Source organism: Streptomyces fumanus (assembly GCF_014655295.1).
GTDB lineage: Bacteria > Actinomycetota > Actinomycetes > Streptomycetales > Streptomycetaceae > Streptomyces > Streptomyces fumanus.
Window position 1 is genome coordinate 283,650 of record NZ_BNBI01000004.1, and the last position, 57,671, is coordinate 341,320.

The window sequence follows — 57,671 nt, forward strand, 5'->3', positions numbered from 1 at the left end:
GGTCCTGGTGGGGACCTTGCGCGCGGCGTCCCCGAGCCCGTTCCGCAGCGTCCGCGCCATCTCGGAAAGGGTCATCAGCCCGGCAGTCGCGATGAAGCGTTCGCCTGCGGCGCTGGTGTGCGTCATCGCGCGCACGTGGAGATCGGCGACGTCGCGGGCATCGACGATCCCGACCGTGGCCCGCGGCAGCACGGGGACGCCTCCGTCGAGCAGTCGCGCGATCGCCCCCACGGAGGTGCCGTAGTCGCTACTGAGTACCGGCCCGAGTATGCCGGTCGGATTCACGACCGCCAGTTCGAGGCCCGCACGGTCCGCGAAGTCCCACGCGGCGCGCTCGGCGAGGGTCTTGGACTTGGCGTACGCGGTCACGCCGCGGCCGGTGAGGTCGGTCCAGACCGTCTCGTCGTAGGGCGTGGTCGTCGGTGCGTGCCCGTAGTCGATCGCCGCCAACGACGAGGTCAGCACGACCCGCTGGACGCCGCCGCGCAGTGCGGCGCGCAGCACGCGTACCGTGCCGTCGCGGGCCGGCACGATCAGGTCGCTCTCGTCGGCGGGCGGTGCGGCGGGGAAGGGCGAGGCGACGTGCAGTACGTGATCGCAGCCGGCGACAGCGGCGTCCCATCCCTCGTCCGCGGTGAGATCCGCCCGCACGGTCTCGACGTCGGTCGCGGCCGTGCCGCCGCCCGCGGCGACCATCGAACGGACGCGGTCGGCGCCGCGCTCGGAGCGCACGGTGGTGCGCACCTGGAAGCCGTCCTGCAGCAGGCGCAGGACGCAGTGCGCGCCGAGGAAGCCGCTGCCGCCGGTGACGAGCACTCGGGAGTCCGTCATGACCGGTTCCTCTTCTCTTCCGTGCCGGTATCGGAGAGCCGGCCGTCCGTCCTGATCGCCGCCCACACCGCGGTGAAGCCCGCGCGGCAGCGGCTGTCGAACTCTTCGGGCTCGCGCGACACGGCCTCCATGGTCGTGGCCGCCAGGGCGCCCACCGTGGCCACGAGGAACTCGAGGGGCTGGTCGGCGAAGGGCCCACCGGCCTGTGCCTCCGCGAAGAGCGCGTCCGCGCCCTGCATCGCGGCGACACCGTCACGACGCGTCTGGTCGGTCAGCTCATGGGATGCCTCGATCAGCATCAGCACGCGCTGCTTGTCGGGGTCGGCCGCTCCCCATCGGATCCACCGCCGCCAGCCCTCCCAGGCGCGTTCCCGCAAGGGGCCGTCGGAGATGGGCGGCTCGACCACCGCGGCGGCGAGGTCGCGCTTCAGGTGCAGGTACAGCCCGTTGAGCAGCGCCGTCTTCGTCGGGAAGTAGTTGAACAACGAGCCGACCGAGAGTCCCGCCTCGGCCGCGATCGACGCGGTCGGCGCCGCCAGCCCGTCGCGTGCGATCGCCCGTGTCGCACCCTCCAGCACCGCCGCGCGGCGCTGGTCGCTCAATGTCCGTGGCATCGACAACCCCTTAAACGACTGAGTGGTCAGTCGTTTATAGCACCGTTGACGGCGAGCCGGTACCTCAACTGCCCGCGAACGACCGCGGATTGCCGGTGTCCGGCGTCGCGGTCCGGCGTTCCGGGCGGGGATTGCGCCGCCACCGCGATACGTGTACTGCGCAAGTACGGAGCTAGGGTGTAACCGGGGCCGTAGGCGCTCTCCAGGGGAAGCGCAGTGACCACCGGGGGGAAGAAGAGAAGGAGAACTCAGCACGTGAGCAGTACTTCGACCACATCGCGCGCCCTGTTCCTCGAAGAGTTCGGCAGTCTGCCGAGGCTCGGGGAACGCACCGTGCCCGAGCCGCGCCCCGGGTACACCCTTGTCCGGGTGGCGGCGGCCACCGCCGCCCATCTGGATCTCAACATCCTCGACGGGCAGTTCGGCATCCTGCCCGAGCTGCCGTTCGTTCCCGGCACTCAGGGCAGCGGCTACGTCCTCGCCTCGGACACCCACCCCGAGGGTGCCCTGGTGCGGCTGCGCGGTGAGGGGATCGGCCTCCACCGTGACGGCGCCTGGGCCGAGCACGCGCTCGTGCCGGACGCGGCCGTCGAGGTCATGCCCGAGGGCACCGACCCCGCGCTGGCCTGCGTCTACTTCTCCCCGGTCGGCACCGCCTGGGCGACCGTCCACACGATCGCCCAGGTACGGCCGGGGGAGCGGGTGCTGGTCACCGGCGCGTCCGGCGCGGTCGGTGCCGTGGCCGTGCAGCTCGCGGCGCGGGCCGGCGCGGAGGTGATCGGCGCGGTCGGCCGCCCGGCGAAGCTGCCGCACGTACCCGGCGTCGCCAAGGCGCTGCTCGCCTCCGACCTCTCCGAGGAGGCGATCGGCGGCAAGGTCGACGTACTGATCGACACGGTCGGCGGCACGATCCTGCGTGACGCCCTCACCCTGGTCCGCCCGCGTGGCCGGGCCGCGCTCCTCGGTTACACGGCCGGCCGTGAACTCACCCTGGACCTCGCGGACTTCTTCCTCGCCGACGTCTCCCTCCTGCCCGTGAACATGATGACCCGCACCCCGGAGGTCGCCCCCGAGGTGCTGCGCCTGCTGCCGGACCTGTCCTCGGGTGCGCTGACGCTGCCGTACGAGCGCTATCCGATGGACGCGCTCGGCGAGGCGGTGGAGCGGCTCCGCTCGGGTACGGCGGTGGGCAAGATCGTGCTCGACATGGAGTCCGCCGGCCGCTGAATGCGGGTGCTGTCCCGCCGCGGGACCGTGTGAAGGCCCCCTCCCGCCGGAGGGGGCCCTCGCGCTCGACAGGTCAGGACCGCGGCGACGCGGGGGCAGCCGAGACATCGGCCCCGGTGCGGCGGGCGGCGAGGTCAGTGTCCTCGGCGCGGCTCCTGGACCCGGCTCTTGGTCGACTCGACCACCGGGTCGAGATTCCTGAACTGCTCGGTGTAGGAGCCGACCGAGATGCCCTCGACCTTCCGCTCGGCGGCGAGCTGCTGGAACGACGAGCTCTTGGAGGCGGTGGTGAGGATTCGGGCGGCGCTGCGCTGGAGATCGCCCAGACGCATCGTGTAGCTGCTGTCGGCCGGATAGTCGCCGGCCAGGCTCACCGTGTAGGAGACGACCGGGGTGGTGGCGTCACCGGGGGTGGCGTACCGGACGTCCGAGACGGTGATCGCGGCCTTCTGGGCGGCGGTCAGCGCGGTGGACTCCAGCAGCGTCCGGACGGAACGGTAGGCGTCGTCGACCGAGGTGAACCCGGCGTCGGGCGTGTACGTCCGGTGGTTGATGGCGTCCACGGTGGTGGTGCCGGACAGCGGGGTCTTCGACAGGTCGGTCCTGCTGTCGACGGTGGTGGAGATCGTCGTCCCGCCGCCGGCGGCCAAGGTGAGCGCGCCGAGCCGGAAGCTGTAGCTGGGGGTACCGGTACTCTTGACGGTCCTCAGGTGGGCGGGGAGGCCGTTCAGGTCGATGACGGGTGCCGTCTTGACCGTCGCGTTGACGATGTCGGAAGGCTTCCCGCCGGGTTCGATCAGGTCGTTGCCCGCGTACATGGTGCCGGTCGCGCCGTGTGCACCGTCCCAGTCGCTCATCACGGTGCCCTGGAAGCCCCATTCACCGCGCAGCAGATCGGTGAGAAGGTCGTAGTCGCCGGACGCGTAGGTGTTGTTGATCTTGTTGTAGGAGCTCATCACGGCCATCGGCTGAGCGGCCTTCACCGCGATCTCGAAGCCCTTGAGCTCGATCTCGCGCATCGCCCGCTCGCCGACCACGGTGTTGCCGCCGCTGCGGCCGGTCTCCTGGTTGTTCCCGGCGAAGTGCTTGACCGTGACACCGGTGCCCGGATTGCTCTGCACGCCCTCGGTGGTGGCGGCGGCGGTGAGGCCGGAGACCAGCGGGTCCTCCGAGTAGTACTCGAAGTTGCGGCCGTTGAGCGGGTCGCGGTGGATGTTCATGCCGGGCGCCAGCCAGAGCTGGACACCGAACGCCTCCATCTCCTTGCCGATCGCCGTGCCGACCTTCCGGAGCAGGTCCCGGTCCCAGGTCTGGGCGAGCAAGGTACCGATCGGGAAGGCCGTGGCGTACTGGTAGGTGGCGGGGGTGGTGGCGATCCGCTGGGTGAGGCGGAGTCCCGCGGGTCCGTCGGCGAGGGTCATGCCGGGGATGCCCAGGTTCTCGTAGGCGCCGGTGGTGTAGCCGGCGGCGCCGACGGCGGACGGAGTGGTGCCGCCCGCGCTGGTGCCCTCCACGAGGGTGGCGAGCTGCGTCACCGACAGGCCGGCGACGAACTGCTCGACGGAGATCCTGCCCTTGGCGACGTCGTACAGCGTGTTGGCGGGACTGGTCCTGACGTACTCGACCTTCTCACCGGTCTTCGCCCGGTAGGGGGCGCCGGTGCCCTCCCAGTTCTTCTGGTCCTTGTCCAGGTGGACGGTGGTCGAGGAGATCTTCGCCCCGTCGAGCGCGTGGTACGGGGAGGAGGCGTCGACGGTGACGTCCTGCTCGTACGGCGAGGCGTTGTGCTCGGTGCGGAACGACCTCGGTTCCAGGGTGATCCGCTCGGCGTCGGCGATCTCCTTCTTCTCACCGGAGTAGGTGTAGAAGTCGGCCGGGTCGGCGGCCAGTTCGCTCGCGGGTTTCCGGTCGGCCAGCTCGGTGTGGACCTGCTCGGTCACCACGCGCTCGGCCAGGGCGAGCCGGGCCGCGACATGGGTGTTCCGGGAGGAGTCGCCGACCCGGACCACGTAGTCGCCCGCGTCGAGGACGTAGGCGGCCCGGGACTCGTCGTAGGAGGCCAGCGAGGTGGTGTCGAAGCCGATGGTCACGGTCTGCGAGGCCCCGGGAGCCAGGTCGTCGGTCTTCGCGTAGCCCGCCAGTTGCTGGTACGCCTTGTGCCGACCGGTCTGCGGGGCGGAGACGTACACCTGCACCACCTGGCTGCCGCTGTAGCGCCTGCCGGTGTTGGTGACCTCCGCGGTGACCCTCACCTGCCGCGCGTCCGCGGTGACCTGCCGCACCCGGATGTCGAAGCCGGTGTACGAACCTCCGTAACCGAAGGGGTAATTGACGACGGAGGCGGGGTCGGGGGCGAGGCGGCGGTAGAAGCTGTCGAAGTAGCGGTAGCCGACGTAGATGCCCTCGCTGTACTCCTCGGTGGTGGAGTTGCCGTCGTTGTCCGCGAACGTCGCGGAGGCAGGGTAGGCGGAGTAGGACGACGCCCAGGTGTCGGTGAGCTTCCCCGAGGGGGTGACGGTTCCGTTCAGTACGTCGACCAGGGCGTTGCCGCTTTCCTGGCCGGCCTGGCTCATCAGCAGCATCGCGTCGAGCGCGAGGCCGCCGGACGGATCCTTCTCCGCCTTGTTGATCCGCTGGTAGAAGCTGGTGTCGATGACGCCGCCGGAGTTGATGACGACGACCACTCGCCGGTACGTGCGGCCCAGCAGTGCGAGGTTGGCGCGCTCGGTGTCGGCCAGCTCGTAGTCGCCCTTGCCGGACGAACGGTCCTTGCCCTCACCGGAGTTGCGGGCGATGACGTAGACGGCCGTGTCGGTCCGGGCCGTGGGCCGCGCGGTGTCGGCGGTGAGCGGCTGCTCCACCGAGGAGTAGTCGATCGTCGGGCCGAAGATGCCGCCGTCGGAGCCGATGCCGCCGTACTCGGTGTCGTAGGCGGAGGTCATCGCGGACCAGTAGGCACTGTCCGTGGTGATGGTGTAGCCGGCGTTCTCCAGACCCTGGCGGGCGGTGACCGTCGCCCGGTTGTTGACGGCGCCGGAGCCGGTGCCGCCCTTGACGGTGACGTAGGCGCCGACCCCGTACAGGGCGACGTTGCCGGACGACGCGATGGGCAGTGCCTGGGCGTGATTCTCCATCAGGACCATGCCCTGCTCCGCGGCGGAGCGGGACAGGGCCGCGCCGGCCCTTTCGAGTGCGCTCGGCGCGGGCTCGGTGGTGGCGGCTCCGGCGGGCACCGTCCCGCCGGTCAGCAGGGCCGAAACCACGACCGAGGCTGCGGCTGCCACGGTCGCTACGGTCACGGCTCGGGGCCGGGAATTTCTTCGTGGGGGGTTCACAGACAGCGTCCTCTCTGCCTTGTCCGGCCGGGAGCCGGACGCAGGAGGAGGCTAGGAGGCAGCTTTCGACGCGTCAATAAATGAAGGCGTTGTCCATCTCGTGGGGTTCGTCGGTTCACCAGTGGTACTCAAGGCTGGTTTCTGGATGCATCTGATGCACTCATCCGCTGCAGCCGTCGTCGGCGCTCGCATCCGGTCTGCTGTGCCGTGCCGTCAGTGGCAGAAGAAACGCATGGTCAGAGGCGTTCGGTGCGCTGTTCTCCGCCGTGTGCTCGGTTCGCTCCCATGGCTTCCCGGTGAATCGTGCACACCTGGAACGCCGACTCGGTGCCGCGCTTTTCCCACTCCTGTAGCCGATGCGTTCTTTTCTCGCGCCGGTCCGCTGAACGGACCAGTAATGTCGCACGCTGCCCGTTCGGAAAAGACGCTCAGCGGAGTCTGAGTCCGTCGACGACGACGTTCAGCATGCGGTGCAATTGAGGGCGCTGCTCCGGTGCGCCGGCGACGGAGAGCAGACCGGAGAGGATGGCACCCACCTCGACCGGGTCGATGTCGCCGCGTAGTTCTCCTGCTGTGGTGCCGGCTTCGAGCAGCATCGCCAGGATCTGCTGGACCTCGTCGCAGACCGGTCCGGTGCCGAAGCGGCCGGAGGCGCTCATGGCGACCAGCGCCTCGCAGATGCCGCGTCGCTCGCCGGCCCAGTCGGCGAACCGCAGCATCCACGCGTGGAGGGCCCGCGCGGGCGGTTCGGTGGCCAGCAGGGTGCGCGCCTCTTCACGCAGGGGCCGGATCTGGTCCCGGTAGACCTCTTCGACCAGGTCCTCCCGGGTGGGGAAGTGCCGGTACAGGGTGGCGTTCCCCACTCCCGCGCGCTTGGCGATCGCGTCCAGGGAGATCGCGCGTCCGGACGCGAAGGCTTCGGCGGCCGTGGCGATCAGATGCTCGCGGTTGCGCTGTGCGTCGGCGCGCAGGGTGCTGCGTCGAGGTGTCATGACCTTCGCCATCGTGAGGTGTCGGATGAGGCCCGGGAACGATTCGGGGACGTCCCCGGTTCAGTGTACGCTGAGGGAAACGGGGAGGTCCCCGGTTGCGGTGATCTCCGCCATCGCGTCAGCGAGACGGAAGGTCTGCCCTGCCCGCAGCGCCGGGCCTGCCCCGCCATCCGCACCCCTCGAACGCACGCGGCACACCTGACAGGAGAACCCCGATGGCACTCACTCTCGACACTTATCGGCTGCTGGGCCGTTCCGGACTCCGGGTCTCACCGCTGGCGCTGGGCACGGCGACCTTCGGCACCGAGTGGGGCTGGGGCGCCGAGCGCGACGAGGCGCGCAAGCTCTTCGACCGCTACACCGAGCTCGGCGGGAACTTCTTCGACACCGCCAGCACCTACACCAACGGCACCTCCGAGCGGCTGCTCGGCGAGTTCGCCCGCGCCGACCGCGACAAGATGGTGCTGGCGACGAAGTACTCGACGCTGCGCCGGCCCGGTGACCCGAACTCCGGGGGCACCCACCGCAAGAGCATGCTGGCGTCGGTGGAGGCCAGTCTGCGGCAGTTGAACACCGACCACATCGATCTGCTCTACGTGAACGTATGGGACTTCAGGACACCGGTGGAGGAGATCCTGCGGGGCCTGGACGACCTGGTGAGGCAGGGCAAGGTGCTGTACGTGGCGATCTCCAGCGCCCCGGCCTGGCAGGTGTCGCGCATGCAGGCGATCGCCGACCTGCGCGGCTGGTCGCCCCTGGTCGCCCTGGAGACCGAGTACAGCCTGATCGAACGCACCGCGGAGCGCGACCTGATACCGATGGCACGCGAGATGGGACTCGGCGTGGTTCCCTTCTCCCCGCTGGGCGGCGGGGTGCTCACCGGCAAGTACAGCCGGGCGGACCGGAACCCGGCGGACTCCGTCGTCGGCGAAACCGCCGGCAACCGCAAGAGCCTCAACGCCGCCCTCGGCTGGGTCACCGACCGCAACCTCGCCATCGCCGACGCGGTGAAGGAGGTGGCCGCCGAACTGGGCCGCACACCCGCCCAGGTCGCACTGGCCTGGACCCTGAACGCCCCGGGCGTGACGGCACCCATCATCGGCGCCCGCACCATCGCGCAGCTCGACGACAACCTGGGTGCCCTGGAGGTCGAGCTGACTCCCGCCCATCTGGCCCGCCTCGACGAGATCAGCGCCATCGACCTCGGCAATCCGCACGACCTGCTCGCCGGCGCGCACATCCGCGCGGTCACCACGGGCGACATGAAGATCGAGACCCGCGGCTGATGCGCCGCACGAACAGCGACATACCGCTATATCGACCCGTTGTCGATGAGGGAATGGAGCAACTTCCGTATGGGTGAGTACAGCGGCGGAAACGTGGTGATCACGGGTGGCAGCAGCGGGATGGGGCTCGCGCTGGCGGAACTGCTGGTGCGAGGCGGAGCCCGGGTGCTGATCACCGGTCGTTCCCAGGCCAAGCTCGACGCGGCACGCGAGCGGCTCGGCGAGAACGCCGTGGCCGTCCGGGCGGATGTGGCCGCCCTGCCCGACCTGGACCTGCTCGCCGGCCGGGTGAGGAGCGAGCTCGGCTCGATCGAGGCTCTGTTCGTCAACGCCGGTATCTCAGCCCTCACGCCCCTCGAGTCGACGACCGAGGACGCGTACGACGAGCTGTTCGCGATCAACGTCAAGGGCGCCTTCTTCACCGTGCAGAAACTCGCCCCGCTGCTCAGCGCGGGCGCCGGCGTCGTCCTCACCACCTCGATCGCGAACGTCATCGGCATGGTGGACACCAGCGTCTACGCGGCCGGCAAGGCGGCGCTGCGCTCGATGGCCCGTTCCTTCTCCCGCGAGCTGCTTCCGCGGGGAATCCGGGTCAACGCGATCAGCCCGGGCCCCATCGACTCGGGGATCCTGGAAACGATGAACCTGTCCGAAGAGGCCGCCGACCAGTTCCGGGCGGAGCGGACCGCGAGCAACCCCATGAAGCGCTACGGCACCGTCGAGGAGTTCGCCAAGGCGGCGGCGTTCCTCGCTTTCGACGCCACGTACACCACCGGCGTCGAGCTGGCCGTGGACGGCGGCGAGACCCAGCTCTGAGCCTCACCCGGGGATGCCGCCGGAAGGTGACGTGCGGCCGGCGCGCGCTGACCATGACGCGTGTGACCTCTGCTTCGCCGTGAGGCCCGGATGGTCCGGCCGGTGCCGTACGGCGAAGCAGAGGCACTCCCCCCGGGAGCGGGTTGTTCACCGCTCGTGTCACCGATTTCAGCGGGACGGGCATTGTTCAGCACGCGGTCGCGGCGGTCGAACAATGGCCGGAGGTGATCTCTGCGCGGGCCCGTCGGGGCGGATACGTTGCCTCCCGGGGCGGTTCCGAGGAAGCGGCGCAGGGGGGGGTGCGGTGGCCGGGCGTCCTGAGGCGCCGGTGGATCCGGGGGCGGGGCCGGTGCAGCGGCTGGCCTATGAACTGCGCAAGCTGCGCAGCGAGGCGGGCGGGGTCACCTACCGGGTGCTGGCGCAGCGGGCGGGGTACTCCGTCACGGCGCTGTCGCAGGCAGCCGCGGGTCAGCGGTTGCCGACCCTGCCGGTGGTGCTGGCCTACGCCGTGGCGTGCGGGGGCGATCCGGTCGAATGGGAGGCCCGGTGGAAACGGACCGTCGACGCGGTGGCCGCCGCCTCGGACCGTGCGGAAGACGGCACCGGGACCGGGACGGTGCCGCCCTACAAAGGGCTGGCGCGGTTCGAGGCGGAGGACCGGGACCGGTTCTTCGGCCGTGAGCGGCTGCTCACGGAGGTGCTGGAGCTGCTGCGCGGACGGCGGCTGACGGCCGTGTTCGGCGCCTCGGGCAGCGGCAAGTCCTCCCTGCTGCGCGCCGGCGTCATCCCCGCCCTGCGGCAGAGCCAGGACGCGGCGCTGCGCCCGGCCGTCATCCGCATCCTCACCCCCGGCGAGCACCCTGCCCGCACCCACGCCCGGCTCCTGGCCCCCGGGGAGCCAGGGTCCGAGTCCGAATCCGGCGGCGCGGACACCTTCGTGGTCGTCGACCAGTTCGAGGAGGTCTTCACCCTCTGCCAGGACGCGGGCGAGCGCTCCCGGTTCATCGACCTGCTGCTGGCCGCCTGCCATCCCGGGAGCCGGTTGCGGGTGCTTCTCGCGGTACGGGCGGACTTCTACGGCCACTGCGCCGGACACCCCCGCCTGGCCGAGGCACTGCGCGACGCCCAGTTGCTGGTCGGCCCGATGAACGCGGCCGAAGTGCGCGAGGCGATCGTCAAGCCCGCCGCGGCGGCCGGCCTGAGCGTGGAACGGGCGCTGACCTCCCGCCTGGTGGAGCAGGTCACCGGCGCGCCGGGCGGGCTGCCGCTGCTGTCGCACGTACTGCTGGAGACCTGGCGCCGCCGCCGCGGCAGAGTACTGACCCTGGCGGCCTACGAAGCCGCCGGCGGCCTGGAAGGTGCCGTCGCCCAGACCGCCGAGGAGGTCTACAGCCGCCTCACCCCGGTCCAGGCGGCCGCGGCGCGCCGGGTGCTGCTGCGGCTGGTCACCCCCGGCGACGGCACCTCCGACACCCGCAGACCCGCCCCGTACGCGGAAGTGCGGGACGCCGGCGAAGCGGAGGCCGCCCAGGTGGTGGAGGCGTTCCTCCGGGCGCGGCTGCTCACTCTGGACGAGGGCACCATCGATCTGGCTCATGAAGCACTGCTGAGCGCCTGGCCCCGCCTGCGGGCCTGGATCGAGCAGGACCGCGACCGTCTGCGCGCCCACCGCGGCCTCACCGAGGCCGCACGCTCCTGGGAGGAACTGGACCGCGATCCCGGCGCGCTGTACCGCGGCATCCGCCTGGCCGCCGCCCGGGATCACTTCGGCTCCGGGCGGTCGGCGGATCTCACCGCGGCGGAACGCGCGTTCCTCGACGCGAGCACGGCCGCGCAGGAGAAGGAAGAACGTGCCGCGGCCCGGACCGCCCGCCGACTGCGTCTGTTCACGGCGGCGCTCTCCGTCCTGGTGGTCCTGGCGGTCACGGCCGGACTGCTGGCCTGGCAGCAGAGCCGGGCCAGCGACCGGCAGCGCCGGGACGCCGACGCCGCGCGGCGCGCCGCCGTCTCCCGCGAGTTGGCCTCCCACTCCGCCGCCCTCATCGGCACGAACGTCGATCTCGCCGCGCTCCTGGCCGTACAGGCGTACCGCACCAGCCCCACGGCACAGGCCGCACAGAGCCTGTACGCCGCGGCGGCCGTGCCCTTGCGCCGACGTCTGACGGGCCATCAGGGCCCGGTGCTCTCGGTGGCGTTCCGCTCCGACGGCCGCCTGGTGAGCGCCGCCGACGACGGTACGCTGCGCCAGTGGGACGCCTCTGCCGGGCAGCTCCGCCGGACCGTTCCGGGCAGCGCCTACAGCGCGCCGAGGTTCGCCCCGAACGGCCGCCTTCTGGCCACGGCGGGTCTTGGCGGCGGAGTGGAACTGCGGGACACGGTCACCGGCCGCGTCCGCAAGCGGCTGGCCGTGCACGATCCCGACATCATGGCGGCGGCCTTCAGCCCGGACGGCCGCACCCTCGCCACGGACGGCCGCTCCGGTACGGAACTGTGGGACACGCGCACCGGCCGACGCCGCGCCGCCCTTCCCGCCCCCGCCCGCGCGACCCGCTCGGCGGCGTCGAGCCGCCCGGACACCGGCGCGGTCCTGTCCTGGGGGTTCAGCCCGGACGGCCGTACGCTCGCCACCGGCGGGAACGGGGTGGAGCTGTGGGACGCCCGCACCGGCCGGCACCTGAGGAGCCTGCCCGGACCGGTCTCCCCGGTCGACGCGCTGGCCTTCGGCCCCGACGGCCGTACGCTCGCCACCGGCAACGACGACGGGGTGGAGCTGTGGGACACCCGCACCGGCCGACGGCGCGGCGCACTGGCGCAGTACACCGGCCCGCTCTCGTCCCTGGCCTTCAGCCCCGACGGCCGCACCCTGGCCACCGGCAGCCACGATCACACGGTCCGCCTCTGGGACACCGGTTCCGGCCGCCTGGACAGCAGCCTGACCGGGCATACGGGCGCGGTCCTCACCCTGGCCTTCAGTCCCGACGGCCACACCCTGGCCACCGGCGGCGCCGACCGCACCATCAGGCTGTGGAACATGCCCGACAGCCCCTCCCGCACCCTCCTGTCCCGGCACCCCGGACAAGCAGTCACCGCGGTGTTCGCACCCGGCGGCCGCACCGTCGCCACCAGCAGCACCGGAGATGCGGCGGTGCGACTGTGGGACACCGCCACCGGACGTGTGCGGGCCGGCTTGCGCTGGCCCGGGAAGACGGACCCACCGGCCGTCGCGGCCTTCAGTCCCGACGGCCGGACCCTGGCCACCCTCAGCGCCGCACGCGGCATCGAGCTGTGGGACCCGGCCACCGGCCGACGCCGCAAGGTCCTGACCCAGTACACCGACAAGCCCTACGCCCTGGCCTTCAGCCCGGACGGCCGTTCCCTCGCCGCCAGCAGTCTCGGCCGCGGAGCGCAACTGTGGGACCCGGTCACCGGCCGTCTGCTCAGCAGCCTGACGGCGTCCGGCACCGCGGTGCCTGCCCTGGCCTTCAGCCCCGACGGCCGCACCCTCGCCACAGGCGGCACGGACGGTTCCGTGACACTGCGCGATGCCCGGGCCACGTCTCCCGGCCGGATCCTGACCGGCCACACCGGAGCGATCCTCGCCCTGGCCTACAGTCCCGACGGCCGCACCCTCGCCACCGCGGGCGAGGACCGCACGGTACGGCTGTGGGACCCGGCCACCGGACGCACCCGAGGCACCCTGCCCGGACACACCGCACCCGTCGACGCCCTGGCTTTCAGCCCCGACGGCCGCACCCTCGCCACCGCGGGCGAGGACCACACCGTACGGCTGTGGGACCCGGCCACCGGCACCGCACGGCTCACCCTCTCCGCCCACACCGCACCCGTCGACGCCCTGGCCTTCAGCCCCGACGGCCGCACCCTCGCCACCGCCGACGACCACAGCACCATCCGGGTCTGGAACGCGGCCCTCCCCACCCCCACCACGGCGATCAGCCGCATCTGCCGAGCCGTCCACCGCGACCTCACCGCGCAGGAACGCACCCTCTACCTACCGGACCACCCCGCCACCCCTCTCGGAGAACCGCACTGCTCCTGACGTGCGCGTCACGGGGGTGGAAGGCTGAGGGCGCGGCGCACGACGGAGCGCAGCCAGCGGTGTCCGCCGTCGGCGGAATGGCGCGGATGCCATGCCATGCCGATCTCCACCGGTGGCAGTGCCAGCGGTATCTCGATCAGGTGCAGGCCGAGGGTCACGGCCACGTCCGCGAACGGGCAGGAACCGGCGTCGGTTGCGCTGACGGGGACGAGACAGACCAGGTCGGTCCGGGCGGCCAGGGTCATGGCAGCCAGATGGCTGGGCAGTACGGCCGCGACGCTCCGGCGCAGGTCCAGCCCGGCCAGCGCGGTGTCGATCGGTCCGGTGACGCGACCGCGGCGGCTGGCGATGACGTGGCTGGCGGCGGCGAGCCGGGCGGGGGTCAGGGGCTGCCGGGTGAGCGCGTGCCCTTTCCGGACGCCGAGGCTCATGTGCAGGGTGGTCAGGGGCTCGGCCCGGGTCTCCGGGTCGATGTGGTCGAGGACGCCGATCTCCAGGTCGATCCGTCCTTCCCGGAGCGCGGCGCTGCCTTCCAGTTCCTCGTCCCGGAAGCGGACCGACACCCCGGGCGCCTCCCGGGCCGTGATCGTCAGCAGCCGCGGCATCAGAGCCGCCGAGACCACGTCGGCGGCCTGGAGGCCGAACGTCCGGCGCAGCGTGGTCGGGTCCACGTCGGCGCCGGGCGTGAGCAGCGCGTTGAACCGCCGTACCACCGCCGCCACTTCCTCGCGCAGTTCCTGTGCGCGAGGGGTGGGCACCATGGCCTGCCCGGCGCGGACCAGGAGCGGGTCACCGAGCAGCCTTCGCAGCCGGCCCAGGGTGCGGCTCATCGCCGCCGGGGAGGTGTGCAGCCGTTCAGCGGCCCGGGTGACGCTCTGCTCGGCCAGTAGGGCATCCAGCGCGATGATCAGGTTGGCGTCGGTGATGTGACCGTTCATCAAGACCATTCATAGCCGATCCGGATGCGGACGCGATACGTCGCGGTGGGCGTCCTCGCGGTTGCGCGGCCGGCCGTGGTGCCGGGCCTGCCGGCGCAGGCACAGGAGGCAATGAGCCGGGCACTGTCTCGCGCGGTGCCGCCGGCCAGCGATGTTCCAGTACGCGCAAAGACCTCGTGCCCAGACGCCCATGGCGGCGGCCCCGCAGCGGGGCACACCATGGTGCCGATCGTTCCGGCGGCGGACACCGCCCGGACATCGGCCCCGTACTGGCTCAGTCGGGGCGGCTTCGGCGACTCCGCCGGACCTATCCCGGAAGAGGAGAAGGATCGTGACCAGCCGTAGGACTTTTCTCGCGGGTGCCGCGGGTGCCGCGGGCGCCGCGGCGGCCGCCGGTGTGGCTGCCGCCCCAGGCATGGCAGGCGCCGCCGACGCGGCACCGGCGGTTGCCGGGTCCCGTCACCGGCCCGGCCTGCCGCGTCGTGGCGACCAACTCGCCGTGGTCAGCCAGAGCGGCCCCACCGTCACCCTGTTCGACGCCGTCGACCACCACGTCCGGGCCGAGCTGACCCTGGACCGTGAACCGCACGAACTGTGCTTCGACGCCGAGCGCCGCCTGCTCTACTGCAGCCACCCGTACACAAGCGGCTTCTACGACAAGAACGACGGCCGGAACCACATTCTCAGCGTCATCGACCCGGATGCCGGCAAGGTCGTCGACATCATCGACCTGTCCCCCGAACACGGCCCGCACGGGCTCGTCCTCGACCCGGCCCGGCACCGGCTGTACATCAGCGTGGAGGGCAGCCCGTCCCGCCCAGGAGGAATCCTGATCATGGACACCGCCACCCGCCGCGTGCTGGGCAGGGTCGACACCCTCGCTCCCGGACCCCACTGGTTCGCCGTCGAGCCCCGGAGCCTGCGAGCGTACGCGGCCAACAAGGAGGCGCCGTTCGTCACCGTGGTCGACTTGCGCACCGGTGCCCTCGTCCGCAAGGTCGAGGTCCCCGGAAGCGAGGGCATCTCGGCCGGCCCGGACGGCTCGATGGTCGCGGTGGTGAGCCCCAAGGCCGACCTGGGCCGTCTGACCGCACCGCCCGGACTGCGACTGATCGACACCGGGACCAGCGAGATCGTCCGGACCCTGCGCACCGAGCACGCCTTGACGCCGGTGCACTGGACGAGCACCGGCCTGCTGCTGGCCGGAGAGGTGCTGGAGGGACCGGACCCGAACAACCCCCGCGTCGACATGCCCGGCGGACGACTGCACGTGTGGGCCGGCAGGTCGGCGGCCACGATGGAGCACGTGGGCAGCGTGGAGGTCGGCGCCAATCCGCTCAACGTGATCACCACGCCCGACGGCGGCCGAGCCTATGTCTCCGCCATCGTCGACTCCACGGTGAGCGTGGTGGATCTGCGCGATCCGAGCCGGCCCGCCCTGCTCGACACCCTCTCGATCCCGCGCGCGGGCGCCTGGGGTGCCCACGGCCTGGCCTACGTCCCTGCCCGAAGCCGACGTTGATCCGGCCCGCCACAGCGGGCAGCCGCCGGTGCCGTGGCCGCCGCCGGACGTCTCGGCCGTGACGGACGGGTCGGCGTACGAGGTCTCGCACCTGTTCACGTACCCCCGGCTCGCGTCGTACTCGCGCCGGTGCTCGGCCACCGCCCTGCATCGCATGGCCGCGCCGTACGCTTCGTTTTCCTCGAACACCGGCTGCTTGCGTTACCGCGCGGGCCGCATCGAGCGCCGCCTTGTGCCCGACGCACAGCCGGGCGAGCGCCTCGCCGTCCCGCTTCACCAGCGCGTCGAGCAGTGCCGCCCTGGAAGGCACCATCCTCGTCGTACGGAGGACTCGCCCAACCCCATGAGCCCGTTCGTACGGGTGCCGGAGCGTGTCCTCGGTGGGGCGCGCGAAGGTGTGTCTGCCCTCGCCTGTCATCTCCGCGGCAGGGCGACGGGGGCGGTATACCGTAGGGCCGGTCCTCGCCACCTGGTGACGAGGACCGGCCTCTTGTGCGCGACGGACCGGACGGTTCTCACCGCCGCCCGTGCCGCACTTGCGGCCCTGCGCTCAGATCACCTTGCAGGGCTTTCGGGAAGCCGGCCCGGCGGTCACGTCACTGACCACGACCCGATGGTCGTTGTTCGGTGTGTTGCCCAGCCAGCACTGCTTGGTCTTCACCGCGCCGCGGGACAGGAGATAGTCGAATTTCTTGCCCACACCGACCTGCGTCCCGTTGCACCGGCGATCGTAGCTCTGTCCGCAGTACGGGTCGGCATCCCGGAAGCCGTTCGCCCAGACCGGCGCCATCTCCCAGTAGTAGAGCGGCATCTGCGGCGGCTTCGGTGCAGTCCACGGCTGCGCGTTGAGGTCACCGGCAATGATCGAGTTCGGCGTACCCGGGACGAGCTCCGACAACTGCAGGAGCTGCGAATGGCGCAGATCGGCATCTGCCCCGTCACTGAGCTGCGTGTTGAAGATACGGACCTTCTTTCCCGCCAGACGCGTCTGGAACATCATGAACTTCCGCCGCTCGAGTCCGTCGGCTTCGCGGTAGAGCGCGGTTTCCGGGGCCACATCGATCTTGGTGCCCTTCGCGACCAGAATCGCCTGCTCGAGCTGGCCGGTGCAGGCAGGGTCGTGCACCGGATCACCGAGGTCGGGCCAGTCGGAGTGGAAGACCTCGTACTCGAGATGCAATGGCTGTCGCTTCAGGATAGCGGCGGCTTCGTTCACCTCGTTCCGGCAGGATTCCTGCAACAGGACGATCTGCGGCTTGAACCGCACGATCTGGTCGACCAGGCGCTGTGTGGTGCCATTCAACTGGCCGTTGGAGTTCCAGGACATGATCCGATTCTTTTTGACCGATACCGCCTGCGTAGCGAGTGAGCCTCTCCCTTCCTCTTGTGCGGCGAACGCGGGCGTCATCACCCCGGCCGTCATGAGCAGCGCCAGTCCTGCCATTGAAGTGACAGAGCTGTGCCATGAACTCTTCATCCTTGTCCCCCTGTGAGTGGTGGCGCTCGCAATGGCCCGCGAGCCCGCAGCCCACGAAGATTTCGCCTGCGGAAGCGGCGGACTAGGTGCCTTGCGCCTGTCGGGTGCCGACTATTCACCGCACCCGCCTTGCGGGCAAGCTGCCGGCTTGTCCGGGTGCTGTCCGGGACAGGCCCGGACAGCAAAACAGCAGTTCGGCTGCCGTCTCGGACAGCAGCATTCGGAGCTGCGGGTGTGCCCGGGCATTCACCACCATGGTCGCGGGGGCACGGGCCGGGACGGGGAGCACACGCGTATGCGGCGCTGGAGCGTGTGCTGTCGGATGTCTGTCCTGGACGACCGGATGCGACGCTCCGCGGCGAGCCGTCCCTCACGGCACCTCACCTCGTCGGCCGTGCTCTTGGCGGCCGGCGAGGCTGTGATCGTGCGGAGCCCTGGCAACGCCCCGCGGATGCTCACCTGATGCAGTCGGGCCTGGATGTGCCGGTGATCGAGGCGGAGGCTGACTCGCTTGCCCTCGCCCGGTACCGCTTGTTCCGGGGCGGAGGCACGGCCCACGTCCCGTCAGCCGTCCTCGGCGGTACGCCGGTCCAGTGCCGTGTGGTCGATCTTGCCGTTGGGCAGGCGGGGCAGGGCGGGCAGGGTGACGAGGCGGGTGGGCAGGGCGGCGGCGGGCAGGTGGGTCAGGAGGTGCGCGCGCAGGGCGGAGGGGTCCGGGGGAGGGCCGTCGGGCACGAGGTAGGCCACCACCCGGGGCCGGCCTCCGCGGCGGATGCCCACCCCGGCCTCGGTGATCCCGCCGTAGGCGGCCAGGGCCTGTTCGATCTCGGCGCGTTCGATGCGGGCGCCGCCGAGTTTGAGCTGGTGGTCGGCGCGGCCGTGGAAGTGCAGCAGGCCGTCGGCGCCGACGGCGACCAGGTCGCCGGTGCGGTAGACGCGCCGGCCCTCGTGTTCGGTGAACCGCGGGTCTCCCGGGGGCCCGTGGGCGACGCCGGGGCCGCCGATCCACAGTTCCGCGGGCTCGGTGGTCGTGCCGCCGGCGCCGGCGGGGTGGTAGAGCCGGGCGCCGGGGGCGGGGCGGCCCAGGGGGACGCGGGGGGCGCGGGCGTCCTGGGGGGTGCAGAGGTGCACCGTGGACCAGACCGTGCATTCGGTGGGCCCGTACTCGTTGTACAGGCGCGTCTCCGGCAGCGCGGCGGTGTGTGCCTCGACCAGGGCGGGAGGGCACACCTCGCCCGCGACGATGGTCGTGGTCAGTGAGGAGAGCCGGGGGGCGAGGCGGCTGCGGAGCAGCAGGGCGTACAGCGACGGGACCATCAGCAGGTGGGTGGCGCGGTGCCGCTGCGCGGCGCGGGCGGTGGCGAGCGGGTCGCCGGGGCGCTCGGCCGGGATGAGCAGGAGGCCGCCGGTGGCCAGGGTCCACCAGATGCCCGCCATGGAGCTGTCGAAGGAGATCGACGAGCACAGCAGGAAGGCGCGCGGGGGCTCCCGGTAGGAGGCGATGCGGGCGGCGGTGGACCAGCCCAGGGCCCGGCTCGGTACGGTCACCGGCCTGGGCGGGCCGGTCGAGCCGCTGGTGAAGCAGGTGTACGCCGTCTGACCGCGGTGGCTTCTCACCGGCCCCGGGAGGGGCTGCCAGGCGTCGGGTACGGGCCGCACGCCCGGTGGCAGCCCGGTGGGGCGGCCGGGAGGACACACGGCGTACCGTGCGCCGGCCCGGTGGACCATCGCCTGCCGGCGGGCGGCGGGGAAGTGCGCGTCGACGGGCACGAACCGTGCTCCGGCCCGCAGTACGCCGAGCATGGCCGCCACCGCCCACCGTGACAGCGGGGCGTGCACGACCACCGCCTCGCCGGGGAGGGTGCCCAGTGCCAGGAGCCGGGCGGCCACGGCACCGGAGCGGGCGGCCAGTTCCGTGTAGTCGAAGGCGCCGTCCCGGTCGGCCACCGCCGGTGCCGGGCCGGACAGGTGCGGTTCGACGAGGTCGAGGATGTGCGGTGCGGGGTCCGGGGGCGGGGGAGCGGCCGGGGCCACCGGCAGCGGCACCAGCGGCACGGTCATCGGCCGGCGAGCCGGGTCAGCGCGGTCAGGAACCCGGCCTCGGCCGCGCGCATCCACCGCGGGCCGAACAGGTGGCTGTCGTAGGTGACGTACACCTGCGGTGTGGTGTCCCAGCGGACGGTCCAGGCGAACGGGACGGGGATCACCTGCGGCGGCAGACTCTGGTCCGGCAGCGCGACCAGGGGCCGGGCGCCCGGTTCGCGGGGCGGCGCGAGCGGCGGGCGCGGGATCATCTGGAACACCGGTGGCACCCGGGCGCGGTCGGTCAGCCGCGCCGGCATCTCCGGTGCCGCCCCGAGCACCGGCACCCACGGGATGTCGTGCGCGTACGCCTCGCGGCAGCGCCCGTCGATGTGGCCGCGCAGCGCGTCCAGGTCCTGGCCGGTGTCGTCGACGCGGATCGGCAACACGTTGAGCAGGAAGCCGACCGTGTCCCACTCGGACGGGATCCGCCCCGCGGTGATCACCGGGACCAGGGTGTCTCCCGGAGGCAGCACGCCGCGGACGAAGGCGGTCATGAGCAGCGCGAAGGGTGTGGAGCGGGCCCGGCGCGCGGACTGCCGTACGGCCAGGGCCAGATCGGGGGCGAGGGTGAAGCGGTGTACCGCGGGCGGTCCCGGTTCGGCGCCGGGAGTCTCGCAGGGCAGCCCGAGGCCGGCGATCCCGGTCAGGCGCTCCCGCCAGTACGGCAGCACCTGGCGGATCCGCTCCTGCCAGGCCCCGCCGCGGTCCTGCGCCGCGATGTCGGTGTACTGCAGGGGCGGATCGCCGAGCACGCGACCGTCCAGCCGGGCGGCGTAGGCGTCGGCCAGATCGCGGGCCAGGACGTCCTGGGACCATCCGTCGACGGCGATGTGGTGACCGACCAGCACCAGCACCGGGTCCCCGCCGTCGTCCGGGAGGCACAGCTCGGCCCAGAGCAGCGGGGGTTCGTGCGGCGGGCGGGGGCGCACCGCGGCGGCGGCGATCCACTCCCGCACCGGCTCACCGGCCGGCAGGCGGGTGACGTCCAGCCGGGCCGGCATCGGCGCCAGCACCTCCTGGCGCAGGCCGTCCCCGTCGCGGACCAGACGGGTGCGCAGCGCGCCGTGGCGGGCCACCACGTCGTCCAGCGCGGCCCGCAGCACCGCCACGTCGGTCCCGGCGGGGAGCCGGTAGGCGGCCCGGACGGTGAACCGCGGGTTCATCACCGTGCCCGGCAGCATGCTTTCCACCAGGCCGAGCAGTTCCTGCGCGTACGTGGCTGCGTGGACGGCGGGCTCGCTCACCGCTGCTCCTTGCCCCGGCCGCGGAACCCGGCCCGCACCGGCATCTGTAGGTACCCGGACAGGAACGTGGAACGGGCGCGTACGGGCTCGCCCGCGAGGCGCAGTGACGCGTACCGGGCGAACAGCTCGGCGAAGAACAGCCGCAGCGTGACCCGGGCGATGCCCGCGCCGACGCAGTAGTGCGGGCCGGCCCCGAACGCCAGGTGCCGGTTGCCGGACCGGGCGGGGTCGAAGACGTCCGGACCGGCGAACACCGCGGGATCGCGGTTGGCCGCCCCCAGCCACGCGACCACCGCGTCGCCCGCGGCGACCGGTACGCCCGCGAGCACGGTGTCATGGCGGGCGTGGCGCATGAAGTGCCCGGCCGGCGACGCCCACCGCAGCGCCTCTTCGACACCGCCGGCCAGCAGACCGGGATCGGCCGCCCACGCCTCGTACCCGCCGTCGCGGCTCAACTCGGCCACCGCGGCCGTGGGTACGTGCGCCAGGGTGACACCGGCGCCCAGCAGCAGGCTGTAGCAGTTGGAGAGCACCTCGCCCGGAGTGAGCCGGACGCCGTCGACCTCCATGGCGAGCAGCACGTCGACCAGGTCCCCGCGCGGCCGGCGCCGGCGCTCGCGCACCAGGTCCGCGAAGTAGGCGAACAGCTCCCGGTGCGCCCGGTGCAGGGTCGCCGCCGGCCCCTGGGGCAACTGCACGGCCGGGTCCTCCTCGGCGGCCGACATCAGCGCCAGCCTCACCAGATGCGGCCGGTCCGCCTCCGGCAGCGACAGCAGCGGCCCCAGCACGGTGAGCGGCAGCAGGCCGCAGACCGCCGCGAGATCGAACTCGGGCCGGTCCCGTCCCGGCAGCAGGGCACGGATCCCGTCCCGGATCACCCCGGTGTGCGCCTGCACCGACCGCGGCTTCAGCGCCCGGTGCAGCGGGGCGCGCATCCGGTCATGACGCGGCGGATCGGTGACGGCCAACTGCCGCCCGCCGGCCGGGTCCCCCCGGCCCAGCAGATTCAGCAGCGTGCCCCGCTCGGAGGTGAAACGGGTGTGATCCGACAGGACCCGCTGCACATCCTCGTACCGCACGACCGACCAGAAACCCGGACCGCCGGTCCCGGGCTGCCAGTGCACCGGGTCCGCCCGCCGCAGCGCGCGCCACACGGCATGCGGATCACCCCGTGCGTACAGCGCCGGATCCGCCAGGTCCACGGTCATCCGTCCGCCCCCGCCGTATCCGGTGCCCGGCGCACGGCCTCGGCCAGCGCGGCGACCGTCGGCGCGAGGAAGACCGCGGCGGCCTCGATCTCCACCCCGAACTCGGTGTCGATCGCCACCTGCACCTCGGCCGCGAGCAGCGAATCGCCGCCGAGTTCGAAGAAGTCGTCCTCGACACCGACCGGGGCCACCGCCAGATGCTGCGCCCACAGCGCCGCGAGCCGCCGCTCCGTCTCCGACCGCGGCTCCACATACGGACCGCTCATACCCAGTTCGTCCCGTGCGATGAACTCCTCGTGCAGGGCGCCGCCGTCCACCGATGACCACCCCCATGTGTCCGGATACCGTCGCCGCCCCAGTCTGTGCGCGGAAGGAACCACACCGGGAGACCAATACGCGCCAGGGCCCCCGGCACGCCGGCGCGCGGGCACGCGGCCGGTCGAACGCCCACGGACGCAGCGGACCCCGGAATGTCCGGCGGGCGCGAAGAGGTGACGGTGTTCGGCGCCGGCGCCCGCCTTCGCCCGTGGCCCCTACGACAACCGGCGGTTGACCACTCTTGCGAGTGATTTCTTCCCTGCTGTCCGGGTGACCGTGGGACTCTGCCTGGTAACCGCCGTGGCGGTGACGTCCGGCGCCGCGGCAACCGCGATTGGGGAACCCGATGAGCCCGTCCACGCCTGTACTGCCCGATGTACTGCCCGAGACCGCTGATGTCTTCGATCTCGACCTCCGCGAGATCGTCGGCCCCGAGACCGACGGTGCCCTGATGAACTTCACACAGCAGGGGTGCGAGACGGTCTACAGCCAACTCATCTGTCCCCCGGAGTCGTACGTCGGCTGCTGACCGGGCCGGTCCCCGGTGCCGGCCGGTGTGGCACCGCTCCATCGGCCGGCCGTGGGAAGTGTGCGAGCGCGGGGGAGGGAGGCCGCGTGACCGGTACGGCGTCGCCTTTCCGGTGTGCCGGGCTCGGTTTGTTACGTGTCCCGGTGCACCCCGCGTACCGGGCCGACGAGACCCGGTCCCACCCCGCGGACGCCGGGCCCGCGCACCGGGCCCGGCGGCTGGCGGGTGACCCGTTGGTACGCGAGGCGGTGGAGGTTTCCAGCGGCTCGCTCGCCGCCCGCCTCGACCGGTTGTCCGATCCGGTGGGCGAGGAGCCCGGCGAGCGGGTGGCCCGGCGGGCCGCCGCGGCCCTGGCCCGCTACCGCCTGCGCATGGCGACCCGCGCCACCCCGTTCGGGCTGCTGGCCGGTGTGGCCGCCGTCGACTTCACGGGCGGTGCGGAGGAGACGACGGTGCGGCTGGGCAGCGGTCACCGGCGTGTCGTGCGGCCTGACCGGGCCTGGCTGACCTCGCTGGTCACCGGGTGGGAACGCCGGGTCGAGGTACTGCGGCACGTGCGGGTGACGGTCAACAACCTGTGCTTCACGCGCGGTGACCGGCTCGTGCTGCCCTATGTCCCGGACTCCGCCGGGCCCACCGAGGGCCGGACGGTGCAGGAGGTGAGCGTGCGTCACACCCCGGCCGTCCAGGAGGTGCTGTGCGCGGCCCGCACCCCGGTACTCTTCGCCGACCTGGCCGACCGCCTGCACCGGGCCTTCCCGGCAGCGCCGCCCGAGCGGGCCGAGGAGATGCTCGTACAGCTCGTCTCCCAGGAGATCCTGCTCACCGAACTCCGCCCCCCGCTGGAGGCCCCCGACCCGCTCGCACACGTGACCGCGTGCCTGGCGGCGGCGGGCTCCGCCGCCGAAGCGGAGGCGCTGCGGGCCGTCGCCCGCGACCTCACCGCCTACGCCGGGACCCCGCTCGGCGAGGGCCGCGCGGCCTTACGGCGGGCCACCGCCTCGATGCGCCGGCTGCGCCCGGCCGACCAGGTGGTACAGGTGGACCTGGCGCTGGACGCCGACATCAGGCTCCCCCGTACGGTGGCCGAAGAGGCCGAACGCGCGGCCGCGCTCCTGTGGCGTCTGGCACCCGCCCCTCCGGACGACCGGCTCGACCACTACCACGCCGCCTTCCTCGAACGGTACGGCACCGCCCGGCTCGTCCCGGTCGCCGAACTCCTCGACCCCGACCGGGGGTTGGGGCCCCCGGCCGGCTACCGGCGTCCGCCCGGTCACCGCACGGCGCCCCGGCCCCGGCCACCGGACGCCGAGCGGGACCGGGTCCTGGCCGCGCTCGCCCAGGAGGCGACGCTCACCGGCACCGGCGAAGTCCTGCTCGGCACCGGCCCCGACGACCCGGTGCTGGCCGCGCTCGGCTCCGACGACGGGGTGCCCCCGCCCTCGCTGGAGCTGAACACCCAGGTGCTCGCCGCGTCACCCGCCGCGCTCATGGCGGGCCGGTTCCGGATGGTGGTCGTGGCCGGGGGTGCCCGGGCCGGCGCCACCTTCGGCCGCTTCGGCCACCTCCTGCCGCCCACCGCGCAGGACGCCTTGGTCCGCCTCGCCCGGACCGCTCACGGCACCGCAGCCCGCCCCGTGCAGATGGTGTCCGCCTCCGCCCGGTCCCGAGGCGGCAATGTGGCCCAGGGACCACGCCGGTTGGATCGGACGCTGCCGGTCGGGGTGTTCGCCGACCGCGACGACCCGTCCGTCCTCGCTCCGGAGAACGTCCTGGTGGGTGCCGACACCCGGCGGCTGTTCGTCGTGGACGGGGCCGACGGACACGAGGTGGCACCGGTCGTCCTCCACGTCCTCGCCGACCGGTGGAACGCCCCGAATCTCGCCCGGTTCCTCCGTGAGGTCTCCGGCAGCGGCGTACGGGAGTGGCAGGAGTGGCAATGGGGCTCCGTCTCCGCCCTGCCGTGGCTGCCCCGCGTGCTCAGCGGCCGCACCGTGCTGTCACCGGCCCGCTGGCGCCCGGCCGCCACCCTCCTCGACCGGCGGGCCACCTCGGCCCAGTGGGACGCAGGCGCCCGGCAGTGGCGCGAGCGCTGGCACGTCCCCGACCGGGTGTACGCGGTCCACCGCGATCACCGGCTGGAACTGGACCTCACCGACACCGAGCACCTGCGCCTGCTCCGCGGCGAGCTGGCACGGCATCCGGATCTCGTCCTCACCGAAGCGCCGGCGGCGGCGCCCGGCGCGTGCGGATGGCTCACCGGGCCGCAGGGCGCTCACCGCAGCGAACTGGTCATCCCCCTGGTGCGGGTCCCCGATGCGGCACCCGTTCCCGCCCCGGCGACACCGCACCGGACCGCGGCAGCCTCCGCCCGCGTCCGCCCGCGCACCCACCTGCCCGGCGGTGAGTGGCTGTACGCACGGCTCCACGGGGCGCCGGAACGGCAGCGGGACATCCTCACCGGCCATCTGCCCATGCTGACGGACACCCTCCCTTCCCCGGTGGACCGCTGGTTCTTCGTCCGCTACCGCGACGGCGACGACCATCACCTGCGTCTGCGGTTCCACGCCGGCACCGCGGCCGGCGCCCACGACCTGCTGACGCTGCTGCACGACTGGGCGGCCGGCCTGCACACGGCCGGTCTGATCGCACGCCTGACCCTGGACACCTATGAGCCGGAGACCGAGCGCTACGGCGGACCGCGGGCCCTGATCGCGGCCGAGCGGGTGTTCCACGCCGACAGCCTCGCCACGCTCGTACAACTGCGGCTGACGGAGAGCGGCAGCCTGCCGGCCGACCCCCTTGCGCTGGCCGCGGCCGGCATGGCCCACCTCGTACGCGCCTACTGGCCGGACCCGCCCGGCTCCGCCGACACCGACGAACCACCGTGGCTCACCTGGCTCCTGGCCACCCGTCCCGAAGACGAAGAGCGCGTGCACTTCCGGCGCACGCGCCGCGAAGCGATCCGCCTGGTCGACGCCTACGGCGACTTCGACGGACTCGGGGCCCTGCCCGGCGGCCCCGTCCTGCTGGCCTCCTGGCACCGCCGCGCCGAGGCGGCCGCCGCCTACGGCCGACTGCTCGGACACGAAGGACCACCGGGAGCCGCGCCGGAAGTACTCCGCTCCTTGCTGCACATGCAGCACAACCGGCTGGCCGGCTTGGACCGGCACGCCGAACGGGCCTGCCTCGCCGTGCTGCGCGGCGCCGTCGCGGCCCACCGCGACCGGCGGCGATGGGCATGACGGCGCCCCTGCCGCGCACCGCGCTCGGCCGGCGGGCGGCGCGCGTCACGGCGACACTGGCCGAGCGCCTCGCGGATCCGGCGGGCGTGGCCGCGACCGCCACCGCCCCCGGCAACCTCGACCACCGGCCCGGCCGGCCCCCCGCACCACCGTTCCGTGCCGCGTCACTGGCCGAGGGACACGCCGGTATCGCCCTGCTGTTCGCCGAACTGGCCGCCAGGGACGGCACACCGCGCCACCGCGCCACCGCGCACGCCCACCTGACGGCCGCGACCGCGCACCTCGCCTCCAGCCCGGACCAGGGGCTGTACCACGGCGCCGCCGCGGTGGCGTTCGCCGCGGCCACCGCCCGCCGGACCACCGACGACTACGCCGTACTGCTGTCCCGGCTCGACCGGCGGGTGTCGGCGGCGCTCGGACGGACGCTGGCAGCCGAGGAAGAGCGGATGCGCTCCGGCCGGCCCGGCACCTCCGCCCGCTCCTACGACGTCGTCAGCGGCGCCACGGGCCTCGGCCGCTATCTGCTGCTGCGCGGCGAGCCGCACCGGGCACTGCTGACCCGCACCCTGTCCTGCCTGGTACGCATGACCGAGCCGGTCACCGCCCACGGCCGCCGGGTCCCCGGCTGGTGGGTGCCCCACGGCACGGACGGCCCGTTCTCCCACGTCTTCCCCCGCGGCCATTTCGACGTGGGTCTGGCGCACGGGGTGCCGGGGCCGCTGGCGCTGCTGGCGCTCGCCCACCGCGCCGGGGTCCGGGTACCGGGCCAGGACACGGCCATCACCGGCATCGCCGACTGGCTGCTGCGCCGGCGCACCCCCGCCGCACCGTGGCCACCGGTGATCGGCTTCGACCAGCACACGAGCCGTACCACGCGGCCACCGCCCGGCCGGACGGCGTGGTGCTACGGCACCCCCGGGGTGGCCCGAGCCCTGTACCTGGCCGGCCGGGCTCTGGACCGCCCCGACTGGTGCACGGCGGCCCTGCGCGCGCTCACGGAGGCCCTCGCCGCCCCCGGCGAACTGGTGGACTCCGCCCTGTGCCACGGCTGGGCCGGCGTCCTGCACGTCACCTGGCTGATGGCGCATGACAGCGGAAACCCTCAACTGGCGGGCAGCCTGCCCTGGCTGGCCGAAAAAGTGCTGAACGACTACGACGCCGACGCGCCGTTCGGATACCGGTACCGCTCGCCGGGGCAGCAGGCCGCGATCGACCGCGCCGGGTTTCTGCAAGGCGCGGCCGGGATCGCACTGGCGCTGGACGCGTACGCCAGGAACCTCCCGCCGACGACGCGATGGGACGCGGCCCTGCTGCTCACCTGAACCGCCCAGCCGCCTCCGGAGCCCGTCGCGCGTACGGGATGAAGCTGGCCTGCGGGGAATCGACGCAGACGTCAGGGGTACTCCCCGCGTACCACCATCCACCCCGCGAGAGAGAGTCATGACACAGACCATGGGAAACGGCGAGGGCAACCGGTTCTGCAAGGCGTGTGGCACGCCGGCCGAGGACGGCAAGCTGTGCGACCACTGCGGCGCCGTCCTGGACCTCCCCGACGCAGCGGGCCTGGTCGAGGACCAAGGCGCGGCGGTACGCCGTGACTTCGAGGAACGCGGCCGGCGGTGAACCGATCCGTTGAACGGCGGACACCGGGGTACACGGGCCGCCATGACATCCACAACCGATCGCGTCATCTCCTTGCGGGCCGTGCGGCAGATGCGCCGGGTCCGTGCCTTCTACGCGGGTGGCGTCCTTCTGTGGGCGGTGCTGACCGTCTGGACCGCCTGGCAGATGCCCGGCACCCGGCAGATGTGGGTCTCCGCCCTCCTCCTGGCCGTCTTCAGCGGTCTCCTGCTGACGACCTCCCTGTGGCTGCACCGCCTGCGGACCGAGGACGCGCCCCGGCGCCCGGCGCACCACGCCGCACCGCGCAAGGCGACCGCCTCACGCCACGCGCATGCCTGACGCACCACCGGCGGGGCGGTACCACCCGCCGGTCCGGGCGTCATCGCGTTCCCCCGCCTCGGCATCCGGCCGGACCGCCTCCGAGTGCCTCCGCAGCCGGTGAGACCGTCCGTTTTCGGCCGTCTCTTGAGGGCCGGGAGGCAAGGAGCGGGCAGGGGGTAGGCGCACAGGTATGAATGGCACACGACGTCGACAAGATGATCAGCGCGTACAGGAAACCCGCGCCCGGGGAACCATGCGGGTGTGGCAGTGGGCCAGGTGGGCGGCGCTTGTCCTCGCGGTCGCCTGGGCGGTGAACGGGGTCGTCCACCTCCTCCAGGGCGAGCAGGGCCGGGACCTGTGGTGGCCCCTGGTCAGCACCGTCATCTGGGCAGCGCTGACCGTGTACGGCTTCAGGACCTACCGCCGGATCAGGACGACGACCCTGCCGGCCATCACCGGCCGCCCGTCCGCCTGACCACCCGGCCGCACCGCTACCGGTTCACCGCCCGCATCCCCGCTTCGTCGTAACGCTCTCCCGCCGCCTCCGGCAGCTCGGCGGCGATACGCGCCAGGTCGTCCTCGGTCAGCTCGATGTCGACCGCCGCGGCGTTCTGCTCCAGGTAGGTGCGGCGTTTGGTACCCGGGATGGGCACCAGGTGCTCGCCCTGGGCCAGCACCCAGGCGATGGCCAGTTGGGCGGGGGTCACCTCCTTCTCGGCGGCGATCTCCTTCACCTTGGCCGCGAGCCGCAGGTTCGCCTCCAGATTGGCGTCCTGGAAGCGCGGATTCTGGCGGCGCCAGTCGTTCGCGTCCAGCTCGTCCGGAGTGGTGAACCGTCCGGCGAGGAAGCCCCGACCGAGCGGCGAGTACGGCACGAAGCCGATCCCCAGCTCCTCGCAGACGGGCAGCACCTCGGCCTCCACGTCCCGCGACCACAGCGAGTACTCGCTCTGCACGGCGGTGACCGGGTGCACGGCGTGAGCCCGCCGGATGGTCTCCGCGCTGGCCTCGCTCAGCCCGATGCAGCGCACCTTGCCCTCGGCCACCAGCTCGCCCAGCGCGCCGACGGTCTCCTCGATGGGCACGTTCGGGTCGACCCGGTGCTGGTAGTACAGGTCGATGTGGTCGGTGCCCAGGCGCCGCAGGGAACCGTGGACCGAGCTGCGCACATGCTCGGCGGAGCCGTCCTGGGGCCCGATGGTGCTGGTGTCGCCGGGTACGGCGTCGTCCATCCGGTAGTTGAACTTGGTGGCGATCACGTACTCGTCGCGGTGGCCCCGGATCGCCTCGCCGACCAGTGACTCGTTGGTGAGGGGGCCGTACACCTGGGCCGTGTCGAGGAAGGTGATGCCGAGGTCGAGGGCGCGTCGGATGGTGGCGACGCCCTCGTCCTCGTCGGCGGAGCCGTAGAACGCGGACATGCCCATGCATCCCAGGCCGATGGCCGACACCTCGAGCTCCCGCAGACTGCGCTTGTCCATGACGTGTCCCGATCCTTCCCGCGTGTTCGTCCGTCGTCCCGGCGGCGCGTGCGCCACTCGTCCATCTAGCGACAGATGACGCCGACCGGCATCCCGAACCGGTGCCGTCACGACGCTACGGCTTGGAGTGCGTTCCAGCGCAAGCGCGCCCGGCGGCCGCCCGGCCGACCGGACATGCGGGGGGCCGGGGCGGGGAAGACGCGTCGAGCACGGCACCGGGTGTCGGTACGGTCGGTGCCGCGGGGCCTTCCGGCCGGTTCCGGTCCGGGAGCGACCCGGCGGGTGCGGGAGCGGCAGACCCCGTACTCAGTGATCGTCGCGGCCCGGTGCGGCAGCGACCCGTTGACGGTGACCGGCGGGAAAGGGCAGACAGGACATGAGCGACGGGGGCCGGCCGATCATGCCGGAGACGGTGGACAGTCCGGCGCTGCGCACCCAGCCGCGCGGCACGGCGGCCCAGTGGCTGTTGCGGCACAAGGTGCGGCCCGTGGGCCCCGCCGCGGGCGAGAGCCACGCCGAGTCGCAGCCGTGGTGGAAGGTGATGTGCCTGACCGGCGTCGACTACTTCTCCAGCCTCGCGTACGTCCCCGCGATCGCCGCCACGGCCGCCGGAGCCGTCTCACCGCTCGCGACGCTGCTGATCGTGGCGTTGACACTGCTGGGCATGCTGCCCATGTACCGGAAGGTGGCGCGGCAGAGCCCGGACGGCGCCGGGTCGGTCGCCATGCTGGAGGACCTGCTGCCGTTCTGGTGGGGCAAGCTGTTCGTCCTGGTGCTGCTCGGGTTCGTGGCCACGTCATGGATCATCACCATCACCCTGTCCACGGCGGACGCCACGGTCCACGTGATGGAGAACCCCTTCTTCCCGGCCGCGCTCCACGGCCACCAGGTCGCACTGACCGTGGTGCTGTTGCTGCTCCTGGGCGGGGTGTTCCTGCTCGGGTTCAACGAGGCGGTCAGCGTCGCCATCCCGCTGGTCGCCGTCTTCCTGCTGCTCAACGCGGTCGTCATCGCCGTCGGCCTGGTCCACGCTTTCACGACCGGCGGCGCCCTGTCGGGGTGGACGGACGCCCTCGCCGACACCGGGGGCGGCTTCGGCGATCTCGCCGGCCCCGCCGTGCTCGCCTTCCCGCTGCTCGTGCTGGGCCTGTCCGGGTTCGAGACCGGCGTGAGCATGATGCCGCTGATCGCGGCCGACGGCGCGGACCCCGGGCAGCGGCTGCGCGCGCGCATCCGCAACGCCCGCCGGCTGCTCACCACGGCCGCCGCGATCATGAGCGTCTACCTGCTGGCCGCGAGCTTCGTGACCACCGTCCTCATCCCGAAGGACGAGTTCGAGCCCGGCGGCGCCGCCAACGGGCGGGCGCTGGCCTGGCTGGCCCACGAACAGATCGGCGAGGCGTTCGGCACGGTGTACGACATCAGCACCATCCTCATCCTGTGGTTCGCCGGCGCGTCCGCCATGGCGGGGCTGATCAACATCGTGCCGCGCTACCTGCCCGACTACGGCATGGCCCCCGAGTGGGGGCGCGCGGTGCGGCCGGTCGTCCTGGTGTACACCGCCCTGTGCGTGCTGATCACGGTGGCGTTCGACGCCGACGTCGACGCCCAGGCCGGCGCGTACGCCACCGGCATCCTGGCGATGATGGTCTCCGGGGCCTTCGCCGTCACCGCGTCCGTCGCACGCGGCCGCCGCCGGGCCGCCACCGCGGGCTTCGCGGTGCTCACCGCGGTGCTGTTCTACGCCCTGGCCGCCAACATCGTCGACAAGCCCGACGGCATCGCCATCTCCGGGTTCTTCATCATCGGCATCGTGGCCGTCTCGCTGGTCTCCCGGGTGGCGCGCACCACCGAACTGCGCGCCGACCGCATCGTCTTCGACGACGCCGCGCGCCGCTTCGTGGCCGACACGCTCGCCCACGACGACGCGATCAACATCATCGCGAACCGCCGCGACGCCGGGGACGAGGCCGAGTACCGCGCCAAGGAACGCGAGCAGCGCGGGACGAACCATGTGCCGGGGCGGGCGGACGTGCTCTTCCTGGAGATCGACGTGGTCGACCCGTCGGACTTCAGCGAGACGCTCACCATCCACGGCGTCCGGGTCGGCGACCACCGGGTCCTGCGCGCCGAGGCACCGGCCGCGCCCAACGCCATCGCGGCGATCCTGCTGGCCCTGCGGGACGCGACCGGCGTACTGCCGCACTGCTACTTCTCCTGGGCCGAGGGCAGCCCGCTGGCGCACATGTTCCGCTACTTCCTCCTCGGCCGCGGCGACACCGCCCCGGTCACCCGAGAGATCCTGCGCAGCAACGAGCCCGACCCGCGGCGGCGGCCCGGCATCCACGTGGGCGGCTGACCACCGCCCGCGTGCGCACCGGTTCCAGCTCGGTCAGGAACCGGCGATCGACGCCGACGCGCCGAAGGCCCCGGCAGCGGCGAACAGGAGCCGGCCGGTGGCAAGGGCGGTACTGTCCACGGCGCGACCGGAGTCGGCCATTATGAGCGGCCCCCGGGACTCCCACCCCCTACCGGGCACGCCCGTCGGACCGGCGTCGGCGCAGGTCGTCGAGGTGGGGGTGTCGATTGGCCGAGAAACGCCCCGTGAGGTTCCGGCCACGGTGCGTAAGGTGCAACGGTCATATCGGTGGTTACTTCAGAGGACTGGTGCCTAAGGTCTGCTTGCTTCCGGTTCACAGTGGCACCGAGCTCAGGGGGAAACGATGTCGTGTGTCATGCCTGTCCTGAAGCGGGCACTCGACAGGACCCCGCTGCTCCACCTCACCGTCGCCTACCGAGGACGCACCCGGCGACTGGCGCTGAAGCTGGAAGGGCACGGTCCCAGCGGCTCGGTCAAGGACCGCAGCGCCGTCGGGCTCGTGCGGGCCCTGCACGAGGAGCGGCCGCTGACTCCGGGCACCGTGGTGGTCGAGTCGACCTCCGGGAACCTCGGGCTGGCGCTGACCCGATTACTGCGCGCCGTCGACTGCACCTTCCTCGCGGTGATCGACCTCAAGACCCCGCCCGTCACCCGCCGCATGCTGGAGGCCGACGGCGCCCGGGTGCTGGTGGTCGACGAGCCGGACGGCCAGGGCGGCTATCTGCTGAGCAGACTGCGCACCGTACGCGAGTTGCTGGCCCGCAACCCCGGCTACCGCTGGCCCAACCAGTACGAGAACTGGGCCGCCCCCGAGGTGCACCGCACCACCACGGGCCCGGAGATCACCCAAGAGGCGGGTGCGGAACTCGACGCGGTCTACGTCCCCGTCTCCACCGGCGGCACCCTCTCCGGCATCGCCTCCCACCTGCGCGAGTACCGCCCCGACGTCGCCCCGGTCGCCGTCGACGTACGCGGCTCACTGGCCGTCGCCGGCACCGCCGGACGCCGGCTGATACCGGGCATCGGGGCCAGCCGCCCCTCCGCCTTCCTCAAGGGCGCGGACAGCTACGACCGCCTCGTCCAGGTCGACGACGTCGAGGCGATCGCCGTCTGCCGCATCCTCGCCGAGGACCTGGGGCTCGCGCTCGGCGGATCCAGCGGCTGCGCCGTCCGCGCGGTGGTCGCCGATCTGGAGAACGACCCCGCGCCACGGGGACTCGCGGTCTGCGTGGCCGCCGACGGCGGCGCCAAGTACCGCGACACCCTCTACTCCGACGACTGGGCGAGCGCACAGGGCATCGCCGAAGAGACAGCCGCCGCGAAGGCACGGCTGCGCCGCGAGGGCCTGTTCTTCACCCGGCGGGAACCGCACCACCTGGAGCACCGGCACCTATGAGTACCAGCACCACGCCACAGCGGCGCGAGCGCCGCCGCGACTACCGGCAGTTCCTTCCACTGGTCCAGGGCGCGACCCTGATCGAGTGGACCGGGACCGGCCTGTTCCTCGCCGTCTCGACCATCTACTTCGTCAAGGTCGCCCACCTCAGCACCTCCTCCGTCGGCATCGGACTGACCATCGGCGGCGCGGTCGCCGTGCTCGCCGCCCTGCCCATCGCCCGGCTGTCCGCACGCTTCGGCCCCGTGCCCGTACTGATCGGCGTCATGCTGCTGCGCGCCCTGGCCACCCTCGGCTATCTGTGGGTGGCCGGCTGGTGGAGTTTCCTGCTGGTCGTCACCCTCATCGCCGTCACCGAGCAGTCCTCGCCCCCGCTGGTCCAGGCGTATGTCGGCGCGCGGGCGCCGGAGAGCCTGCGCGCGAAGGTGATGGCCGTCCAGCGCACCGTCGTCAACCTGGGCATCAGCCTGGGAGGACTGATCGCCGGTGCCGCCCTGGGGTCGGGCTCGACCGGCGCGTTCCGGGCGCTGCTGATCGGCGGCGCGGTCGCCTACCTGATCGTGGCCGCGGTGTTCGCCACCTCACGCGACCAGGGCTCGGCCGGCACCGTCGCGACGACGGGCGTACGGGAACTCCTCAAGGACCGGCGGCTGCTGGGCTTCACCGCGTACAACGCGCTGGTGTCGCTGTGGATGCCGGTGCTCAACGTGGCGTTCCCGCTGTGGCTGGTGACCGCCACCGAGGTACCCGAGCGCTACGTCGGCGTCCTGTACGCCGTCAACACCGTGCTCTGCATCGCCCTCCAGTACCCCCTCAACCGCTGCTACCGCACCACGCGCCGGGCCTGGCTGTCGTACGCGACCGCGGCGGCGCTGCTGAGCTGCGGCGCGCTGGCGTTCGCCGCCGCGCCGGGCTTCGGGACGCGCGGCGCACTGCTGACGCTGGGCGGCGCGGTCGTCCTGCTGACCTTCGCCGAACTGCTGCAGGTCGGCGCGTCCTGGACGCTCTCCTTCGACCTGGCTCCCGAAGGGGCGCGCAGCGCCTACCTGGTGCTGTTCAACACCAGCCGCACCGTCGCCAACCGGGTCGCCGGCCCGGTCCTGATGACGGGCGTGGTACTCGCCCTCGGCAAGGCCGGCTGGATCGCGCTCGCCGCTGTGCTCCTGCTGGGCGCGTTCATCCCCCTCGCGGCGCTGCGCGGGGCACGCCGCGCCAGGCCCCCGGAACCCGCGCACGCACCGAAGGCACGTACCGGCCACTGACCCCCGGTCCGCCGGGCCGCCCCCGGTCCGAGCATCCCCCCCACCCCGGCCAAGGAGGCCCCGCTCCCCATGGACTTCGAGCGATACCCGGACAGCCCCTACCTCCACCTCACCCGCGCGGACGTCATCGAGGCCGCCTGCGGCGTGGACATCGTGGGGACGGTGGCCGAGGCGCTGATGCTGCACAGCGCCGGGCAGACCGCCCTCCCCGAGGAGGCGTATCTCGGCTGGACGACCCCGCGGGGCGACTCCGCCCGGCTGCTGGCCATGCCCGGCGCGCTGCTCCAGGACGGCCGCCCGCCCGTCGTCGGCATGAAGACCATCAACGCCTCACTGGGCAACCCGGCCCGAGGCATCCCGCGCTCCCAGGGCTTCACCCTGCTGCTCGACCCGGAGACGGCACGGCCCGTCGCCCTGATGGAGGCGGCCTACATCAGCGCCATGCGCACCGCCGCGGTGACCGCCCTCGCCGTACGCCACCTCGCGGTGCCGTCCCCGCGGAAGCTGGCGCTCATCGGCTGCGGGGCCCTCGCCCAGGCGCACGCGGCGCTGCTGCTGCGCACCGTGCCGACGCTGCGCACCCTCGCGCTCCACGACGTGGCGCCCGACCGCGCCGAGGCCCTCGCCGCGTACGTCGCCTCGCTGCCCGAGGGCGCGAAGGTCGAGACCGTGCCGGCCGGGAGCGCACGCGAGGCGGTGCGGGACGCCGAAGTCGTGGTGCCCGTCACCACGGTGACGCAGGGGTACATCGAGCCCGACTGGCTGCGGCCCGGCGCGCTGGTCTGCCACGTCTCGCTGGACGACCTCACCGAGGCGGCGGTGCTCGCCGCCGACACGGTGATCGTCGACGACTGGAGCCTGGTCCGCGACGACCCGCGCCGCCTGCTCGGCCGGATGCACCGGGCGGGCACCCTGCTCGGCCCCGACGGCGCCCCCCGCGACGGGGTGACCGCACGGCCCGGCGCCCGCCGGGTGGACGCCGTCCTCGGCGACGTGCTCGCCGGCCGCCACCCGGGCCGCCGCCACCAGGACGAGACCATCATCAGCAATCCCTTCGGCATGTCGATCCTCGACGTCGCCGTCGCCGACCGCATCCACGCCCGCGCCGAGGCCGCCGGTCTCGGCACCCGGCTCACGCTCTGAGGGGACGCACCATGGCCATCGACCCCAATGTCCAGGAAATCAACCGCACCATGTGGTCGTACGGGGAGTACCGGAAGGTCGCCGACCTGCTGCGCCCCGGCGCGGTCGAACTGATCGAGCGGCTCGCCCCCGGGCCCGGCCTGCGCCATCTCGACGTCGCCACCGGCAACGGCAACGTGGCGCTGCTCTCCGCGCGGCGCGGAGCGACGGTGACCGGGCTCGATCTGACCGACGAGTTCTTCTCCGACGCCCGCGAGCGCTTCGCCCGGGCGGGAGTGGAGGTGGAGCTGCACCGCGGCGACGCCCAGGAACTCCCGTTCGCCGACGCCTCGTTCGACCTGGTGACCTCCACCTACGGGGTGCAGTTCGCGCCCGACCACGCCGCCTCCTCCGGGGAGATGGCCCGGGTGCTGCGCCCCGGCGGCCGGATCGGCATGTGCAACTGGACGGCGCGGAGCTGGACGGCGCACTTCCAGGAGATCCTGTCCGCCTACTTCCCCTCGCCCAACGGCCATCAGGGGCAGCCGATGCTGTGGGGCTCGGCGGACTACCTCGCCGAGCTGTTCGGCCCCTCCTTCACCGTCACCGCCGAACGCAGGGAGCTGTTCTACCCGTTCGCGACCGCCGAGGACCTGGTCGCCTTCTTCGAGAACTGCTTCGGTCCGTGCATCGCCGCGAAGAACACCATCTCCCCGCCGTCGCGCTGGAAGGAGTTGCGCGCCGAGATGGTCGAGATGACCGAGGGCTTCCACACCACCGACGAGCGGGGGACCGGAGTGCCCGTCGAGTACCTGCTCGTCGTCGCGGAGAAGAGGGGGTCCCGGTGACCGGCCTGCCCACGCGCTATCCCGACCTGCCGCTGGCCGAAGGGGCCCGGGAGCGGGCCGTCGCCGCCGCGCTGACCCGCGAGGAGCCCTACCCGCTGGGCGAGGGCGTGCACGCCCACGTCGAACGGCACGCGGCCGCCCGGCCCGACCGCACGGCCATCGAGGACGGCGAGCGGAGCCTCAGTTACGGCGAGCTGGCCGACCGGACGCGGCGGATCGCCGCCCGACTGGCCGCGGCGGGCGTCACGGGCGGGCAGATCGTCGCGGTCGGCGGGCGTCGCGGCGCCGACGTCGTCTGCGCCTTCCTCGCGCTGGAGGTGCTGGGCGCCGTCTACCTGCCCGTCGACGCGAGCTGGCCCGCGGCCCGCGTCGAAGCGCTGCTGAGGGACAGCGGCGCGGTGCTGCTGCTCACCGTCGGCGGCCCCGCCGACAGCGGCGAACTGGTCAAGGGCGCGCAGGCGGCCGGCGTACGCACCACCTCCCCGGCGCCCGCGGACACCCACCGCACCGGCCCGACACCACCGCCCACCGACACCCACCGCACCCGCCCGTCCCCGCCGCCCCCCGACGAGGTGCGCTACGTCCTCTACACCTCGGGATCGACCGGCCGCCCCAAGGCCGCGGTCGTCGAGCACCAGGGAATGCTCAACCACCTGTGGGCCAAGGTCGACGACCTCCGGCTGACCGCCGACGACCGGCTGGCACAGACCGCGCCGCTCAGCTTCGACATCTCCGTCTGGCAGATGCTCGCCCCCCTGCTCGTCGGCGGCCGCGTCCAGATCTTCGGCGACGACCAGGCCCAGGACGGCGCGGCGCTGCTGGAGGCGGTACGCCGCGGCGGCACCACCGTCCTGGAGGCCGTGCCCACCCTGATCCGCTTCCTGCTGGACGCCCAGCAGAGCGCGGGCACCCGCCCCGGGGCGCTGCGCTGGATGATCGCCACCGGCGAGGAACTGCCGCCCGCGCTGGCCCGCCGGTGGCACGAGGCCCTTCCCGGTATCGCGCTGCTCAACGCCTACGGACCCACGGAGTGCTCGGACGACGTCACCCACGCCGTCCTCGGCCCGCCCGGCCCCGGCGTACGCCATCTGCCCATCGGCACGCCCATCGGCAACGCCGCGCTGTACGTCCTGCGCGCCGAGAACGGCCGGTGGCACGCCTGCGAGCACGGGGAGACCGGCGAGCTGTTCGTCGGCGGCCTGGTCGTGGGCCGCGGCTACTTGGGCGACCCGGAGCGGACCGCGCTCGCCTTCTTCGCCGACCCGTTCACGGACGGCGGCGGGCGGCTGTACCGCACCGGCGACGCGGTACGGGTGCGGCCGGACGGCCAGGTGGAGTATCTGGGCCGGGTCGACCGGCAGGTCAAGCTCGGCGGCGTCCGCATGGAACTCGCCGAGATCGAGGCGGAACTCGGCGCCCACCCCGCGGTCGCCGCCTGCGCGGTCACCGTACGCGCCGACGGCGACGAGGGCGCGCTGGTGGCCCGCGAGAGCGCGCACGCCCCGGCGGCGGGCCACCAGCGGCTGGTCGCGTACGTCACCACCCCCGGCCAGGAGGTGGCGGAGGAGGCGCTGCGCGCCCATCTGGCCGAGCGGCTGCCCGCCCCGATGGTGCCGCACACGTTCGTGGTCCTACCGGGACTGCCGCTCACCCGCAACGGCAAGACCGACTACCGGGCCCTGCCCGCACCGCCGCGCCGCCGCCGCCCCGACACCCGTCCCTTCAGTGCGCCGCGGACCGAGGGCGAGGCCGCGATCGCCGCGCTCGTCGCCGAACTGCTGGGCTGCGGGCCGGTCGGCCGCGACGACTCGTTCCTGGCGCTGGGCGGCGACTCGCTGCAGGCCATGCGGCTGGTGGCACGGTTGCGGGAGACGGGAGCGACGGTGAGCCTGCGCGAGGTGCTGCGCGACGGCAGCCCCGCCGCGCTCGCCGCACTCGGCGCCCGGGTCCCGCCCGCCGGGGACGGCACCGCCGTCGCGCACACGGGCGACGCCCCGCGCACCCGCCCGCTCACTCCGCAGCAGGCCGGCGTCTACTTCCACTGGCGACTGGACCCGCACAGCCCCTACTACAGCTACCAGGGCTCCCTGGAGCTGACCGGTCCGCTGGACGTGCCCCGGCTGGCGGCCGCCTGGCGGCTGCTGCTGGCCGAGAACCCGCTGCTGCTCGCCCGGTTCGCCGAACCGGACGAGACGCAGGGCGACGAGGTGGTGCACCACTTCCCGCACTGGGACGTGCCGCTGCCGGAGCGGCCACGGGAGATCACGGCGGACGCGTACCGGAAGCTGGCGGCCGAGGAAGCCGCCCGCCCCTTCGACCTGCTGTCCGAGCCGGCGCTGCGCGCCGGGCTGTTCCAACTGCCGGACGGACAGCACCGCCTGCTGGTCACCATGCACGAACTCCTGCTCGACGGCTGGGGCGCCACCGTCCTGTTCCAACGGCTGGCCGAGCTGTACGAGCGGCGGCCGGCCGCCCCCGACCCCGAGCGCGCCACCCGCTACGACCGCTACCTCGACCACCTCGACCGGGTACTGGCCGCCGAGGAGACCGCCGAGGCGGGCCGGTACTGGCGGCGGCAGCTCGCGGGCGACCTGCCGGTGCTCCAGATCGCGCAGAAGCCGCGCCCGGCCGCGCCCACCTACCGGGGCGCGATCACCGAGGCGGTGCTGGACGAGACCCTGACCCGACGGCTGCACGAGACCGCGCTGTCCGCCTCCGCGACCCCGTTCGTCCCGCTGCTGGCCGCGTACGCGCTGACCCTCGGCTACTACGGCGACGCCGACGAGGTCGTCGTCGGGGCGCCGATGGCGGGCCGGGAGCGGCCGGAGACCGCCGAGGTACCGGCCTTCATGCTCGCGATGCTGCCGCTGCGGCTGCGCATCGACCCGGCCGCGACGCTCGCCGAGTTCACCGCCCTGGTCCGCGACACCGTGTACGACGCGTACGCCGCCGCCGACCACCCCTTCGTCTGGACGCTGCGTCAGCTCCCCGCCGCCGCCCGGAGCTCGGCGGCGACCCCCGTCTTCCAGACGATGCTCAACATGCTGCCGTACCCGGCCCGCGCGACCACCGCCGCCGGTGTCGGCTTCCGCTTCGTCGAACTGGACACCGGCTACACCAAGTACGACTGCGCGCTCTACGTCCAGCCGCACGGCCCCGACCGGCTCCTGCTCCAGTACGCCTACCAGCAGGAACTCCTCGACGAACCGGTCGCGCGCAACGTCCTCGAATCCACGGTGATCGCGCTGGAGGCCCTCACCGACCCGCGGCGCGCCGCGCACACTGCCATCCGATCCCTCGACCTGCTGCCCGGAGGCGGACCGTCATGACCACCCCGACCCTGCTGAAACGCTTCGCCGCGCAGGTGGCGGCCCGCCCCGAGGCCGTCGCCCTGCGCCACACCGGCACCACGCTCACCTACCGCGAGCTCGACGAGTGGAGCGGCCGGCTGGCCGCCCAGCTCGCCGCCAAGGGCACCCGCCCCGGCTCGCTGGTCGCGCTCGCCGCCCAGCGCGGACCCGCCGCGGTCGCCGGGGTGCTCGCCGTGCTGAAGACCGGCGCGGCCTACCTCGGGCTGGACCCGGCCATCCCCGTACGGCGCCAGCGCCGCATGGTGGAGGAGACGGGACCGGGGGCGGTGCTGGCCGAGCCGGGGCTCGACCAGTTCCCCACGCTGGACGCGCCCCGCGTCCGGCTGGCCCCGCTCGCCGACGGCCCCGTGCACGACGGGCCCGAGCAGGAGCCGGACGACGACGCGCTGTTCCACATCGTCTACACCTCCGGCACCACCGGGAACCCCAAGGGCGTACGGATCAGCCACCGTTCCGTCCGCGGCCGGCTGGAGTGGATGTGGGCGGACCACCCGTTCCCCGAGAACGCGGTGCTGGCGGTGCAGAAGTCGCTCGCCCTCGTCGCCTCGCCCTGGGAACTGCTCGGCGGCCTGCTCCAGGGCGTCCCGTCCGTCGTGCTCAGCACCGAGGAACTCCTCGACCCGGTGCTGTTCGCCGCCGCGGTCGCCGAGGAGCGGATCACCCACCTCTACCTCACCCCGCACCTGATCGACGGACTGCTGGAGGAGAGCGCCAGGCTCCCCGGCTCCCACCAGCCGGTGCTGGTCACCAGCGGCGCCGACAGCCTGCCCGTGCGGACCGTCCACCGCTTCCGGGAGGTCTGGCCCGACGCCACGCTCCTCAACCTGTACGGCATGACCGAGACCGCCTCCAACGTCGCCGCGTACGACACGGCCGCCCTGCCCGCGGACGCCGGACGCGTACCGGTCGGCCACGCGGTGGCGGGCGCGTCGCTCTCGGTCCGCGACCGGCACGGCCGCCGGCTGCCGCCCGGTGTCACCGGCGAGGTGTGGGTCAGCGGGCCGCCGCTCGCCCTCGGCTACCTCGGCGGCGACGGCGAGGACCGCTTCACCGTCGACGACCGGGGCGTACGCCACTACCGGACGGGCGACCGGGGCCGTCACCTCCCGGACGGGGCACTGGAGATCACCGGCCGCGCCGACAACCAGATCAAGGTGCGCGGCTACCGGGTGGAGCTGGAGGAGATCGAGTCCACCCTCCGCAAGGCACCCGGCGTCACCGACGCCGGGGCGTATGCGGAGGGCGAGGACGGCGAGCCGCGCATCGTCGCCTGCGTCACGGCCGAGGAAGAGGTGAGCACCGCGGCCCTGCGCGGATATCTGCGCGACCGGCTGCCCGACTACATGCTGCCGGCCCGCCTCCAGCAGGTGCCGCGGCTTCCCCTGGGCCCCAACGGCAAGCTGCACCGCGCCGGGCTGCGCACGCTCGTCGCGGACATCGGACCGGAGCGGACCGCGGGCTTCACGCCGTCCGACGCCACCGAGGCCGCCGTCGCGGCCCTCTGGGAGGAACTGCTGGGCGCTCCCCCCACCGACGCGGACCAGAACTTCTTCGACGCCGGGGGCCACTCGCTGCTCGCCGTCCGGTTCGCCAACCGGCTGGCGAAGACCGCCGGCCGGCGCGTCCCCCTGCGCCGCATCCTCGCCGCGCCCACCGTCGGCGCGATCGCCGCACTCTGCCGCGAGGCCCAGAAGGAGGCACGGGCATGAGCACTTCCTGGCTGAGAATCCGCGACGAGGAGACGAACGGCGGCCGGGCCGGCACGCTGGCGGTCTGCTTCGCACCCACCGGCGCGCACGGCTCCACCTTCGCGAGCTGGCACGGGCAACTGCCCGACGGCATGGCTCTGGCGCTGGTCACCCCGCCCGGTAGGGGCACCCGGGTGGACGAGGAGCCGGTCGTCGACATGGCCGGGTACGCGGACGCGGTGGCCGCCGAGCTGCGGGAGCGCGCGGCGGGCCGGCGACTGGTGCTGATCGGGGTGAGCCTCGGTGCGCTGCTGGCGTTCGAGGTCTGCCGCCGCCTGGCGGCGACCGGGCTGCCGGTGGCGCGGCTGTGCGTGGTGGCCGGGCAGTCACCGAGTGACTTCACCGGACCGGGCGGCGAAGTGACCCTCCAGGACGCCCGCGCCTTCGCGACCGGGACCGGGCTGACCGACCCCGAACTGCTGGCCGACCCCGAGTTCGAGGAGGTGCTGCTCCCGCCCGTGCAGGCCGATCTGACCCTGGCCGCCCACTACGACGGCCGGGGGAGCACCCCCGTCCATGTCCCGCTGCGCGCGGTGTGGGCCCTCGACGATCCGCATGTGCCGGAGGCCGCCGTCCGGCGGTGGCGCGAGTGGACCACCGCGGACTGCACGGTGCTGTCCGTACCGGGCGGCCACTACGCCCACCAGGAGAATCCGGCAGCGGTCCTGTCCGCCTGCCTGGACGGCCTCTCCGGCACCGCCGGTCCGTCCCGGCGGGCCGTGCTCGGCGGCGGCGCGGCGGTCGTCTCGGGCACCGTGCTCGCCCTCGGTGCGACGACGGCCGCCGCGCCGAAGGCCGCAGCCGCACAGCCGACGGCGGCCCCGGCCGCGGGCGACGCCTTCGACGGCGACCCCACCGATCCGGTGCGGCTCGCCGTCGCGATGATCCGGCAGAACACGAGCAACCCCGGGGACGGGGCGATCACTCTGCCGTACGCGCGGATGCTGGAGGAGATCTTCCGCACGGCCGGGGTCGCCACGGAGATCGTGCCCACCCCCAAGGAGGGCAACGTCCACTTCTTCGCCCGCGTCCCCGCCGACGGCGGCTCGGCGCGCGCGAAGCCCCTGGTCCTGCTCGGCCACTCGGACGTGGTCCCCGCGACGGGGGACACCTGGACCCGGGAGCCCTTCGCCGGGGAGATCGCGGACGGCAGGCTGTACGGCCGGGGCGCCCTCGACATGAAGGGGGTCAACGCCGCCTTCGTCGCCGCCCTGTTGCGCCATGTGCGGCAGGGCACGCGCTTCGACCGGGACATCGTCTTCTGGTCCGACTGCGACGAGGAGCAGGGGCCGTACGGCGTCCGCTGGTTCCTCACCGAACACCCGGACAAGGTGACGGCCGGAGCGGTCCTCACCGAGGGCGGCTGGGTGCTCGACCAGCGGGACGGCAGAACGCCCATGATCGCCGCGCTCACCTGCAACGACAAGCGCTCTTTGCTGCTGCGGCTGGAAGCGTCCTCGTACGCCACCCACACCTCCAAGCCGTTCGGCGGACAGGCCCTGATCCGGCTGGGGGAGGTGCTGGAAGAGCTCGGAAGCTGGCGGGCCGCCATCCGCCCGAACGCGCTGTCCCGGACGTACTTCGCCGAGCTGGCCCAGGCGACCGCGGACCCGGCCCTGGCCGCCGCCGTACGGGAGATGCTCGACGCCCGCACCGAGGAGCGGCGGAACCGGGCCGGCCATGAGGTGGTACGGCTCAGCGACACGCCCGAGCTGCACAACGCGCTGCTCCGCACCACCTTGGCGTTCACCTCGGCCAAGGCCGGCTACTACCCGAGCATCGTGCCCGGCACGGCGACGGCGGAGTTCCGGGCGGCGTTCCTGCCCGGCGGCGACGATCCCGGGCGGATCGTCGCCGAACTGCGCGCCCTGATCGGCAACCGGGCCACGCTGACGGTGGTCGGCAACCCCGGGGAGAGCGAGGAGCAGGCGCTCGACCGGCTGCGCGGCTATCTGGCGGTTCCGGACTCCAGCTACGACACGGACGTCTTCCGCGCCTGGCAGGAGGCCGTGCGGCGGACCCACCCCGGGGTGCGGGCCACGGCCGGCCAGTTCGAGGCGGTGACCAGCGCGGTGCCGTTCCGCGAGCAGAACGTGCCGGTCTACGGCATGTACCCGTTCACCGTGACCCGGGACATGCTCAAGCGGATGCACGGCACGGACGAGTACATCGGCGTCGAGGCCCTGCGGCAGGGCACGGAGACGGTCTACCAGCTCCTGGCGGGGCTGCGCGCCGGAGCCTGAGCCACGCGGTTCCGGTGCGGGGGCGGCGTACACCCCCGCACCGGAACCGCGGCCCCGTCGCGTCGAGTCCCGTACAGAGGTCTTGACCACTCGATTGGTCTGGACCATGCTGTGGCGCGCTCCACTCCATCCTCACCCCCGGAGGCAGTCGTGGACCGCTCCAGACCTCTCACCCTGCTGCTGGCGGGCGCGCTCGCCGTCGGCGGGCTCACCGCGCTCGCACCGACCGCCCACGCCGCCGACTCCGAACTCGCCCGCAACGGCGGCTTCGAGGCCGGCCTGGACGGGTGGAGCTGTACGGCGGGCAGCGGTGCCGCCGTCACCACCCCCGTGCGCAGCGGCACCAGGGCGCTGCAGGCCACACCGGCCGGCGGCGACAACGCCAAGTGCTCCCAGACCGTCACCGTGCGGCCCAACGCCACCTACACACTGAGCGGCTGGGTCCGCGGCAGCTACGTGTACCTCGGCGTCACCGGCACCGGCACCACCGACGGGTACGACTGGACCCAGTCCGCCCCCGACTGGCAGAAGCTCACCAAGACCTTCACCACCGGCGCCAGCACCACCTCGGTCACGATCTACACCCATGGCTGGTACGGCACCCCCGCCTACCAGGCCGACGACCTCTCCCTCCTCGGACCCGGCGGCGACCCGGTCCAGATCCCCGCCGCCCCCACGGGCCTCACCGCCGGCACCCCGACCGCCACCTCGGTGCCGCTCAGTTGGCCCGCCGTCGCAGGAGCGACCTCGTACAAGGTCTACCGGGACGGCAGCCCGGTCGGCACCGCGACCGGCACCTCGTACACCGCCACCGGGCTCAGCCCGAGCACCGCGTACTCCTTCCAGGTCTCGGCGGTCAACAGCGCGGGCGAGTCCGCGAAGTCCGCGGCTGTCACCGCCACCACGGCTGCCAAAGGCGGCGAGGGAAGCGGCGAGCTGCCCGCCCGCGCCCTCGTCGGCTACCTCCACGCCAGCTTCGCCAACGGCTCCGGCTACACCCGCATGGCCGACGTACCCGACTCCTGGGACGTCATCAACCTCGCCTTCGGTGAGCCCACCTCGGTGACCTCGGGCGACATCCGCTTCGGCCTCTGCCCGGCCACCGAGTGCCCCGGCGTGGAGTCACCCGCCGAGTTCAAGGCCGCCATCAAGGCCAAGCAGGCCGCCGGCAAGAAGGTCCTCATCTCCATCGGCGGCCAGAACGGACAGGTGCAGCTCACCACCCCGGCCGCCCGCGACACCTTCGTCTCCTCCGTCTCGAAGATCATCGACGAGTACGGGCTGGACGGCCTCGACATCGACTTCGAGGGCCACTCGCTCTCGCTCCAGACCGGCGACACCGACTTCCGCAACCCCACCACCCCGGTCGTCGTCCACCTCATCCAGGCGATCAAGACCCTCAAGGCGAAGTACGGATCGAAGTTCGTCCTGACGATGGCCCCGGAGACCTTCTTCGTCCAGCTCGGCTACCAGTTCTACGGCTCCGGCCCCTGGGGCGGCCAGGACCCGCGCGCCGGCGCCTACCTGCCGGTCATCCACGCGCTGCGCGACGACCTCACCCTGCTCCACGTCCAGGACTACAACTCCGGCCCCATCATGGGCCTGGACAACCAGTACCACTCGATGGGCGGCGCCGACTTCCACATCGCCATGACCGACATGCTGCTCACCGGCTTCCCGGTCGCCGGCAACGCCGAGCGCTTCTTCCCCGGCCTCCGCCCCGACCAGGTGGCCATCGGCCTGCCCGCCTCCACCCAGGCGGGCAACGGACACACCAGCCCCGCCGAGGTGAACAAGGCCCTGGACTGCCTCACCAAGAAGCGGAACTGCGGCTCCTACCAGACCCACGGCACCTGGTCGTCCCTGCGCGGCCTGATGACCTGGTCGATCAACTGGGACCGCTTCAACAACTGGGAGTTCAGCCGGAACTTCGACGCCTACACCTGGAACTGACGGCCCACCCGGCGAGGTGACGGCGCGGCCCGTCACCTCGCCGGTGTCCACCGGAGACGTTCCCATCCCGCTACTCAGTGATACTGTGTACTGGTATTCGGTACCACGTAGTACCGGCAGGGCTGAGGAGCACCCGCGATGGACGACCTGACGGAGATGCTGAAGGGCACGCTCGAAGGATGCGTGCTCGAAATCATCGGCAGCGAGGAAACCTACGGGTACGCCATCACTCGCCGGCTGAACGAGCTCGGCTTCGCCGACGTCGTCGAGGGGACGGTGTACACGATCTTGCTGCGGCTGGAGAGGAACGGGCTCGTCCAGGTGACGAAACGTCCGTCCGGGGTGGGTCCGCCGCGCAAGTTCTACGCGCTCAACGACGCCGGGCGCGAGGAACTCGCGAGGTTCTGGGCGAAATGGCAGTACCTCTCATCACGCATCGACAGGCTCAAGGAGGGCGGGAGATGAACTTCTGGGAGAAGATCACAGGCAGCGATCTCACCAGGGAGTGGCAGGCGTTCGGAGCCCGGGTCGAGGCTCTGCCGGACGACTACCGGGAGGCGTGGGACCAGATCGTCGCCCACCTCTTCCCGTACGGGGACTTCACCGGCCGCAACCTGACACCGATCCTCGACTCCGCCCTGGGGCTGCTGGAAGTGTCGGCAGCGGACGGGCAGAGCGTCCACGAGGTGCTCGGCGACGACATTCAGGGCTTCTGTGCGGCGCTGGCCGGCGGAGCTGGGGCCCGGACGTACCGCGACCGGTGGCGCGAGCAGTTGAACAGGAACGTCGCACGGAAACTGAGCAGGCTGGGAGGCTGACGTGAGCATCCAGGACATCATCGAAGGCAAGAAGCAGTGGCGGGCGCACACTGCCCGGGTCAAGGCGCTCCCCCCGGACTACCAGATCGTCTACAAGGAGATGCAGAAGTACCTCTTCAAGGTCGGGCCCGTCAGCCTGTCCGACGGCTCTCTCCTCCCCGGAATCGTCGACTTCTTCGAGGAGGGTGCCGCCGAAGGCAAGGGAGTCCTGGAACTCATCGGCACCGACGTCGCCGCGTTCTGCGACGACCTGATCAAGGACTCTCCCACCTACGCGGACGCCTACCAGGAATCCATCAGCGGGGAACCCGGCGCGAAAAGGCAGTGACAGCCGCGCCCGGTCCCCCCGGGGCGGTCACCCTCCCATGGACGCGGGCACCTCGACCGTCCCGGCCACCTCGACCGTGCGCAGCCCCTCCCGGCGCATCCGATCGGTTCCCCAGGCCCCGAGCGAGCTGAGCGCCTCGTTGAGTGTGCGTCCGTCTTCGGTCAGGGAGTACTCGACGCGAGGCGGTACCTCGGCGTACACCTCGCGGTGCACGAGGCCGTCCTCCTCCATCTCGCGCAGATGCTGGGTGAGCATCTTCTCGCTCACCCCGGGCAGACCGCGGCGCAGTTCGGCGAACCGGCGCACGCCATGGGCCTGCAGTTCCCAGAGGATCAACCCCTTCCACTTGCCGCTGACCACGTCGAGCGCGGCGTCGATCCCGCAGATGTACGGACCCCGCCTGGGCGCCTTCGCCATCCCGCCCACCCCCTTACAGAAAGGTAAGTACCGCAGAAAATAGTAGGTACTTCCGGCCGCGACGGCATTCTCCCAGCATGGAGACGTGAACGAACGACACCAGCACACCAACACCGTCACCGTGATCGGACTCGGCCCGATGGGCCAGGCGATGACCCGCACCCTCCTGGCCGCCGGCCGTTCCGTCACCGTGTGGAACCGCACCGCCCACCGGGCCGACGGGGTCGTCGCCGACGGAGCGACGCGCGCGGCCACGGTCCGCGAAGCGCTCGGAAGCGCCGGCCTCGTGATCCTCAGCCTCACCGACTACCGGGCGATGTACGACCTCCTCGGCAGCGCCACCGACGCGCTCGCCGGCAAGACCCTGGTCAACCTCAGCTCCGACACTCCCGATCGCTCCCGCGAGGCGGCGACCTGGGCGGCCGGCCACGGCGCGGCCTTCCTGACCGGGGGAGTGATGGTCCCCGCGCCGATGGTCGGCACGGAGGCCGCCTACGTCTACTACAGCGGCAGTGCCCAGGAACTGGAACGCCACCGCGAGACGCTGACGCTGCTGGGAACACCGAAGTACCTGGGCGACGACCCGGGGCTCGCCCAGATGATGTACCAAGCCCAGCTCACGGTGTTCCTGACGACCCTGTCCTCCCTCATGCACGCCACCGCGATGCTGAACACCGCGGGCATCAAAGCCCGGGAAGCCCTGCCGGAACTGCTCGTCACCGCCGACTCGATCGGCGACATGCTCAGGGCGGGCGAGGAACACCCCGGCCTCGCGCTGGACGCCGGAGAACACCCCGGTGACCTCAGCACGGTCACCATGATGGGCGCGACCACCGATCACATCGTCGAGACCAGCCGGGCACTGGGCCTCGACCTCGCCCTTCCGCTGGCCGTGCAGTCCCACTACCGGCGCGCGATCGAGGACGGTCACGGCACCGACAACTGGACGCGCATCATCGACAGCATCCGCCACCCGCGCTGACCCCGCGCACCCCAGCACGTCACCTGATACCGGCCGGGGCCGCGCCGCTCCGCAGGTAGACTGCCTCGGTGCGCACGGTCGAGCTCCTGTTGGACGAGGCAGCGGAGCTGGTGGTCCGCGAGGCATGGCGGCGGCTGGCGGACGCGGGGCTGCCCAGTCAGGCACGGCACAGCTCATCGACCAACAGCCCGCACCTGACTCTCGCCACCTGCCCGGAGCTGACCGGTCCGATCCGCTGGGAACTCGCCGAGGTGGCCGCTCTCCTGCCGCTGCCGGTGCGGTGCACCGGTCTGCTCCGCTTCGAGCGGCCCACCTCGGTACTCGCCTGGGGACTGGACCTGGACCCGGCGCTGGACGATCTGCACCGCCGCGTCTGGGAGGCGGTGGCCTCGGACAGCCCACCCGAAACCCTCAACCCGCTGCACCGGCCGGGACGCTGGAAGCCGCACATCACCCTCGGCCGGACCCGGCGGGCCGGCGCCTTCACCGACCGGCGGATCCCGGACCTGCTGCCGGCGCCGCCGCTGTCCTTCCGGATCACCACCCTGCGCAGCTACGACACCCGCACCGGCGCCCTGGAAGTGCTGGAGCCCCGCGCGTGAGCCCGTTCACCTTCCGGTGCGTCCCGCCGTCCCGGCGCCCCGGTGACTCGGCGGCGAGCACGCGGAATCAGTGGGAGAAACGCCCATCGCCGCCGCGCCGCGCCGCGCGGGTGGCGCGCAGCGATGCCAGGAGCCGGAGCCGCTCCGCGTCGGCGCTGCCCGGCTCGGCGGTGAACACCAGCATGACCGGCCCGGGGGCACCGGGCAGCGGATAGGTGTCCCAGTCCAGGACGATGTCGCCCGTCCCGGGGACCCGGAAGGTCTTCGTGCCACTGACCGATCCGCGTACGTCGTGCCGGGCCCACAGCCGCCGGAACGCGGCGCTGCGGATGCTCAGTTCACCGATGATCGCGGTGGCACGGGGGTGGGTGGGGTCGGTGGCGACGGCGGCGCGCATCATGCCGATGTAGTCCAGGGCCTGCCGCTCCCAGTCCGGGCAACCGCGCTGCCCGGTCAGGGTGTCGTCGAACAGCAGCAGAAGCATGTTGAGCCGGTCGGGCGGATAGGCGTCCGGGTCACCGAGCAGCGCCTGCGCCAGCGGGTTCCAGTCGAGCAGGTCGAGATGCCTGCTGAGGACGACCGCCGGGGTGTCCATCACCCGCAGCAGCCGCCGGGTGCTGTCGGGCACCCGCTCCGGGGCGCGGTCGACCCGGGCGAGCATCGGCCGGCGGGCGGCGTGGGCGAGGGTGAACAGGTGCCGGCGTTCCCCGTCGTCGAGGCCGAGCGCGTCGGCCAGCGCGTCCAGGACGTCGTCGGAGGGGCGTACTTCCCGGCCCTGCTCGATCCGCTGGTAGTAGTCGGTGCTCAGCCCGGCCAGCAGGGCCAGCTCCTCGCGCCGCAGACCGGTGACCTTGCGCCGGCCGCCCGGCTCCAGGCCGACGTCGTGCGGACGCAGCCGGCCGCGCCGGGCGCGCAGGAAGTCACCGAGCTCACGAGCGTACGGACGAGAGGTGCTCATGCGGTCAGTGTGCCGCCTCGCCGGGCGCCGAAGGTAGGTCCCGGGGACCTAGGCAGCCGAGAACGACCGAGCGGGCCCGGATCGCTCCTAACGTCGTCGGCCCGGCGCACCGACACCTCAGGAGCAGCAGATGACCGGATGGACCACCGACCGCATCCCCGACCAGCACGGCCGGGTCGCCGTCGTCACCGGTGCGAACTCGGGCCTCGGCCTGGTCACCGCCACCGAGCTGGCCCGCCACGGCGCCCACGTCGTCCTCGCCGTCCGCGACACGGCCGCCGGCCAGGAGGCCGCCCGGCGGATCGGCGGCGACACGGAAGTGCGCGAGCTGGACCTGGCTTCCCTCGCATCGGTACGGGCGTTCGCCGCGAAGCTGGCCACCGACCACCCGGTGATCGACCTGCTGGTCAACAACGCCGGCGTGGTCCTGCTCGGCCCGCGCCGCACCTCCGCCGACGGCTTCGAACTGCACCTCGGCACCAACATGCTGGGCCACTTCGCGCTGACCGGCCTGCTGCTCGGCAACCTGGCCGCGGCGCGGGGAGCCCGCGTGGTCGGTCTCAGCTCGATCACCCACAAGACCGCGCGTCTGGACTTCGACGACCTGATGTTCACACGTGGCTATCGGGCCGCTTCCGCCTACGGCCGGTCCAAGCTCGCCACCACCGTCTTCGGCGTGGAACTGGACCGTCGCCTGCGTGCCACCGGATCGCCGGTCGCCAGTGTGCTGGCCCACCCGGGCCTGACCCGCACCAACCTGACTCCGCGGGCCTGGGAGGACCGCGGCCGACTCGGCCGGGTGATCGCGTGGGCCGGCCTGCTGGCCACCCAGCCGGTGGAGCAGGGCGCACAGCCGCAGTTGCGCGCCGCGACCGACCCCGAGGTGCGGAGCGGCCAGTTCTTCGGGCCGGCCGGACCGTGGGAGACCCGGGGCCGGGTCACCGAGGCCCGGCTCAGCCGGGAGGCCGCCGATCCGGACGCCGGCAGGCGGCTCTGGGCGGCGGCCGAGGAACTGACCGGCGTCCGCTACCTGTGAGCCGACCGCACCGCCGGTCGGGCGACGGTCCGCCGTGCCCCGGCCCGCAGGGGGCGTCATGCGCCGCTCGCCGCGCCTGGGGACCGTACGACTCGTACCGGGACAGCGCCCGTGGTCAGCCGGAGGGCTCCGGCGGGGCCGGCGTTTCCGGCTGCTCCTGTGGAGGGGCCGGTACGGGGCACGCGTCGCCCGACTGCGTCCTCGCCCATCCGTCCCCGATCACCTGCAGGCTGCTGGGCGCGGCGGGACGGCGCGCGGTGTCGCCGCGGGCTTCCGCGTCGGCGCGGGGGACGGCGGTGGGGATCGGCGAAGCCGCGTACGTCACCGTGCACGTCAGTTGGAGCAAGGCCCGACGGCTCAGCGGAGCCGTCTCACCGGGGAGTTCGACGAAGAGGACGCCGCCTTCGATCGCCACCCGCGGCGCGTCGGTCAGGCGGGGCAGCTCCGTGGTGGCCGTCGCGGCCCCGATGGTTGCCGACTCCTCGAACAGCAGGCGTACGACGGCCTTGAGGTTCCTGGCATCGTCGACCCGGCGGGGAAAGGGCGTCAACTCCCCGTCCCGCAGGAAGAAGAGGGAGATGGTGGCGGGCGCCGAAGGTGGCGTCGCACTGGGGGAGAACATGCCGCTCGCCGGCGCACCGGCCTCGATGACATCGGACGGGGGGACCCCGCACGCCGTGAGCGCGACCGCGGCCGCGGCCGTGAGCCCGGACAGCAGCGCCGCCGTCCGCGAGCCCCTCACCGGGTGCCCCCGTCGGCCTCGGTGCCGGTGCCGGTGCCGTCGCGGTGCAGCGGGAGTTCGACCGTGAACACCGCGCCGCCCCGGGGCAGGTTCGCCGCCCGGATGCGTCCCCCGTGCAGGCGTACGTTCTCCGCCGTGATGGCCAGACCCAGCCCGCTGCTCTCGCTCCTGGCCCGCGAGGTGCTCGCCTTGTAGAACCGCTCGAAGATGTGCGGCATGGCCTCCTCGGCGATCCCCGGTCCGTTGTCGCTCACCTCGATGACGGCCCACGCCATGCCCGCCCCGTCCACCCGCACCTCCATGGTCAGCCGCACGGGCGGCGCTCCGTGCCGCAGTGCGTTGCCGATCAGATTGGCCGTCACCACGTCGAGCCTGCGGGGATCGACGCGTGCCCGGAGCTCACCCGGCCCGGGCAGTTGGGTCTCCACCTGCTCCGGCCGCCACCGGGAGGCGACGGTGCGCCGTACGGACTCGGCCAGGTCGATCTCGTCCCGGTGGAGTTCGGCCGCCCCCGCGTCGAAACGGGAGATCTCCATCAGGTCGTTCACCAGTCCGCTCAGCCGGTTCGTCCCCTCGCTGATGAGCCGCAGCGCCTCACCGGTCTCCCCTTCCCGCTCCAGGTCCAGCACGTCGGTGACCGCCGACATCGCCGCCAGCGGTGTGCGCAGCTCGTGGGAGACGTCCGCCACGAAGCGGCGCCCCTGGGCCTCCAGACGGCGCAACTCCCGTACGGTCCGCTCCAGTTCGGCCGCCGTCTCGTTGAAGGACTGGGAGAGATCGGCCAGTTCGTCGGAGCCGGTGACGTCCAGCCGGACGTCGAGATGCCCCGCGGCCATCCGGCGCGTCGCCCGGCGCAGCGCCCGTACGGGACGCAGTACGCCGCTCGCGGCGAGCAGCGCCAGGACGACGGCGAGGCACAGGGCCACCAGGGTGGCCCGCTCGATGCCCGTGACCATGGCCTCGACGTACCCCTCTTCGGTGGTCTGCGGGACCTCCAGGTACATCACGAGCCCGGATAGCCTGGTCTCCAGGCCCTCGCCCCAGGTGTACGTGACGGGCATGCCGACGACGAGACGAGGCCGCCCGTCGACATTCCTCCGCTGGAACACGGCGACACGTCGCTCCCGGACGGACCGGAGCATCTCCGGGCTCGGCTCGACGAAACCGGCGCTCGGCGCGTAGGCGCGGTGCCCGCCGTACGTGGCCATGATCCGCCAGCCCGACGAACGGTTGGCGTACAGCACCTGGTCCACCGCGGACTGGAGGTCCGCCTGGTCCGGGGCGATGGGGATCGAGGGCGCGACGGCGTCGACGCTGATACGGAACTGGTTGATGACGGAGTCCTGGCTCTGCTGGAGCACCCCCGTACGCGCCTCACGGAAGGCGAGGGCCCCGGTGCCCAGGGAGCTGGCCATGGCCACCAGGACGAAGGACGTCAGCAGGCGGGGGCGCAGACCGCGCAGGGGGAGCGGGATACGTGCGAGAGCCGCCCGGAGGAAGCGCCGGGGGCCGGCACCCGGTACGGCGGTGTAGGGCTTTTCAGCAGGGGAGACCGCAGATGCGGTTCTCCGCTCCCCGGCGGCCTTCCGTCTCCGTACGGTCCTCCGCGTCCGCGTGGGCGTCCGGTCGCTCATGAGGTCCCGAAGCGGTAACCGAATCCGCGGACGGTCTGCACGTACCGGGGATTCCTGCCCTCGCCGAGCTTGTTGCGCAGTCGCTTCACACAGGCGTCCACGAGCCGTATGTCACCGTGGTAGCTGTGTTCCCAGACCGCTTCCAGGAGCTGCTGGCGGCTGAACACCTGGCCGGGCGAGGCCGACAGGGTCAGCAGCAGCCGCAGTTCGGAGGGGGCGAGGGTGACGGGTTCGCCGCGGTGCGTCACCACGAGCCCGGCTCGGTCGACGACCAGCTCGCCGTGCGTCTCCGCCCGGGGACGGGTGCCGTCCGGCAGCGACGCGTCCTGTCTGCGCAGCACGGCCCGTATCCGTGCGTCGAGCACCCGGGCCTGCACGGGCTTCACCACGTAGTCGTCCGCACCGGTCTCCAGTCCCACCACCACGTCGACGTCGTCTCCCCGGGCCGTCACGATGATGATCGGCACCTGGTCGCGGTCCCTGATCCGGCGGCACACGTCCAGACCGGACATGCCGGGCAGCATGAGGTCGAGCACGACGACGTCCGGCCGGAAGGGGAGGAGCTGTTCCAGCCCTTCCTCACCCGTCTCCACGGCGAAGACCTCATGCCCCTGATGCCGCAGACCCAGTTGGACGGCCCTGCGGACATCCAGGTCGTCCTCGACGATCAGAACCCGTGGCATGTCGGCAGTGTAAGCAGACCGGATGAGATGACTGTCCCGGCGAAGACCCCTCTCCGATCGCTGTTACACAACGATCACACGGGCCGGGGAACGCGGGCGTCGTTATCTTTCCGTGACAGCGCCGGCTCAGGGCGATCATCTGGAATCCCCACATTGAGCTGCCATGTATGCGGCACAACAGCGGCAATCCCCACCCGCCACCGGCAACACCGCCACCGGCAGCACCGTCACCGGCGGCACCGCTGCCGGTCACCGCGCCGGTCGCCGACGCCGGTCCGCCCATCGCCGGGTGCGGCCGCGCCGCCGGGGCCGGAGCCTGCTGATCGGGCTGCTGGTGGCCGCCGGCCTGCTGGGTTCGGCGGCGTACCTCCTGGAAGGCGGGCGGAGCGACGCATCGCGCGGTGCGCCGCACCCGCGGAGCATGCACGCCACCCCCACCCCCACACCGTCCCCCTCCGCCTCCCCCTCTCCCTCCGCGAGCCGGACCGGGATCGAGGTCCCCCCGAAGGGCAGCGGTACGTTCGTCACCGCGCGGGCGAGCGGGGAGACGGTGGGCAGCGGTTCCCGCCCGGTGCGCTACGTCGTGGAGGTCGAGACCGGCCTCGACATCTCGCCGTCCCAGGCGGCCAACGAGATCGCCGGGATACTCGCCGCCCCACGGGGCTGGACCCACGACCCGGACAACGCGTTCCGGCTGGTGGGCGCGGGATCGCCGCACGACATCACGATAAGGATCGCGACACCGGCGACCGCGGACGCCCTGTGCTGGGCGGGCATCCAGCAGGACACCGGCGGCGAGTACAACTGCGAGGTGCCCGGAGGGGTGGTGGTGAACCTCAAGCGCTGGGTCAAGGGCTCGCCCACCTTCGACGGACCGATCCATGACTACCGGGCGCTGATCATCAATCATGAGATGGGGCACTTCCTCGGTCACTCCCATGTGACCTGCGGGGGCACCGGGCAACTGGCCCCCGTGATGATGCAGCAGATCAAGGGCCTGCACGGCTGCGTCGCCAACGCCTGGCCCTACGACGAGAACGGTGACTTCATCACCGGGCCGCCCGCATGACCGGCGCCGCTGATGCCGAAGCGCGCCTCGCCGCTGGGCGAGGCCGGGGACTATGAGGTGGCGTCGGCCCACAGAGCGGTGCTGTGGGCCCCGATGAGAGCGTCGATGCGGGTGAGTGCGTCACCGACCGGCTGCGGGTCGAGCCGGCGTCCGTCACGCAGGCGCAGTGCGACCTGACCGTCAGCGGCCTCCTTGGCACCGATGACGGCTTGGTAGGGAACCAGTCGGGCCTCTCGGATGCGGGCGCCCAGGCTGCCGCGGTCCGGTCCCGCGATCCGGGCCCGCAGTCCCAGACGGGTGCAGCGCCGGGCGAGGGCCGCGGCGTCCGGCAGTTCGGAGTCGGAGACCGGGAGGATCACCATCTGAGTGGGGGCGAGCCAGGCAGGGAAGGCCCCGCCGTGCTGTTCGATGAGATGGGCGACGGCTCGTTCCACGCTGCCGATGATGCTCCGGTGAACCATGACCGGGCGGTGCCTGGCGCCGTCCGCGCCGATGTAGTGCAGGTCGAACCGCTCGGGCTGGTGGAAGTCGACCTGGACGGTGGACAGGGTGGACTCCCGACCGGCGCCGTCGGTGACCTGGACGTCGATCTTGGGACCGTAGAACGCGGCCTCCCCCTCGGCCGCCTCGTAGGTCAGGCCGGAGCGGTCCAGGACGTCGGTCAGCAGTGCGGTGGACCGCTGCCACTTCTCGGGTGCGGCGACGTACTTGCCACCGGGCCCCGGGAGGGAGAGCCGGTACCGAGCGGGGGTGATGCCGAGCGCCTCGTACGCCCGGCGGATCATCTCCAGCGCTGCCTGCGCCTCCTCGGTGACCTGGTCCAGGGTGCAGAAGATGTGTGCGTCGTTGAGCTGGATGGCCCGCACCCGGGTCAAACCGCCGAGCACGCCCGAGAGCTCGGCGCGGTACATGCCGCCCAGTTCGGCCATCCGCAGGGGCAGTTCGCGGTAGCTGTGGGAGCGGGAGCGGTACATCACCGCGTGATGGGGGCACAGGCTCGGCCGCAGGACGACCTGCTCTCCGCCGAGGTCCATCGGCGGGAACATGTCGTCGCTGTAGTGCGCCCAGTGCCCCGAGATCTCGTACAGCTCCCGCTTGCCGAGGACCGGTGAGTACACGTGCTGGTAGCCCGCCTGCCGCTCGGCGGTACGGATGTACTCCTCCAGGGTGTGCCGCACCGCCGCGCCGTCGGGCAGCCAGTACGGCAGGCCGGCGCCGATCAGCGGATCGGTGTCGAACAGGTTCAGTTCACGGCCGAGCTTGCGGTGGTCGTGCGCGGTGGTCATCGCGGTCTCCCTGCTGGTTGCGGAGCAAGCGACCGGGCCTACGACGAAGCCCCGGGGCACTTGCCCCGGGGCTTCGGATCAGAACATCTGTCAGCGCGCCGGGACACTCTCCGGCGTCGTCGTCACAGCGGCGCGCTTCATGCCCCAGACGTTAGCAGGACACAGCGATGCCCACACGGCCATTCCCCGTCAGGAGTGCCCGGGTATCCCGCTCGGTGGCGCTCCCCCTGACCGCCATGCCCCCCGGGCCGCTGGGCGCAGTTCTCCTGATGCTCCGTCAGTAGGGGCGGTGCCCTCAGGTGGCGTGCCTGCCGCGCTCCTTCGGGCGTGCGCCGCCCGTACCGGCGCGAGCGGGGCGACCATGGGCTCGTCAACGCCCCGGACCGCTTGCCGGACCAGGGGCCCGCGGACGCCGGCACATCGCGGGCCCGGCGGCGAGCAGCGGGGCGCCCGCCGCCCGAACAGGAGAAGGCCATGCACCTCGCACACCTCCGAAGACGCCCGCGCCCCCTGCGGACCACCGCGTCCCGCACCGCGGGCCTGCTGCTCGTCCTGTCCCTCCTCGGCATCGCGCCGATGGCCCCGACACCGGCCCGGGCCGCCACCGCGTTCTCCGCGAAGGTCGACTTCGCGACCGCCGCCACCGTCCCGGTCGACGGCCACGTCCTCGACTACGGCCAGCCCTACGGCGCCCGCACCGGCACGAACCAGGGCACCGGGCTCACATACGGCTGGGTGGGGCTGGCGGACGCCACGCCACTGGACCTGACGGGCAACGGCCGCGACCGGGGCGCCGCGGAGCCCGACCGGCTGCTCGCCACGTTCATGCACATGCAACTGCCCGCCTCCTCGACCGGTGTCAAGACGCCCGGCCGGTGGGAGATGGCGGTGCCGGCCGGCACCTACTCGGTGACGGTGGCCGTGGGCGACGCCACCAGCCTGGACAGCGCGCACACGATCCAGATCGAGAACCAGAACGCGGTCGACGGCTTCGTCCCCACCTCCGCCGAGCGCTACCGGACCCGGACGTCCCAGGTGACGGTCACGGACGGCCGGCTGACCGTCAGCCCGCTCGGCGGCAGCAACACGAAGATCGCCTACCTCACCGTCACCCCGCTCGCCGACGCCTCCGCCCACCCGGAGATCCGGACGGTGACCCCGGCGAACACGGCGACCGGCGTCACCCCGACCGGCAGTGTGGTGGCCGACCTCCGGCTCGTGGGGCCCGGGGTGGACGCCGCGACCCTCACGACGTCCACCGTCACCCTGACGGAGTCGGCGACCGGCACGGCCGTACCCGCGCACGTGGTCACCAGCGGCGGGGGAGACGTCGTCAACCTGTCGCCGACCACCGGTCTGAAGGCGAACACCCGCTACCGCTTCACCGTCACCGACGGCGTACGGGACCTGGACGGCCGCACCTTCATCCCCTGGCGTTCGGTGTTCACCACCGGCGCGGGCGCCGGCACCGGCACCGTCGCGTTCGACAAGGTCGCCACGGCCGCGACCGGCAAGAGCTTCGCCTCCGTACTGAAGGGCCCGGACGGCAAGCTGTACGCGTCCACCCTCGACGGCTACATCATGCGGTACGCCATCGCCGCCGACGGCACCCTCGGCGCCGCGGAGACGATCTCCACCGTCCGC

General features: G+C 72.7%; 45 protein-coding genes (2 of these 45 cut by a window edge). 28 read left to right on the forward strand and 17 right to left on the reverse strand.

Annotated features, from left to right (window positions below; genetic code table 11):
• A protein-coding gene (locus IE316_RS10780) for an NAD-dependent epimerase/dehydratase family protein (protein WP_190203987.1) crosses the window boundary here: on the reverse strand, positions 1-831 show its 5' portion. The gene continues 195 nt to the left of window position 1, outside the view; only the first 831 of its 1,026 coding nucleotides appear in the window; the start codon lies at positions 829-831; its stop codon lies beyond the left edge, outside the window.
• Positions 828-1,445: a TetR/AcrR family transcriptional regulator gene (locus tag IE316_RS10785; protein ID WP_190203988.1), complete on the reverse strand. Its 618-nt coding sequence runs from the start codon at positions 1,443-1,445 to the stop codon at positions 828-830. The genes IE316_RS10780 and IE316_RS10785 overlap by 4 nt, the downstream gene beginning before the upstream one ends.
• Positions 1,446-1,700: 255 nt before the next feature.
• Here IE316_RS10785 and IE316_RS10790 point away from each other — a divergent pair, with 255 nt between their 5' ends.
• Positions 1,701-2,672, forward strand: a complete 972-nt coding sequence (locus IE316_RS10790; RefSeq protein ID WP_190203989.1) for a quinone oxidoreductase family protein — start codon at positions 1,701-1,703, stop codon at positions 2,670-2,672.
• 134 nt (positions 2,673-2,806) lie between these two features.
• On the opposite strand, the gene IE316_RS10795 is transcribed toward IE316_RS10790, so the two are convergent.
• The gene (locus tag IE316_RS10795) at positions 2,807-5,956 is read right to left on the reverse strand and encodes a beta-glucosidase (RefSeq protein ID WP_190203990.1); all 3,150 of its coding nucleotides are present in this window, start codon (positions 5,954-5,956) and stop codon (positions 2,807-2,809) included.
• A gap of 479 nt (positions 5,957-6,435) precedes the next feature.
• Complete coding sequence (locus IE316_RS10800; RefSeq protein ID WP_190203991.1) at positions 6,436-6,999, reverse strand: TetR/AcrR family transcriptional regulator; 564 nt, start codon at positions 6,997-6,999, stop codon at positions 6,436-6,438.
• Between the two features lie 215 nt (positions 7,000-7,214).
• On the opposite strand from IE316_RS10800, the gene IE316_RS10805 reads away from it, so the two are divergent.
• From IE316_RS10805 to IE316_RS10815, 3 genes are all read left to right on the forward strand, one after another.
• On the forward strand, positions 7,215-8,285 hold the full coding sequence (locus IE316_RS10805) for an aldo/keto reductase (protein WP_190203992.1): 1,071 nt from the start codon (positions 7,215-7,217) through the stop codon (positions 8,283-8,285).
• Between the two features lie 69 nt (positions 8,286-8,354).
• Positions 8,355-9,101: an SDR family oxidoreductase gene (locus tag IE316_RS10810; protein WP_190203993.1), complete on the forward strand. Its 747-nt coding sequence runs from the start codon at positions 8,355-8,357 to the stop codon at positions 9,099-9,101.
• A 304-nt stretch (positions 9,102-9,405) separates the two neighbouring features.
• Positions 9,406-13,158, forward strand: a complete 3,753-nt coding sequence (locus IE316_RS10815; protein WP_229910320.1) for an nSTAND1 domain-containing NTPase — start codon at positions 9,406-9,408, stop codon at positions 13,156-13,158.
• Between the two features lie 8 nt (positions 13,159-13,166).
• On the opposite strand, the gene IE316_RS10820 is transcribed toward IE316_RS10815, so the two are convergent.
• Complete coding sequence (locus tag IE316_RS10820; RefSeq protein WP_190203995.1) at positions 13,167-14,105, reverse strand: LysR family transcriptional regulator; 939 nt, start codon at positions 14,103-14,105, stop codon at positions 13,167-13,169.
• A gap of 322 nt (positions 14,106-14,427) precedes the next feature.
• On the opposite strand from IE316_RS10820, the gene IE316_RS10825 reads away from it, so the two are divergent.
• Positions 14,428-15,618 carry a YncE family protein gene (locus tag IE316_RS10825; RefSeq protein ID WP_229910321.1) on the forward strand — a complete coding sequence of 397 codons (1,191 nt, stop codon included), beginning with the start codon at positions 14,428-14,430 and terminating at the stop codon, positions 15,616-15,618.
• Between the two features lie 550 nt (positions 15,619-16,168).
• Here IE316_RS10825 and IE316_RS10830 read toward each other — a convergent pair.
• The 5 genes from IE316_RS10830 to IE316_RS10850 all read right to left on the reverse strand — a co-directional run bounded on the left by IE316_RS10830 (position 16,169) and on the right by IE316_RS10850 (position 21,949).
• On the reverse strand, positions 16,169-17,062 hold the full coding sequence (locus tag IE316_RS10830; RefSeq protein ID WP_190203996.1) for an endonuclease/exonuclease/phosphatase family protein: 894 nt from the start codon (positions 17,060-17,062) through the stop codon (positions 16,169-16,171).
• 597 nt (positions 17,063-17,659) lie between these two features.
• On the reverse strand, positions 17,660-19,156 hold the full coding sequence (locus IE316_RS10835; RefSeq protein ID WP_190203997.1) for an amino acid adenylation domain-containing protein: 1,497 nt from the start codon (positions 19,154-19,156) through the stop codon (positions 17,660-17,662).
• Entirely contained in the window at positions 19,153-20,424 is a 1,272-nt protein-coding gene (locus IE316_RS10840; protein WP_190203998.1) for a condensation domain-containing protein, read from the reverse strand. The genes IE316_RS10835 and IE316_RS10840 overlap by 4 nt, the downstream gene beginning before the upstream one ends.
• Positions 20,421-21,632 (reverse strand): cytochrome P450, encoded by a 1,212-nt coding sequence (locus IE316_RS10845; protein ID WP_190203999.1) that lies wholly within the window; start codon positions 21,630-21,632, stop codon positions 20,421-20,423. The genes IE316_RS10840 and IE316_RS10845 overlap by 4 nt, the downstream gene beginning before the upstream one ends.
• Positions 21,629-21,949: a phosphopantetheine-binding protein gene (locus IE316_RS10850; RefSeq protein ID WP_190204000.1), complete on the reverse strand. Its 321-nt coding sequence runs from the start codon at positions 21,947-21,949 to the stop codon at positions 21,629-21,631. The genes IE316_RS10845 and IE316_RS10850 overlap by 4 nt, the downstream gene beginning before the upstream one ends.
• A 347-nt stretch (positions 21,950-22,296) precedes the next feature.
• Here IE316_RS10850 and IE316_RS10855 point away from each other — a divergent pair, with 347 nt between their 5' ends.
• From IE316_RS10855 to IE316_RS10880, 6 genes are all read left to right on the forward strand, one after another.
• Complete coding sequence (locus IE316_RS10855) at positions 22,297-22,479, forward strand: hypothetical protein (RefSeq protein WP_190204001.1); 183 nt, start codon at positions 22,297-22,299, stop codon at positions 22,477-22,479.
• A gap of 143 nt (positions 22,480-22,622) precedes the next feature.
• Positions 22,623-25,724, forward strand: coding sequence for a lantibiotic dehydratase (locus IE316_RS10860; RefSeq protein ID WP_190204002.1), 3,102 nt, complete (start codon positions 22,623-22,625; stop codon positions 25,722-25,724).
• A complete protein-coding gene (locus IE316_RS10865) occupies positions 25,721-27,046 on the forward strand; it encodes a lanthionine synthetase C family protein (protein WP_190204003.1) in 1,326 nt (441 codons plus the stop codon). The genes IE316_RS10860 and IE316_RS10865 overlap by 4 nt, the downstream gene beginning before the upstream one ends.
• Before the next feature lie 118 nt (positions 27,047-27,164).
• Positions 27,165-27,347: a hypothetical protein gene (locus IE316_RS10870; protein WP_190204004.1), complete on the forward strand. Its 183-nt coding sequence runs from the start codon at positions 27,165-27,167 to the stop codon at positions 27,345-27,347.
• 42 nt (positions 27,348-27,389) lie between these two features.
• Complete coding sequence (locus IE316_RS10875; protein WP_190204005.1) at positions 27,390-27,686, forward strand: hypothetical protein; 297 nt, start codon at positions 27,390-27,392, stop codon at positions 27,684-27,686.
• A gap of 235 nt (positions 27,687-27,921) precedes the next feature.
• Positions 27,922-28,143: a hypothetical protein gene (locus IE316_RS10880; RefSeq protein WP_229910322.1), complete on the forward strand. Its 222-nt coding sequence runs from the start codon at positions 27,922-27,924 to the stop codon at positions 28,141-28,143.
• Positions 28,144-28,159: 16 nt separating this feature from the next.
• Here IE316_RS10880 and IE316_RS10885 read toward each other — a convergent pair whose 3' ends face one another.
• Positions 28,160-29,149: an aldo/keto reductase gene (locus IE316_RS10885; RefSeq protein ID WP_190204007.1), complete on the reverse strand. Its 990-nt coding sequence runs from the start codon at positions 29,147-29,149 to the stop codon at positions 28,160-28,162.
• A 376-nt stretch (positions 29,150-29,525) separates the two neighbouring features.
• Here IE316_RS10885 and IE316_RS10890 point away from each other — a divergent pair, with 376 nt between their 5' ends.
• The 12 genes from IE316_RS10890 to IE316_RS10940 all read left to right on the forward strand — a co-directional run bounded on the left by IE316_RS10890 (position 29,526) and on the right by IE316_RS10940 (position 46,618).
• On the forward strand, positions 29,526-31,508 hold the full coding sequence (locus IE316_RS10890) for an APC family permease (protein ID WP_190204008.1): 1,983 nt from the start codon (positions 29,526-29,528) through the stop codon (positions 31,506-31,508).
• Positions 31,509-31,884: 376 nt separating this feature from the next.
• Positions 31,885-32,925: a pyridoxal-phosphate dependent enzyme gene (locus IE316_RS10895; RefSeq protein ID WP_190204009.1), complete on the forward strand. Its 1,041-nt coding sequence runs from the start codon at positions 31,885-31,887 to the stop codon at positions 32,923-32,925.
• Complete coding sequence (locus tag IE316_RS10900) at positions 32,922-34,187, forward strand: MFS transporter (protein WP_190204010.1); 1,266 nt, start codon at positions 32,922-32,924, stop codon at positions 34,185-34,187. The genes IE316_RS10895 and IE316_RS10900 overlap by 4 nt, the downstream gene beginning before the upstream one ends.
• A gap of 69 nt (positions 34,188-34,256) precedes the next feature.
• The gene (locus tag IE316_RS10905) at positions 34,257-35,330 is read left to right on the forward strand and encodes an ornithine cyclodeaminase family protein (RefSeq protein WP_190204011.1); all 1,074 of its coding nucleotides are present in this window, start codon (positions 34,257-34,259) and stop codon (positions 35,328-35,330) included.
• 11 nt (positions 35,331-35,341) lie between these two features.
• Positions 35,342-36,157 carry a class I SAM-dependent methyltransferase gene (locus IE316_RS35435; RefSeq protein WP_229910323.1) on the forward strand — a complete coding sequence of 272 codons (816 nt, stop codon included), beginning with the start codon at positions 35,342-35,344 and terminating at the stop codon, positions 36,155-36,157.
• The gene (locus tag IE316_RS10910; RefSeq protein WP_229910324.1) at positions 36,154-39,486 is read left to right on the forward strand and encodes a non-ribosomal peptide synthetase; all 3,333 of its coding nucleotides are present in this window, start codon (positions 36,154-36,156) and stop codon (positions 39,484-39,486) included. Before IE316_RS35435 ends, IE316_RS10910 begins: the two co-directional genes overlap by 4 nt.
• The gene (locus IE316_RS10915; RefSeq protein ID WP_190204013.1) at positions 39,483-41,237 is read left to right on the forward strand and encodes a non-ribosomal peptide synthetase; all 1,755 of its coding nucleotides are present in this window, start codon (positions 39,483-39,485) and stop codon (positions 41,235-41,237) included. Before IE316_RS10910 ends, IE316_RS10915 begins: the two co-directional genes overlap by 4 nt.
• Positions 41,234-43,519 carry a M20/M25/M40 family metallo-hydrolase gene (locus tag IE316_RS10920; protein WP_190204014.1) on the forward strand — a complete coding sequence of 762 codons (2,286 nt, stop codon included), beginning with the start codon at positions 41,234-41,236 and terminating at the stop codon, positions 43,517-43,519. The genes IE316_RS10915 and IE316_RS10920 overlap by 4 nt, the downstream gene beginning before the upstream one ends.
• A gap of 150 nt (positions 43,520-43,669) precedes the next feature.
• Positions 43,670-45,472: a chitinase gene (locus IE316_RS10925; protein ID WP_190204015.1), complete on the forward strand. Its 1,803-nt coding sequence runs from the start codon at positions 43,670-43,672 to the stop codon at positions 45,470-45,472.
• 138 nt (positions 45,473-45,610) lie between these two features.
• Positions 45,611-45,937, forward strand: coding sequence for a PadR family transcriptional regulator (locus tag IE316_RS10930; RefSeq protein ID WP_190204016.1), 327 nt, complete (start codon positions 45,611-45,613; stop codon positions 45,935-45,937).
• Complete coding sequence (locus tag IE316_RS10935) at positions 45,934-46,290, forward strand: DUF1048 domain-containing protein (RefSeq protein ID WP_190204017.1); 357 nt, start codon at positions 45,934-45,936, stop codon at positions 46,288-46,290. The genes IE316_RS10930 and IE316_RS10935 overlap by 4 nt, the downstream gene beginning before the upstream one ends.
• Before the next feature lies 1 nt (position 46,291).
• On the forward strand, positions 46,292-46,618 hold the full coding sequence (locus IE316_RS10940) for a DUF1048 domain-containing protein (protein ID WP_190204018.1): 327 nt from the start codon (positions 46,292-46,294) through the stop codon (positions 46,616-46,618).
• Between the two features lie 27 nt (positions 46,619-46,645).
• On the opposite strand, the gene IE316_RS10945 is transcribed toward IE316_RS10940, so the two are convergent.
• Positions 46,646-47,035 (reverse strand): winged helix-turn-helix transcriptional regulator, encoded by a 390-nt coding sequence (locus IE316_RS10945; protein WP_190204019.1) that lies wholly within the window; start codon positions 47,033-47,035, stop codon positions 46,646-46,648.
• Between the two features lie 85 nt (positions 47,036-47,120).
• On the opposite strand from IE316_RS10945, the gene IE316_RS10950 reads away from it, so the two are divergent.
• Complete coding sequence (locus IE316_RS10950) at positions 47,121-48,017, forward strand: NAD(P)-dependent oxidoreductase (RefSeq protein ID WP_190204020.1); 897 nt, start codon at positions 47,121-47,123, stop codon at positions 48,015-48,017.
• Positions 48,018-48,085: 68 nt separating this feature from the next.
• Positions 48,086-48,619 (forward strand): 2'-5' RNA ligase family protein, encoded by a 534-nt coding sequence (locus IE316_RS10955; RefSeq protein WP_190204021.1) that lies wholly within the window; start codon positions 48,086-48,088, stop codon positions 48,617-48,619.
• A 67-nt stretch (positions 48,620-48,686) separates the two neighbouring features.
• Here IE316_RS10955 and IE316_RS10960 read toward each other — a convergent pair whose 3' ends face one another.
• Positions 48,687-49,577 (reverse strand): helix-turn-helix transcriptional regulator, encoded by an 891-nt coding sequence (locus tag IE316_RS10960; RefSeq protein WP_190204022.1) that lies wholly within the window; start codon positions 49,575-49,577, stop codon positions 48,687-48,689.
• Between the two features lie 130 nt (positions 49,578-49,707).
• On the opposite strand from IE316_RS10960, the gene IE316_RS10965 reads away from it, so the two are divergent.
• A complete protein-coding gene (locus IE316_RS10965; RefSeq protein WP_190204023.1) occupies positions 49,708-50,613 on the forward strand; it encodes an oxidoreductase in 906 nt (301 codons plus the stop codon).
• Between the two features lie 115 nt (positions 50,614-50,728).
• Here the strand turns inward: IE316_RS10965 and IE316_RS10970 are convergent, their stop codons facing one another.
• Genes IE316_RS10970 through IE316_RS10980 form a run of 3 tightly spaced genes read right to left on the reverse strand, consistent with a single transcriptional unit; the run spans position 50,729 to position 53,672 of the window.
• Positions 50,729-51,355 carry a hypothetical protein gene (locus IE316_RS10970; protein ID WP_190204024.1) on the reverse strand — a complete coding sequence of 209 codons (627 nt, stop codon included), beginning with the start codon at positions 51,353-51,355 and terminating at the stop codon, positions 50,729-50,731.
• Positions 51,352-52,989, reverse strand: coding sequence for an ATP-binding protein (locus tag IE316_RS10975; RefSeq protein WP_190204025.1), 1,638 nt, complete (start codon positions 52,987-52,989; stop codon positions 51,352-51,354). The genes IE316_RS10970 and IE316_RS10975 overlap by 4 nt, the downstream gene beginning before the upstream one ends.
• Positions 52,986-53,672, reverse strand: a complete 687-nt coding sequence (locus tag IE316_RS10980) for a response regulator (protein WP_190204026.1) — start codon at positions 53,670-53,672, stop codon at positions 52,986-52,988. The genes IE316_RS10975 and IE316_RS10980 overlap by 4 nt, the downstream gene beginning before the upstream one ends.
• A gap of 163 nt (positions 53,673-53,835) precedes the next feature.
• Between IE316_RS10980 and IE316_RS10985 the strand changes: the two genes are divergently transcribed.
• A complete protein-coding gene (locus IE316_RS10985) occupies positions 53,836-54,741 on the forward strand; it encodes a DUF3152 domain-containing protein (protein WP_229910325.1) in 906 nt (301 codons plus the stop codon).
• Between the two features lie 50 nt (positions 54,742-54,791).
• On the opposite strand, the gene thrS is transcribed toward IE316_RS10985, so the two are convergent.
• Positions 54,792-56,027, reverse strand: a complete 1,236-nt coding sequence (gene thrS, locus IE316_RS10990) for a threonine--tRNA ligase (RefSeq protein WP_190204027.1) — start codon at positions 56,025-56,027, stop codon at positions 54,792-54,794.
• 474 nt (positions 56,028-56,501) lie between these two features.
• Between thrS and IE316_RS10995 the strand changes: the two genes are divergently transcribed.
• Positions 56,502-57,671 carry the 5' portion of a PQQ-dependent sugar dehydrogenase gene (locus IE316_RS10995; protein ID WP_190204028.1) on the forward strand. 1,146 nt of this gene lie beyond the right edge of the window, so only the first 1,170 of its 2,316 coding nucleotides appear in the window; the start codon lies at positions 56,502-56,504; the stop codon falls past the right edge of the window.

Bases quoted from the DNA above. Each gene is read 5' to 3' on its own strand.
- IE316_RS10805 (WP_190203992.1), top strand. From the start codon at position 7,215: ATGGCACTCACTCTCGACACTTATCGGCTGCTGGGCCGTTCCGGACTC.
- IE316_RS10960 (WP_190204022.1), bottom strand. From the start codon at position 49,577: ATGAGCACCTCTCGTCCGTACGCTCGTGAGCTCGGTGACTTCCTGCGC.
- IE316_RS10905 (WP_190204011.1), top strand. From the start codon at position 34,257: ATGGACTTCGAGCGATACCCGGACAGCCCCTACCTCCACCTCACCCGC.
- IE316_RS10865 (WP_190204003.1), top strand. From the start codon at position 25,721: ATGACGGCGCCCCTGCCGCGCACCGCGCTCGGCCGGCGGGCGGCGCGC.
- IE316_RS10830 (WP_190203996.1), bottom strand. From the start codon at position 17,062: ATGGCAGGACTGGCGCTGCTCATGACGGCCGGGGTGATGACGCCCGCG.
- IE316_RS10835 (WP_190203997.1), bottom strand. From the start codon at position 19,156: ATGACCGTGCCGCTGGTGCCGCTGCCGGTGGCCCCGGCCGCTCCCCCG.
- IE316_RS10920 (WP_190204014.1), top strand. From the start codon at position 41,234: ATGAGCACTTCCTGGCTGAGAATCCGCGACGAGGAGACGAACGGCGGC.
- IE316_RS10880 (WP_229910322.1), top strand. From the start codon at position 27,922: ATGCGGGTGTGGCAGTGGGCCAGGTGGGCGGCGCTTGTCCTCGCGGTC.
- thrS (WP_190204027.1), bottom strand. From the start codon at position 56,027: ATGACCACCGCGCACGACCACCGCAAGCTCGGCCGTGAACTGAACCTG.
- IE316_RS10985 (WP_229910325.1), top strand. From the start codon at position 53,836: ATGTATGCGGCACAACAGCGGCAATCCCCACCCGCCACCGGCAACACC.
- IE316_RS10900 (WP_190204010.1), top strand. From the start codon at position 32,922: ATGAGTACCAGCACCACGCCACAGCGGCGCGAGCGCCGCCGCGACTAC.
- IE316_RS10800 (WP_190203991.1), bottom strand. From the start codon at position 6,999: ATGACACCTCGACGCAGCACCCTGCGCGCCGACGCACAGCGCAACCGC.
- IE316_RS10945 (WP_190204019.1), bottom strand. From the start codon at position 47,035: ATGGCGAAGGCGCCCAGGCGGGGTCCGTACATCTGCGGGATCGACGCC.
- IE316_RS10845 (WP_190203999.1), bottom strand. From the start codon at position 21,632: ATGACCGTGGACCTGGCGGATCCGGCGCTGTACGCACGGGGTGATCCG.
- IE316_RS10975 (WP_190204025.1), bottom strand. From the start codon at position 52,989: ATGAGCGACCGGACGCCCACGCGGACGCGGAGGACCGTACGGAGACGG.
- IE316_RS10895 (WP_190204009.1), top strand. From the start codon at position 31,885: ATGCCTGTCCTGAAGCGGGCACTCGACAGGACCCCGCTGCTCCACCTC.
- IE316_RS10855 (WP_190204001.1), top strand. From the start codon at position 22,297: ATGAGCCCGTCCACGCCTGTACTGCCCGATGTACTGCCCGAGACCGCT.
- IE316_RS10980 (WP_190204026.1), bottom strand. From the start codon at position 53,672: ATGCCACGGGTTCTGATCGTCGAGGACGACCTGGATGTCCGCAGGGCC.
- IE316_RS10885 (WP_190204007.1), bottom strand. From the start codon at position 29,149: ATGGACAAGCGCAGTCTGCGGGAGCTCGAGGTGTCGGCCATCGGCCTG.
- IE316_RS10930 (WP_190204016.1), top strand. From the start codon at position 45,611: ATGGACGACCTGACGGAGATGCTGAAGGGCACGCTCGAAGGATGCGTG.
- IE316_RS10915 (WP_190204013.1), top strand. From the start codon at position 39,483: ATGACCACCCCGACCCTGCTGAAACGCTTCGCCGCGCAGGTGGCGGCC.
- IE316_RS10935 (WP_190204017.1), top strand. From the start codon at position 45,934: ATGAACTTCTGGGAGAAGATCACAGGCAGCGATCTCACCAGGGAGTGG.
- IE316_RS10810 (WP_190203993.1), top strand. From the start codon at position 8,355: ATGGGTGAGTACAGCGGCGGAAACGTGGTGATCACGGGTGGCAGCAGC.
- IE316_RS35435 (WP_229910323.1), top strand. From the start codon at position 35,342: ATGGCCATCGACCCCAATGTCCAGGAAATCAACCGCACCATGTGGTCG.
- IE316_RS10820 (WP_190203995.1), bottom strand. From the start codon at position 14,105: ATGGTCTTGATGAACGGTCACATCACCGACGCCAACCTGATCATCGCG.
- IE316_RS10965 (WP_190204023.1), top strand. From the start codon at position 49,708: ATGACCGGATGGACCACCGACCGCATCCCCGACCAGCACGGCCGGGTC.
- IE316_RS10785 (WP_190203988.1), bottom strand. From the start codon at position 1,445: ATGCCACGGACATTGAGCGACCAGCGCCGCGCGGCGGTGCTGGAGGGT.
- IE316_RS10890 (WP_190204008.1), top strand. From the start codon at position 29,526: ATGAGCGACGGGGGCCGGCCGATCATGCCGGAGACGGTGGACAGTCCG.
- IE316_RS10875 (WP_190204005.1), top strand. From the start codon at position 27,390: ATGACATCCACAACCGATCGCGTCATCTCCTTGCGGGCCGTGCGGCAG.
- IE316_RS10870 (WP_190204004.1), top strand. From the start codon at position 27,165: ATGACACAGACCATGGGAAACGGCGAGGGCAACCGGTTCTGCAAGGCG.